The following is a 57,094-nucleotide window of genomic DNA, read 5'->3' on the forward strand; positions in this document are numbered from 1 at the left end:
GGCTCCCAGTAGACGACTGGGTTGATAGGCCAGATATGGAAGCCGGGTGACCGGTGGAGTTGACTGGTACTAATAGGCCGAGGGCTTGTCCTCAGATGCTCGCGTCCACTGTGTGGTTCCCGGGTTGCGAACAGTCGCACCGGTGAATCAAAGTTCCACTTTACTTAATTGAAGAGTGTGCTTGTTCGCTAGAACCCGATAGGGTTTCGGTGGCCATTGCGTTAGGGAAACGCCCGGTTACATTTCGAACCCGGAAGCTAAGCCTTTCAGCGCCGATGGTACTGCAGGGGGGACCCTGTGGGAGAGTAGGACGCCGCCGAACAATCTTTGGAGGACCCCTGGTCCCAGCGTTCATGCTGGGACCAGGGGTCCTTTTTGTTTTGGCCAGAAGACAGGAGTCACGTAGATGTCCACCAACTCTTCCGACGACCGGGGGGATCGCGAGCCGCGGCGCCGGGACGGCGGCGACCGGAGGGACTTCCGCGATTCCGGACCGCGCCGCGACGACCGTGATCGTGGCGGTTTCCGCCGCGACGACCGGCGGGATGACCGTCGTGACGACCGGCCCCGTGGGCCGCGTCGCGACGACGACCGCGGTGGACGCCCCGGCGGTGGCTACGGCCGCCGTGACGACCGGGGCGGTCGACCGGGCGGTGGGTACGAGCGTCGTGACGACCGGCGCGACGATCGCCCGCGTGGCCCGCGTCGTGACGATCGCGATGGTGGCTTCCGTCAGGGTGGTCAGGGTGGATTCCGTCGTGACGATCGGCGGGACGACCGCCGGGACGACCGTGGTGGATTCCGCCGGGACGACCGCCGGGACGACCGCCGCGATGATCGGCGTGATGACCGTGGTGGGTTCCGCCGTGACGATCGCCGTGACGAGCGTCGTGACGACCGGCGCGATGATCGGCCCCGTGGGCCGCGTCGCGACGATGACCGTGGGGGACGTCCGGGTGGCTTCGGGCGCCGTGACGATCGCGGTGACCGGCCGCGCGGTGGCTTCGATCGACGGGATGACCGGCCCTCGTACCGCCGTGACGACCGCCGCGATGATCGTGGTGGGTTCCGTCGTGACGACCGTCGTGACGACCGCCGGGATGACCGTGGTGGTTTCCGCCGCGATGACCGTCGGGATGATCGGCGTGATGACCGCGGCGGATTCCGTCGGGACGACCGACGTGACGATCGTGGTGGGTTCCGCCGTGACGATCGCCGTGATGATCGGCGTGATGACCGTGGTGGGTTCCGCCGTGACGATCGCCGTGATGACCGTCGCGACGACCGGCCGCGTGGGCCGCGGCGTGATGACCGCGACGGGGGCTTCCGCGGCGGGCGGGACGACCGTGGGCCTCGGCGTCCGTACGGCGGCGGCGGTGGTCAGGGCCGGGGGCGTGACGACCGCTCGGGTGGCGGCGGCTACCAGCGCCGCGACGACCGGTCCGGTGGCTACGGCCGTCGCGACCGCGACGAGCGCGGCCGGGACCGCGACCGCGAGCCGATCAAGCGGCTGCCGATCCCGGAGGACGTGACCGGTGAGGAGATCGACAAGGACGTACGGCAGGAGCTGTTGAGCCTGCCGAAGACCCTTGCCGAGGATGTCGCCAAGAACCTGGTCATGGTCGCCAAGCTGCTCGACGAGGAGCCCGAGCGGGCGTATCAGTATTCGCGCGTCGCGCTGCGGCTGGCTTCCCGCGTCGCCGCCGTCCGTGAGGCGGCAGGGTTCGCGTCGTACGCCGTCGCGAAGTACTCGGAGGCGCTGGCGGAGTTCCGTGCCGCGCGCCGTATGACCGGCAACAACGACCTGTGGCCGGTGATGGCCGACTGCGAGCGCGGCATGGGCCGTCCCGAGCGGGCGCTGACCATGGCCGGTGAGCCCGAGGTGCAGAAGCTGGACCGGGCCGGGCAGGTCGAGATGCGTCTGGTGGCCGCCGGCGCCCGGCGCGACATGGGCCAGGCCGACGCCGCCGTCGTCACCCTGCAGAGCCCCGAGCTGGCCTCGCACTCCGTCCAGCCGTGGACTGCCCGCCTGCGGTACGCCTACGCGGACGCGCTGCTGGCCGTCGGCCGTGAGGGCGAGGCGCGGGAGTGGTTCGCGAAGGCTCTGGAGGCGGACCAGGGCGGCACCACGGACGCCTCCGACCGGCTCGCGGAGCTGGACGGTGTCGAGTTCGTGGACGCGCTCGACGCCGATGAGGATGTCGAGGAGGCCGTGGAAACCCCTGAGGCCGACGAGGCTCCTGAGACTGCGGAGATCGCCGAGACCGCCGAGGACGACGCCACGCAGGCCGACGCCCCGCAGGACGACGCCGAGGACACTGCGGACACCGCTGCGGACAGCGACCGCGGCTGATGCCTGAGGGCGGAACCCCGGCCACCACCCCCGGCCGGGGCTCCGCCCTCTTTGCTTTTTCCACTCAGCCCAGGGTCAGGCTGCGCAGCACCAGCCCGGTGGCGGGCTTCGGGCCGAACGACGTCGACTTGCGCGGCATGGCGACGCCCTGCCGCGCCAGCTCGTGGACGACCTCCTCGCGCACCGGATGCATGAGCACCGCCGTGCCGCCGTGCCGCTCCGCCTGGTCGACGGCCGCTTCCGTGTCGTGGATGTAGGCGATGTGCTCGGCGCTGTCCGGGACCTGCCAGAGATGGTCCAGGAGCAGCGCGTGCAGGACGGTCGCGTCCAGCGCCCGCCAGGCCTCCGGCCGTCCCTCGGGGACCGTACGGGCCAACAGCCCCGGGTCGGGCTGGTCGAGCAGGTGGAAACCGCCGTCGCCCGCGAGCAGGAAGGCGTTCCGCCCGTCCGGCGCGGTGGCCGCCTCCGCCAGGGCCTCCAGGGCGCGCGGCAGCGGGCCGTCGACCATCCGTACCCGGAAGGCGGTGCGCGCCGTGGCCAGCGCGTCGGCCACCGGGAGGTGGCGCAGCAGCCGGTGGATGGCCCGGACCCGGAGCGGGTAGCGGGCGGTGTCCACGAGGAGGACGAGGCCGAAGTCCCAGGGGCCCGGCTGGGTCTGCTCCTCGCGCAGCCGCAGATAGGTGGACCAGCGGTGGTGGCCGTCGGCGATGAGGGCCTGGTGGTTGCGCAGATCGGCGGCGATCGCGACCAGGTCGGCCGGGTCGGTGACCCGCCACAGATGGTGGTCGAAGCCGTCTTCGGTGGTGGTGGAGAGCAAGGGCTCGTCCCGGATGGTGCGTTCGATCACCTGTGCGGCGCCGCCGTTCCCGTTGCCGCGGTAGGCGAGCAGCAGGGGTTCGAGGTTGGCGGCGGTGGCGCGCATCAGGTCGGCGCGGTCCTCGACGATGTGCGGCATGACCTCCTCGTGCGGGAGGACGACGCCCTCCTCGCGCGGACTCAGCCGCAGGGCGCCGATCAGCCCGCGCTGGAGGATGTGGCTGTCGCGCTGTTCGTAGACGTACAGGGCCGGTTCGGGGTCGGGCGCGAGGATGCCGTCGGCCTGCCAGCGGCGCAGTGTGTCCGCTGCCTGCCGGTGGCGGTCGGCGGGGGTACCGGCCTGCGGGAGGATGAGACGGACGATGTTGTGAGGATCGGCGGTCTCGAGTTCGCGCAGACCGTCGGGGCGTACGACCACGTCGTAGGGCGGTGAGGTGACGGCGGCGAGACTGCCGACCTGTTCCGCGACGTAGCGCAGCCCCCGGAAGGGGGTGAGCTGGAGACCTTGCCCGCCAGGCCCTGAAGTGCTCATTAGAGAATGTTATGCCCCGGTCGGCGATGCGCCATGATCGGGGGAGAACGCATGGATCTGCGAGGAGAGTGTCCCCCCATGAACCAGACCGTGAACCAGACCGTCCGGATCGCGCCCGACGGCAGTCAGCGGTCGCTGAACGAGGCGTACGACACCGCGCTGCTGGACCTCGACGGGGTGGTGTACGCGGACGGCGAGGCCATCGCGTACGCCGTGGAGTCGCTCGTCACCGCGCGGGACGGCGGGATGCGGCTGGCGTATGTGACCAACAACGCGCTGCGCACACCGCAGACCGTCGCCGAGCATCTGACCCGGCTCGGCGTGCCCGCCGGGGCCGATGACGTGATCACCTCGGCGCAGGCGGTCGCCCGGCTGATCTCCGAGCAGCTGCCGCAGGGCGCGCGGGTGCTGGTGATCGGCGGGGAGGGGCTGCGGGTGGCGCTGCGCGAGCGCGGGTTGCTGCCGGTGGAGTCAGCAGATGACGACCCGGCGGCGGTGGTCCAGGGGTACGGCGGCCCTGACATGCCGTGGGCGCGACTGATGGAGGCGGGCTACGCGGTGGCGCGCGGGGTGCCGTGGTACGCGTCCAACACGGATCTGACGATTCCGAGCGGCCGCGGGATCGCGCCGGGCAACGGCGCGGCCGTGGAGGTCGTACGGATCGTGACGGGCCAGGAACCGCAGGTCGCGGGGAAGCCGCTGCCGCCGATGCACCGCGAGACGATCCTGCGGACCGGGGCCCGGCGGCCGCTGGTCGTGGGGGACCGGCTGGACACCGACATCGAGGGGGCGTACGCGGGCGGCGTCGACTCGCTCCTCGTGCTGACCGGGGTGACGACCCCGGCGCAGCTGCTGGCCGCGGAGCCGAAGCACCGGCCGGCCTATGTGGACCGCGACCTGCGGGGGCTGCTGACGCCCCAGCCGGTGGTCGAGCCGGCCGACGGGGGCTTCCGGTGCGGCGGTTGGACCGCGCGGGCGGGCGACGGCGTGCTGCTGCTGGAGGGCGACGGCGATGAGCCGCTGGACGGGCTGCGGGCGCTGTGCGCGGCGGCCTGGAGCGAGGCGGGGGAGGGTGTGAGCGGCGCGGACGCGGGGAAGGCATTGGCGCGGCTGGGGCTGTGAACGGACGCCCGGGCCTGGGGTGATGTGGCCGTCAGGCATGGCCGGGGCGGGGACCCGCCAGGGTGTCGCACGCACGGCTTAGGGTAACCTAACCTAAGTCTTGATCGGCCGTGCTGTGAGGTGGAGTTCCGCGTGACCCTGGTCAGTCCGGCGAAAGCCGGACCCGAGACGGCGACCGATACGGCGGCCCCGCCACCCCGCCGCCACACCGCGCGTCGAGTGGCCGGGCTCGTCGTCTCCCTCTGCGCGCTGGCGGCCGTCGCGGCCGCCAGCATCGCGATCGGCGCCAAACCGATCGCGCTGGGGGACGTCTGGCACGGGCTGTTCCACTACACCGGCAGCGACACCGATGTGGTGATCAAGGACGTACGGCTGCCGCGCACCCTCCTCGGGCTGCTCGTGGGCCTCGGCCTCGGGCTCGCGGGCGCGGTCATCCAGGCCCTCACCCGCAACCCGCTCGCCGACCCCGGGCTGCTGGGGCTGAACGCGGGCGCGTCCGCCTCCGTCGTCTCGGCGATCAGCTTTCTCGGCGTCACCTCCCTGACCGGCTATGTGTGGTTCGCCTTCCTCGGCACCGCCGTCGCCTCGGTGCTGGTGTACGTGCTCGGCGGCACCCGGAGCGCCACCCCGGTGCGGCTCGCGCTCGCCGGTACGGCCGTGTACGCGGCGCTCTACGGCTACATCAACGCCGTACAGCTGCTGGACAGCGCGGCGCTGGACAAGATGCGCTTCTGGACGGTGGGTTCGCTCGCCTCCGCCAACATGACCGTGGTCCGGCAGGTGGCCCCGTTCCTCCTGGTCGGTGCGGTGCTGACGCTGGTGCTCGGCCGTTCGCTGAACGCGGTGGCGCTCGGCGACGACACGGCACGCGCCCTCGGCACCGACCTGGGCCGCACCCGGGCGATGTCGATGCTGGCCGTCACCCTGCTGTGCGGGGCCGCGACGGCCGCCTGCGGGCCGATCGCCTTCGTGGGGCTGATGGTTCCGCACCTGGTCCGGGCGCTCACCGGACCCGATCTGCGCTGGACACTGCCGTACGCCGCCGTGCTGTCGCCCGTCCTGCTGCTGGGCTCCGACGTGATCGGGCGGCTCGTCGCCCGGCCCGCCGAACTCCAGGTCGGCGTCGTCACCTCGCTCGTCGGCGGGCCCGTCTTCCTCTACCTCGTACGCCGCCGAAGGATGGCCCAACTGTGAACGCGAGCAAGCGCACCACGCCCAGCGCGAGCGGAGTCACGCTGCGCACCGGCGGCCTCTCGCTGCGCCTGGACGTCCGCGCCGCCGTGGTGGGGCTGCTGCTGCTCGCCGTGGCGCTGGCGATGAGCGTGGTCCTGATCGGCACCGGCGACTTCCCCATGGGCCCCGCCGACGTGCTTCGCACCCTGGCCGGGAACGGCACCGTGGCCCAGGACTTCATCGTCCACGACCTGCGGCTGCCGCGCGTCCTGGTCGGGCTGCTCGTCGGCGCGGCCCTCGGGCTGGCCGGGGCGGTCTTCCAGTCCATCTCCCGCAATCCGCTGGGCAGTCCGGACGTGATCGGCTTCGGGCAGGGCTCGGCGGCCGGGGCGCTCGCCGTGATCGTCCTCTTCCAGGGTGACCCGACCGAGGTCGCCCTCGGCGCCATCGGCGGCGGGCTGCTGACCGGGTTCGGGGTCTACGCACTGGCCTGGAGGCGGGGCGTCCACGGCTACCGGCTGGTGCTGGTCGGCATCGGCGCCACCGCGATGCTCGCCGCCGTCAACGGCTATCTGCTCACCAAGGCCGACCTCCCCGACGCCACCCGCGCGGTGGTGTGGCTGACCGGCTCGCTCAACGGGCGCGACTGGACCCAGGTCTGGCCGCTGGCCTGCGTGTGCGCCGTCCTCCTGCCCGTGGTCCTCGGGCAGGCGCGGGGCCTGCGGATGCTGGAGATGGGCGACGACAGCGCGTACGCCCTCGGGGTGCGGGTCGAACGGACCCGGCTGGTGCTCATGTTCGCGGGCGTCCTGCTGACCGCCTCCGCCACGGCCGCCGCCGGGCCCGTCGCGTTCGTGGCCCTCGTCGCGCCGCAACTGGCCCGCAGGCTCACCCGTTCCGCCGGCCCCAACCTGCTCCCCTCGGCCTGGATGGGCGCGGCCCTGCTGGTCACCGCCGACTGGTCCGCACAGCGGGCCTTCGGCGCCGACCAGCTGCCGGTCGGGGCGCTGACCGGGATGCTGGGCGGGGCGTATCTGCTGTGGCTGCTGGTCACCGAGCGCAAGGCGGGGCGGATATGACGGAACGCATGCGGACCGACGCCGAACGCGGCATGAGCGACAAGGGCGATCAGGGCTACAAGGGCTACAAGGGCTACAGCGAAAAGGACACCGGGCAGACCGTGGCTTCCAGCACCAGCACCAGCACCAGCAGGACGACCGACCGGCAGCGGCTCACCGCCGAGGGGCTGACCCTCGCGTACGACCGGCGCACCGTCGCCGAGGACCTGTCGGTCACCATCCCCGACCACTCCTTCACGGTGATCGTCGGTCCCAACGCCTGCGGCAAGTCCACCCTGTTGCGCGCCCTCTCGCGGATGCTCAAGCCGGCGGCGGGGTCGGTGCTGCTGGACGGCGAGTCGATCGGTTCGCTGCCCGCCAAGAAGGTCGCCCGCACCCTCGGCCTGCTGCCGCAGTCCTCCATCGCCCCGGACGGGATCACCGTCGCCGACCTCGTCGCCCGCGGCCGCTACCCGCACCAGGGGCTGCTGCGGCAGTGGTCGGAGACGGACGAGCGGATCGTCCGGGAGTCGATGGCGGCGACCGGCGTGGCGGAGCTGGGGGATCGCTATGTCGACGAACTGTCCGGCGGGCAGCGCCAGCGGGTGTGGATCGCCATGGCCATCGCCCAGCAGACCCCGCTGCTGCTCCTGGACGAGCCCACCACGTACCTGGACATCCAGCACCAGATCGACGTCCTCGACCTGTGCGCCCAGCTCCACGAGGAGCAGGGCCGCACCCTCGTCGCGGTGCTGCACGACCTGAACCACGCCGCCCGCTACGCCACGCACCTGATCGCGATGCGGGGCGGGGAGGTCGTCGCCGAGGGGGCGCCGGGGGATGTCGTCACGGCGGAGCTGGTGGAACGGGTCTTCGGGCTGCGGTGCCAGGTCATCGACGACCCGGAGACGGGGACGCCGCTGGTCATACCGGCCGCCCGCCAGTCCCGTAAGGCCGCGGCGGACGCTCCTCTGGCCGCGGCGGCGACGGAGTCCTGAGCCGAGAACCGGGGGTTACCTGGGGTTACGGGCGGCTAGAGCAGCTTCCGGAGCCGCAGCAGGTCGCGCAGCCCGGCCTCCAGTTTGACCCGGCCGCTGCCCCAGGCGCGGGCGAAGTGCAGCTCGCCGTCGACCAGGGCCACCAGATCGTCGCCGGACATCGCCAGCCGGATCTGGGCGCGCTCCGCCGGGGGGCCGGGCGCGGTCGTCACGTCCTCGATGCGGCTGTCCGCGAGACGGCCCATGAAGGTCGTGTCGAGGTCGGTGATCCAGCAGCTCACGGAGCGATCGAGCGCGGCGGCGCTGCGGAGGTCGCCGTTCGCGCCCGCGAGGTTCTCCGCCAGTTTGTCGAGTGCGTCGCGGCACTGTTCCAAGGTGGCCATCGCGGACGACGGTACCGCAGGTCGTGCCCCGTCGGAGAACGTGCGCTTCGCGGTAGCGTCGGGTGCATGAGTGAGCCGATGCCGGGCGGACGGCCCGGGCCAGAGCCGGGCCCGGGGCCTGCCGACGCGGCCTCCGGGGCTTCCGTGATGCCTGAGCAGGCCCCCGGGCAGGCACGCCGGGAGGCACCCGAGGAGACCCCCGCCGCGGCGCCGTCCGGGCCCGCCGATCCGGCTCCGCTGGGTGTGGACCGTACGCCCACCGGCGTCCCCGACGTCGACGCCCGGCTCGACCGGCTGGCCGATGTGGACGACCTCCCGGTGAGCGGTCATCTGGGGGTGTACGAGGATGTCCACCGGGGCCTGCGCGACACGCTGACGGCACTCGACCGGCGGCCAGGACCCCCGGCCCCGCCCGCCCCCTCCCCGTGAGAACGATCCGCCTCGACCCCAGGAGCTGAACCACCCGTGGCAGTGACCCGCCCACGACGCGTACGACTCGACGCGGAGCTGGTGCGCCGCAAGCTGGCCCGCTCGCGCGAGCACGCCGGCCAGCTGATCGCGGCGGGCCGCGTGACCGTCGGCGGGGCCACCGCGACCAAGGCCGCGACGCAGGTCGAGACCAGTGCCGCGGTCGTCGTGATCGAGGACGACAGCGATCCGGACTACGTCTCGCGCGGCGGCCACAAGCTCGCGGGCGCGCTGTACGCCTTCAGCGCCGAGTACCGCGAGGGCGCGGGGCGCACCACCGAACCCACCCCGGTCTCCGGCTCCGGGCTGACCGTCGCCGGCCGGCGGGCGCTGGACGCGGGCGCCTCCACCGGCGGTTTCACCGACGTCCTGCTGCGCGCGGGCGCCGCCCACGTCGTCGCCGCTGACGTCGGTTATGGGCAACTTGCATGGTCTTTGCAAAGTGATGAACGCGTGAAGGTCCTGGACCGTACGAACGTACGCGAGCTGACGCCGGAGCAGATGGGGGGCGAGCCCGTGGACCTTGTGGTCGGGGATCTGTCCTTCATCCCGCTCGGGCTGGTGCTGCCCGCCCTGGTGCGCTGCACCGCTCCCGACGCCGATCTGGTGCTGATGGTCAAGCCACAGTTCGAGGTCGGCAAGGAGCGGCTCGGCAGCGGTGGAGTCGTCCGCAGCGCGGAGCTGCGTGCCGAGGCGGTGCGGACGGTGGCTCATCAGGCGTCGGACCTGGGGCTGGGTGTACTCGGCGTGACCGCCAGCCCGCTTCCGGGGCCGTCGGGGAATGTCGAGTACTTTTTGTGGATGCGCGCCGGGGCGCCGGCACTGGACCCGGACGATGTTGACCGTGCAGTGGCGGAGGGGCCCAGTTGACCACTTCAGAAGCAGCGGCGAAGGCGGAGTCGGCGGTGGAGGCGGGGGTCAGACCGACGCCCGAGGCGACATCCGACCGGACCGTCTTCCTGCTTGCGCACACCGGCCGCCCGGCGGCCATTCGCAGCGCCGAACTCGTCGTCCAGGGGCTGGTGCGCAGCGGTATCGGCGTGCGGGTGCTCGCCGCGGAGGCCGCGGACCTGCCGCTGCCGCCCGAGGTCGAGCTGGTCGACGCCGACCGTGACGTGCTCGACGGCTGTGAACTGCTGATCGTGCTCGGAGGGGACGGGACGCTGCTGCGCGGCGCGGAGTTCTCGCGCATCTCCGGCGTGCCCATGCTCGGCGTCAACCTGGGCCGGGTCGGCTTCCTGGCCGAGGCCGAGCGGGACGACCTGGACAAGGTCGTGGACCGGGTGGTGAGCCGTCAGTACGAGGTCGAGGAGCGCATGACCATCGATGTACTCGTCCGCAACGACGGGCACATCGTGCACACCGACTGGGCGCTGAACGAGGCGTCGGTCGAGAAGGCGGCGCGCGAGCGGCTGCTGGAGGTCGTCACCGAGGTCGACGGCCGGCCGGTCTCCCGCTTCGGCGGCGACGGCGTGGTGTGCGCGACCCCGACCGGCTCGACGGCCTACGCCTTCTCGGCCGGCGGCCCGGTGGTGTGGCCCGAGGTCGAGGCGCTGCTGATGGTTCCGATCAGCGCGCACGCCCTGTTCGCGAAGCCGCTGGTGACGACGCCGGAGTCGGTGCTCGCGGTCGAGGTGCAGCCGCAGACCCCGCACGGGGTGCTGTGGTGCGACGGGCGGCGCACCGTGGAACTGCCCGCCGGGGCCCGGGTGGAGGTGCGCAGGGGAGCGGTGCCGGTCCGGCTGGCCCGGCTGCACCACGCGTCGTTCACCGACCGGCTGGTGGCGAAGTTCGCGCTGCCGGTGGCGGGCTGGCGCGGGGCGCCGCACTAGCCCCCGGCACCAGCTCGCGGCGGCGGCATGGGGAAACCCTTTCGGGGGGTACGTCCCGTCCCCCCGGTCCCGGTGAGCGGCAGGTGACCGGGCGATCCCGCGTTCACCCTGGGTGAGGGAGGGGGTGTCCCCGGGGGCGGCCGTCGCGAGGTGGCCGGTAAACCTCGTATGGTCTTGCACGTGCTGGAGGAGATGCGGATACGTGCGCTGGGTGTCATCGACGATGCCGTGGTCGAGCTGTCACCCGGCTTCACCGCGGTAACCGGCGAGACCGGCGCGGGCAAGACCATGGTCGTCACCAGTCTCGGGCTGCTGCTCGGCGGCCGCGCCGACGCCGCCCTGGTGCGGATCGGCGCCAGAGCGGCGGTCGTCGAGGGCCGGATCACGGTCGACGCCCGCTCGGCCGTCGCCCTACGGGTCGAGGAGGCGGGCGCCGAACTCGACGACGGGGCGCTGCTGATCAGCCGTACCCTCTCCGCCGAGGGCCGGTCCCGCGCCCATGTGGGCGGCCGGTCCGTGCCGGTGGGGTTGCTCGGGGAGCTGGCCGACGACCTGGTGGCCGTGCACGGGCAGACCGACCAGCAGGGCCTGATGCGGCCCGCCCGGCAGCGCCAGGCGCTGGACCGGTACGCGGGCGCCGCCGTCGCCGGGCCGCTGGAGAAGTACGCGGGCGCCTACCGGCGGCTGCGCGCCGTCGCCGCCGAACTGGACGAGCTGACCACCCGGGCGCGCGAGCGGGAGCAGGAGGCCGACCTGCTCCGCTTCGGCCTGGAGGAGGTCGCCGCCGCCGAGCCGCGGGCGGGCGAGGACGACGAACTCGCCGCCGAGGCCGAGCGGCTGGGCCATGCCGAGGCCCTGGCGTCCGCCGCCGCCCTCGCGCACACCGCCCTCGCGGGCAATCCGGAGGACCCCGAGGGGGTGGACGCCGCCACCCTCGTCGGCGGCGCGCACCGCGCCCTGGAGGCGGTCCGTTCCCACGACCCCGCCCTCGCCGGGCTCGCCGACCGCATCGGCGAGGTGGGCATCCTGCTGTCCGACGTGGCCGGTGAACTGGCCGGGTACGCCGACGACCTGGACGCCGACCCGCTGCGGCTGGCCGCCGTCGAGGAGCGCCGCGCCGCGCTGGCCCAGCTGACCCGCAAGTACGGCGAGAACATCAGCGACGTGCTGGCCTGGGCCGAGCAGGGCGCCGCCCGGCTCGCCGAACTGGACGGCGACGACGACCGCATCGGCGAGCTGACCGCCGAACGCGACGCGCTCCGCGCCGACCTGGGCGCGCTGGCCCAGGCGCTCACCGACGCCCGTACGGAGGCCGCGGCGCGCTTCGCCGAGGCCGTCACCGAGGAGCTGGCCTCCCTCGCGATGCCGCACGCCCGGGTGACGTTCGCCATCCGGCAGACCGAGGCCGCGGACGAGGCGTCCGGGGTCGAGGTCGGCGGGCGGGCGGTTGCGTACGGTCCGCACGGTGCCGACGAGGTCGAGCTGCTGCTCGCCCCCCACCCCGGCGCGCCGCCGCGCCCCATCGCCAAGGGCGCCTCGGGCGGTGAGCTGTCCCGGGTGATGCTCGCGGTCGAGGTCGTCTTCGCGGGCGCCGACCCCGTACCGACCTATCTCTTCGACGAGGTGGACGCCGGGGTCGGCGGCAAGGCCGCGGTCGAGGTCGGCCGCCGGCTGGCCAAGCTCGCCCGCTCCGCCCAGGTGGTGGTCGTCACCCACCTGCCGCAGGTCGCCGCCTTCGCGGACCGGCACCTGGTGGTGGAGAAGACGAACGACGGTGCGGTGACGCGCAGCGGCGTGAAGGCCATGGAGGGCGAGGACCGGGTCCGGGAGCTGTCCCGGATGCTGGCGGGTCAGGATGACTCGGAGCTGGCCCGGGCCCATGCCGAGGAACTGCTGGAGGCGGCCCGCGCGGGCCGCTGACCGCGGTGCGCCGGGGTTCCACGGCGGTCCGGCGGAATCCGCCGAAGTCACCCGTACGAGTGGTATGACGGACGTACGGGCGAGCGCTGGGCAGGCGTTGCATGGGAACGTTGCGGCGAGCGCACCACGAGTGCTGGCATTCTTGGCGCAGACCACCCGCAGCGTATCCGCAGCGCGGCAACCGCACCTCCGACATCGCCCCAGGAGCTCCGCCCGAGTGAGCAGTACCGTGAGCAACACCCCGGTCCCGCCGCACGGGCAGCCTTCGCTGCACGCCGTCCAGGTGCTGGGCGAGGGCAGTTCGGGCAGCGGGGTGCATGTGCGGTCGCTGTCGGCCGGGCTGGTGGCGCGCGGGCTGCGGGTGACCGTCTGCGGGCCCTGGAGCGCTGAGCACGGGTACGGCTTCACCGAGGCGGGCGCCCGGTTCGCACCGCTCGACGGCCGTACGGACGCCGGGAGCATCGCGTCGATCCGTACGGCCTCCGTCGGCGCGGGGCTGGTGCACGCGCACGGCCTGTGGCCCGGTCTGCTGGCCGCGCTCGCGCTGCGCGGCCGGGGCGTCCCACTCGTCGTCACCTGGCACACCAAGCGGGACGCCGAGGGGCCGCGGGGCCGCGTCGTGCGGCTGATGGAGCGGCGGGTGGCGCGTGCCGCGTCGGTCGTGCTGGGTGTGTCCTCGGACCTGGTGGACCGGGCCCGCGACCGTGGGGCGCGCGACGCCCGGCTCGCGCCGGTCGCGGTGCCCGCGCCGCGCCGCGAGCCCGAGAAGGGCGACGGCGCCCGCCAGAAGGCGCGCGCGGAACTGGGCGCGGTGGAGCGGGCACTGCTGCTCGCGGTCGGCCGTCTGGACGCCGCCACGGGCCACGGCCCGCTGCTGGACGCGGCGCGCCACTGGCGCGACCTGGACCCGCCGCCGATGCTGGCGATCGCGGGGGAGGGGCCGGACCGGGCGGCGCTGCAGCGCCGGATCGACGCCGAAGGGCTCCCGGTGCGGCTGCTCGGCCGCCGGGACGACGTACCGGAGCTGCTGGACGTCGCCGACGTCTGCGTGCTGTCCAGCCACTGGGAGGCGCGGTCGCTGCTGGCCCAGGAGGCGCTGCACGCGGGGGTGCCGCTGGTCGCCACGGCGGTGGGCGGGGTGCCCGAACTGGTCGGGGAGGCCGCCGAACTCGTCCCGTACGGCGACCCCGGCGCCCTGGCCGAGGCCGTGACGCGGCTGCTGGCCGACCCCGGGCGCCGCGCGGAGCTGACCGCGGCGGGGCGGGCGCGGACCGCGGAGTGGCCGACGGAGGACGACACGGTGGCCCATGTTCTCAGCGTCTACGACGAATTGGTGCAGACCTTTATGCGCGCAAGGGGTTGACGCCCCCGGGCGCCGATCGGCAGGGTGCTGCGCGGTGGACCGAGAGAGCGCTCTCTGACGGCGCGCGCCTTCCCTCGTACCGCCTTTCCCGTCATGTCCCGGCAACCCCCACTACGCCGAGGAGTGCATTGTCATGATCACGCGCAGAACGCTGGTGAGTGGAATCGCCGCTTCCGCCACTGCCGCGGGCACCGGCCTCACGCTCGCCAGTGGCCGCGCCGGCGCGGCACAGCGCCCGGCGGGCGCCGCCGAAACGCTTCCCCTCACGGTCGCCAACAGGACCGGCCAGTTCGGCAACGGGTCGATATGGCTCTACATCGTCGGCAACGCCGGCGACCAGCAGGTCCGCGTCACCCCCGACGGCACACTCGCCCCCGTCGCGCTCGCCGACAACGGCCCCGAGGGCTTCGCCGACTACGCCATCCCGCTCGCCGGAAACGGCGACACGAAGCTGACGCTGCCCCGGATGTCCGGCCGGATCTACGTCGCCCTGGGCGCCAAGCTCAAGTTCAAGGTGGTGACGGACGGGGCGGGCAAGGCCGCGCTCCAGTACCCGGCGGGCTGGGTGTCCGGCGACCCGAACTACCAGGTCATGCACGACTGCGCGGAGTTCACCTTCAACGACGCGGGCATGTTCTGCAACACCACCATGGTCGACATGTTCAGCGTCCCGCTCGCCATCCGCCTCACCGGCGCCAAGGACCAGAGCACCGGCACGCTCAAGGACGGCGCCCGCGCCAGGATCTTCTCCGATCTCCGCGCCGCCGACGGCTTCAAGAAGCTGATCGTCGGGGACGATCTGCGGGTCATCGCCCCCGGCCACGGCATGGGCGCGGGGCTGTTCGCACAGGACTACTTCGCGCCGTACATCGACCAGGTCTGGGACACGTACGGATCGAAGGACCTCAAGGTCACCACCAACGCGGGCACCTTCACCGGCCGCGTCAGCGGCGGCCGGCTCTCGTTCACCGGCCCCGCCTCCGTCGCCTTCGCCAAGCCGTCCACGAAGGACGTGCTGTTCTGCGACGGCGCCCTGGCCGCGCCCAACGACGGTACGACGGGGCCGGTCGCGGCCATCCTCGGCGCGGGCTTCAACCGCACCACGCTGCACGACACCGCCGCCCAGCCGACGACCGACCCGGCCGCCTTCTACGGGGAGGGGGTCACCCACCACTACGCCAAGGCGATGCATGCCGCGACGGCTGACGGCAAGGCGTACGGCTTCGCCTTCGACGACGTGGCCGACTTCGCGTCGTACATCCAGGACACCGCCCCGACCGGGATCACCCTCACCCTGACCCCGTTCTAGACCTCAGGGTCCCTCACCGCACATGGCGGCGGGCCTGGAGGGCCACCCCCAGGGCGAGCACCGTCTGGGGGTCCTCCAGGTCGGTGCCGAGCAGCCGGGCGATCCGGGCCAGCCGGTCGTACAGCGTCTGGCGGTTGAGGTGCAGCGCGCGGGCCGTCTCCGCCTTGCGGCCCGCGTGCCGCAGATAGACCTCCAGCGTCGGCACCAGCGGCGGACGGGCGTCACGGTCATGGGCGAGCAGCGGGCCGATCACCCGGTCGACGAACGCGGCCAGATCCCCGTGCTCACGCAGTCGCCACAGCAACAGATCGACATCCAGGCTGCGCACGTCGTACCAGTCCCGGTCCGTCAGCCCGTGCGCCGCGTGCGCCGCCTCCGCCGCGTGCCGCAGCTCCCCGCCGACCGCCTCCCACCCGGCCGCGAGCCCGGCGATCACCACGGGCGGATGCGCCCCGGCGGGACGGTCGGGCCAGGCCCGCTCCACCCCTGCCCGCAGGGCCGCCGCGACGCGCATCGCCACCGCGCCGCGGTCCGCCGCGGTCCGCAGGCCCACCAGCAGCGGCACCCGGCCCTCCGGCAGCCGTACGCCCAGCAGCACCGGCACGCCCACCGCCGCCAGCTCCTCCCGCAGCGCGTGTGCCAGCGCCGCCCAGCTCTCCGCGCCGCCACCGGCGGCCCCGCTCCCGCTCAGCGGGTGCGGATCCGCCGCGAGCCGCATCACCATCGGCAGCAGCGGGCCGTCACCGGACGGCCGGAAGCCGAGCACCCGCGCCTGCTCGGGCGCGTCCGACGGTTCGACGCGCCCCTCCGCGAGATCGGTGAGGAAGTCGCCCCGGCCGCGCGCCGTCAGCTCCTCCTCCTGGCGCGCCCGCAGCAGCACCACCGCCAGCAGATCCGCGGTCCGCTCGGCGGCGATGCGGTGCACCGGGGCGAGCGGCCCGGCCACCGGCAGCACGGTCAGCCGGGCCCGTACCGCGCCGGGACCCCGGCCGCCGCCCGGCACGTCGGCCAGCACGCTGCCCGCCGGCGGCTCGGGCGGCCGCCGGTCCGCGTGGCGGGCGCGCAGCCCCTCCCACGCCTGGAGCGGATCGGTGGCCCCGGGACGTGGACCCGCGGTCCCGGCCGCGTACAGCAGGCGGCCGTCGGGCGTCTCCAGGAACACCGGATTGCCCGCGAACTCCGCGAAGTTCCGCAGGATCTCCGGCACTCCGCCGCCCCGCAGCAGCACCTCGGTGCCCTGCCGGTGGACGATGTCGGCCTGCTGCAGCAGGGCGTAGTGCTCGTTGACGATCTCGGTGTGGATCTCCTCGGTGACCGCCACGAACGGCACCTCGCGGTGCAGTTGCACCAGCGGCAGCCCACACGAGCGCGCCGCGTCGACCACCGCCACCGGGAGCGTACGGAACCGCGGCCCCAGCTCCACCACCAGCGCCGCGATCCCGCGCTCGGCCAGCCGCCGGACGAAGGCGCGCTGCTCGGCGGGGCGGGGGCCGACACCGAGACCGGTGGTCAGCAGCAGTTCGCCGCCCTTGAGGAGGGCGGCGATGTTCGGTGCCTCGCCCGCGTGCACCCAGCGCACCGGCCGGTCCAGCAGGTCGCCCCCGGTCACCACCTCGGGGAGCCCGCGCCGCAGGGCGGGCAGATCCAGCGCCCGCGCCACGGTGATCGTGCCTTGTGTGTCCATCCGGTTCCGGCCTGTCGATCCGCTCGGAGGTGCCCGGGACGGGCCCCGCGTCAGCCGCCGTACGCGCCGGAGGCGGTCAGGCGGAGGGCGGTGTCGATCAGGGGGACGTGGCTGAACGCCTGGGGGAAGTTGCCCACCTGGCGCTGGAGGCGCGGGTCCCACTCCTCGGCCAGCAGGCCCAGGTCGTTGCGGAGGGCGAGCAGCTTCTCGAAGAGCCTGCGGGCCTCGTCCACGCGGCCGATCATCGCCAGGTCGTCGGCGAGCCAGAACGAGCAGGCGAGGAAGGCCCCTTCGTCGCCCTCCAGGCCGTCCACGCCCGCGTCCTCGCCCGCGGTGGGGTAGCGCATCACGAAGCCGTCGGAGGTGGACAGCTCGCGCTGGATCGCCTCGATGGTGCCGATGACCCGCTTGTCGTCGGGCGGCAGGAAGCCCATCTGCGGGATGAGCAGCAGGGAGGCGTCCAGCTCCTTGGAGCCGTAGGACTGGGTGAAGGTGTTGCGTTCGGCGTCGTAGCCCTTCTCGCACACGTCCCGGTGGATCTCGTCGCGCAGATCCCGCCAGCGGTCCAACGGGCCGTCCACGTCGCCCGATTCGATGAGCTTGACGGTGCGGTCGACGGCGACCCAGGCCATCACCTTGGAGTGCACGAAGTGCCGGCGCGGGCCGCGCACCTCCCAGATGCCCTCGTCGGGCTCGTCCCAGTGCTCCTCCAGGTATTGGATCAGCTTGAGCTGGAGCACGCTCGCGTAGTCGTTGCGGGCCAGGCCCGTCATGTGGGCGAGGTGCAGGGCCTCGGTGACCTCGCCGTAGACGTCCAGCTGGAGCTGGCCGGCCGCGCCGTTGCCGACCCGGACCGGCTGGGAGTTCTCGTAGCCCGGCAGCCAGGTCAGCTCGGCCTCGGACAGCTCGCGCTCGCCGGCGATGCCGTACATGATCTGCAGGTTCTCCGGGTCGCCCGCGACCGCGCGCAGCAGCCATTCGCGCCAGGCGCGCGCCTCCTCGCGGTAGCCGGTGCGCAGCAGGGAGGACAGGGTGATCGCGGCGTCCCGCAGCCAGGTGAAGCGGTAGTCCCAGTTCCGTACGCCGCCGATCTCCTCGGGCAGCGAGGTGGTGGGCGCCGCGACGATGCCGCCGGTGGGGGCGTAGGTGAGCGCCTTGAGGGTGATCAGCGAGCGGACGACCGCGTCCCGGTAGGGGCCGTGGTACGTGCAGTGCTCGACCCACTCCCGCCAGAAGTCCTCGGTCGCCTCGAGCGCGGTCTCCGGCTCGGGCAGGGCGGGCGGCTCCTTGTGCGAGGGCTGCCAGCTGATGGTGAAGGCGATCCGGTCGCCGGGGGCCACGGTGAAGTCGGCGTAGGTGGTGAGGTCCTTGCCGAAGGTGTCGACCTCGGTGTCCAGCCACACCGAGTCGGGGCCGGCGACGGCGACCGTCCGCGAGTCCACCTTGTGCACCCACGGCACGACCCAGCCGTACGAGAAGCGCATCCGCAGCGCGGTGTGCATCGGCACCCGGCCGCTGACCCCCTCGACGATCCGCACCAGCTGCGGGGCGCCGTCCCGCGGCGGCATGAAGTCGATCACGCGGACCGTGCCGCGCGGGGTGTCCCACTCAGACTCCAGGACGAGCGAGTCGCCCCGGTAGCGGCGGCGGTCGGCGGCCGGGGGCTCGCCGCCGGCGGGGTGGGCGGGGCCCAGCCGCCAGAATCCGTGCTCCTCGGTGCCCAGCAGACCGGCGAAGGCGGCATGGGAGTCGAAACGCGGCAGGCACAGCCAGTCCACCGTCCCGTCCTTACAGACGAGGGCGGCGGTCTGCATATCACCGATGAGTGCGTAGTCCTCGATACGCCCGGCCACGTGCTTCCCCATTCGACGGCCGTATGCCCCTAGCGGGCGTGCTTACGGTCTCCGGAAATATTGGACGAGCTCTTGTTCCGGAGGCGAGCTGGTGGTGCCGTGCCGGGGCTCGTAGCGTTTCGTCCGAGCAGGATACGACGTAGCACAGTGATCCGGTTGAGCCCCTCCACATCGTGGCTCGCGTCACGACCGCCGATCGGGTGGCCGGATCACGGGTGGGCGTCCGACGGTGCCGGGCGGTCGCGTACAGGCGGTGGCTGTCGCGATACGCGAGGTGACGCGAGGTGCGGACGATACGCGTTGTTGTCATGACAGCGTACGGTGCGGCGGAGGTTCGGCGGGCCCTGCCGCGCGGACGGCCGCCAGCGGCCGCCCCGGGGCACTGATACCCTGGTAGCCCGTGGAGCGGCGGGCACAAAACCCCCGAACCTCAGCGACGGCACCCCCGCGAGAGCGGGGCAGCTGCCGGATCGCACCCCTCACGACGCGACCACGGGAGCCCCCTTTTGGCCATTGCCGCTAAGCCCATGACGACCAAGCACCTCTTCGTCACCGGGGGTGTCGCTTCCTCACTCGGCAAGGGCCTGACCGCCTCCAGCCTCGGTGCGCTCCTCAAGGCGCGGGGTCTGCGGGTCACCATGCAGAAGCTCGACCCGTACCTGAACGTCGACCCGGGCACCATGAACCCGTTCCAGCACGGTGAGGTGTTCGTCACCAACGACGGCGCCGAGACCGATCTGGACATCGGCCACTACGAGCGGTTCCTCGACGTCGACCTCGACGGCTCCGCCAACGTGACCACCGGCCAGGTCTACTCCAGCGTGATCGCCAAGGAGCGGCGCGGTGAGTACCTGGGCGACACCGTGCAGGTCATTCCGCACATCACCAACGAGATCAAGCACCGCATCCGGCGCATGGCCACCGATGACGTGGACGTCGTCATCACCGAGGTCGGCGGGACCGTCGGCGACATCGAGTCGCTGCCCTTCCTGGAGGCCGTCCGCCAGGTCCGCCACGAGGTCGGCCGCGACAACGTCTTCGTGGTGCACATCTCCCTGCTGCCGTACATCGGCCCGTCCGGCGAGCTGAAGACCAAGCCCACGCAGCACTCGGTCGCAGCCCTGCGCAACATCGGTATCCAGCCGGACGCCATCGTGCTGCGCGCCGACCGCGAGGTCCCCACCTCCATCAAGCGCAAGATCTCGCTGATGTGCGACGTGGACGACGCCGCGGTGGTGGCCGCCATCGATGCCAAGTCGATCTACGACATCCCCAAGGTGCTGCACTCCGAGGGGCTGGACGCCTATGTCGTCCGCAAGCTGGACCTGCCCTTCCGCGATGTGGACTGGACCCAGTGGGACGACCTGCTGAAGAGGGTCCACCAGCCCGACCACGAGATCACGGTCGCGCTCGTCGGCAAGTACATCGACCTGCCCGACGCCTACCTGTCCGTCACCGAGGCGCTGCGCGCGGGCGGTTTCGCCAACAACGCCCGAGTGAAGATCAAGTGGGTCACGTCCGACGACTGCAAGACGGCCGCCGGCGCCCGGCAGCAGCTCGCCGACTGCGACGCGGTCTGCATCCCCGGCGGCTTCGGCGACCGCGGCGTCATCGGCAAGGTCGGGGCGATCACCTACGCCCGCGAGAACAAGATCCCGCTGCTGGGCTTGTGTCTCGGCCTCCAGTGCATCGTCATCGAGGCCGCGCGGAACCTGGCGGGCATCACCGGCGCCAACTCCACCGAGTTCGAACCGGCCGCCACCGACCCGGTGATCTCCACCATGGCCGAGCAGCTGGACATCGTCGCGGGCGAGGGCGACATGGGCGGCACCATGCGGCTGGGCATGTACCCGGCCAAGCTCGCCGAGGGCTCGATCGTCCGCGAGGTCTACGACGACCAGCCGTACGTCGAGGAGCGCCACCGCCACCGCTACGAGGTCAACAACTCCTACCGCGGTGAGCTGGAGAAGAAGGCCGGGCTCGTCTTCTCCGGGACCTCCCCCGACAACAAGCTGGTCGAGTACGTCGAGTTCCCGCGCGAGGTCCACCCCTACCTCGTCGGCACCCAGGCCCACCCCGAGCTGCGCTCCCGGCCGACCCGCCCGCACCCGCTCTTCGCGGGCCTGGTGAAGGCGGCGGTCGAGCGTCAGACCGCTGGTCCGACCGCTGGTCCGACCGCTGGTCACGGGCCGACCGCCGGGGCCTGACCGATACGGTTGGGACGGGGGCGCGGGCGTTTTCCCAGGCGGCCCGCCGCCCCCGGCCAACCGCACGCCGAAAGGACGCTGAGGCAGAGCAATGGGCATCCAGGACACCCCTGAGGAGTGGCGGACCGTCGCCACCGCCACGCCGTTCACCGGCAACAAGACGAGCGTGCGCACCGACGAGGTCGTCATGCCCGACGGCACGACGGTCAGGCGCGACTATCAGGTCCACCCCGGCTCCGTCGCCGTCCTGGCCCTCGACGACACCGGCCGCGTCATCGTGCTGCGCCAGTACCGCCACCCGGTCCGCCACCGCCTCTGGGAGATCCCGGCCGGACTCCTCGACATCCCCGGCGAGAACCCCCTGCACGCGGCGCAGCGCGAGCTGTACGAGGAGGCGCACGTCAAGGCCGAGGACTGGCGCGTGCTGACGGACGTCTACACCACGCCCGGTGGCTGCGACGAGGCCGTGCGGGTCTTTCTCGCGCGGGAGATCTCGGCGGCCGATGGTGAGCGGTACGAGGTCTCCGAGGAGGAGGCCGACATGGAGCTGGCCCGGGTGCCGCTGAATGAGCTGGTGCGCGGTGTGCTGGCCGGTGACCTGCACAACACCTGCCTCGCGGTGGGTGTCCTGGCCCTCCACGCCGCCCTCGCGGGCGACGGCGTGGACGCGTTGCGTCCGGCGGACGCGCCTTGGCCGGCGCGGCCGTTCGAGGCGTAGCCGCCGGTTGGGGGTGCCGCCCTTGGTGGGTGGTGCCGGTGCGGGGCCTCCGGGGCAGGGTCCCGGACCGTATATTTACGGCGCCGCTGACGTGGAGCGTGTCGTGAACGTCGGGCGATAGGCGCCACACATACACGGCAGCGTCCGGCACCCCACCCCTGCGCCCCCGCCCCTCCCGCCGTACAGCGGCTCCCCACCGGTGGCCCCGGCGTAGCCCGGTCCGTCGGCGACTCGTCGGGGCGGTCCGCCTGTGTTGGGGACCGGAGGTGATGCGCCCCCGCCGGCCGTCCGCCCCGGGCCAGGCGCTCGCTGTCTCCGCTTCCGCTTGGCCGCTGTCGTTGCGGGCCGGGGTTATGCCCCTCGCCGATTCGCCCGGGGGCCGTGCGCACGCTGTCTCCGCTGGGCGGGGTGGTCCGCCGGTGTCGGGGACCGGGGGCTATGCCCCCCCTGCCTGATCCGTCCCGGGCCGGGCGCCCCTGCCTTCTCTTCGGCCCGGCCGCGCCGCTGTCTTGTCCCGATGGCGCCCCGCAGGTGCTGAGGGCCGGGAACGGAGCCGTTGCGCCCCTGGCCGGTCCGCCTGTTCGCGGGGCCGCTGTCCCCTGCGGGGCCGTGCCCTCGCGTCCGAGCCCGTGGTCTTGGCCCGCCTCCGCCGGGGGCGGGTCGCTGCCTTTGCCTCGCTGGGGTCGCGGGCGCTCGGCGCCCTGCCCTGGGACTGAGCCCCGCGCGGAGCCTGCTGCTCGCTGCGCTCGCGGGCGTGCCGCGTCGGCGGCGCACATGGCGCTGCTCTCGTCGGGGTCGGCCCCGATCGCTGATTCTGCCAGGGCCGGGCGCCGCGGTTCCGGGGCGCCCTCAGCTGGAGCGGGCCGGGCCCCTCGCGCTATCCGTGCTCGCCGGGCCCGGGCGCCGGGCCGCTGCCCTTGCCCCGCTGGGGCGTTCCGCAGTCGCCGCGGTTCCGGGGCGGAGCCCTCTGCTCGCCGCCCTCGTGGGGGGCGCCCCCAGCACGGGCCGGGTCCCTCGCCCTGCCCGTGCTCGCCGGGCCCGGGCGCCGGGGTCCAGGGGCGGAGCGCCATGGTTCGGGAAGGGGCGGGGTGGGGGATGACTACCTGTCCCACCATCCGATGGGGTGATTTTCAGCCCACGTCACCGGCCCGGAGTGCCCGGGACCTGACGCGGAGTGAACTACGCTCGTATGAACCCTGACCGCAGCCGCGGCGGGCTCATATGCGCAGGTGGACGGGAGTGGGGCCCGTGGCGGAGCAGGCGGTCGACACCGACGGGGAGCCCCTGGGCGAACCCGCGGACGGGGATGCGGACGGAGTGCCCCCGGCGCGTGGCGCGGGCGACGGTGGGGTGTGGAGCGGCGCGACGCGCGCGGTGCTGTTCGCGGCCGCTGCCACCGTGGGCCGGGGGTTCGCGGGCCGCCGCCGGGAACTGCTCGCGCTCCGGGCCGACATCGACCGCGCCGGGCTCGACACGATCGCCGGCCGCAAGGCCGCCCGCAGCCGGGTGCTGCTGATCGCGGGGCGGCCCGGCTGGGGCCGTACCGCGCTGGCGGAGGAGCTGGCCCGGCGGCTGGCGGACGACTACCCCGACGGCGTGCTCCAGGCCCGGCTGATGACGTCCGCCGGCGACCCCGTCCCCACCGAGCGCACCGCCCGCGACCTGCTGGTCAGGCTGGGGGTGACCGCCCCGCCCGGCGCGGACGAGGACGAGTTGGGCGAGATGCTCCGCGACGCGCTGGCCGGCAAGCGCGTCCTGCTGCTGCTCGACGACGTGGCGGGCGCGGAGCAGGTGGACGCGCTGCTGCCGGACGAACCCGGCTGCCTGGTGATCGCGGTCTCGCGGGGCCCGCTGACCGGCGTTCCGGATGTGCGTCCGTGCACCGTCGGCGGGCTGGATGTGAGCGCGGCGGTCGGGCTGCTGGCGCAGTACGCGGGGCCCACCCGGATCACCTGCGATCCGGTGGCCGCGCAGAGCCTGGTCGAGGAGTGCGCCGGGCAGCCCGCGGCGCTCGTGCTCGTCGGCGGCTGGCTCGCCGCCCGGCCCAAGGACTCGGTGGCCGACGTCATCGAGCGGCTGCGCGAACTGCCGCCGTCCGACGGGGACGTGGACCGCGGCGCTCGGCCGCTGGCTCGCGCCTTCCGGCTGGCGTACGGCTCGCTGCCCCCGGCCGTCGCCCGGATGCTGCGGCTGCTGGCGCTCGCGCCGGCCGGTTCGGCCGATGCGCACACCGCGTCCGCGCTGGCCGGGTGCTCGGTGGCGGACGGACGGGCGGCGCTGGAGGGCTTCGCCGCGTACGGGATGCTGCGGCCGCGCGAGAAGGGCCGGTACGAGCTGCCCGGCTGCCTCGACCCGCTGCTGCGCGAGCTGCTGGAGGCGACGGAGCGCCCGGCGGAGGTGGAGCTGGCCCGGGCGCGGATGCTGGAGCGCACCGTACGTCAGCTGCACGCCTGCCGGCTGGCCGCCGAGCCGCCGGGCTCCCCGGCGCGCAAGAAGCTGGCGGCGCTGCCGGGGTCGCTGCGGTTTCCGTCGGCGGTTGCGGCGGGGGAGTGGCTGGACAGCCGGCTGCCCGCGCTGGTCGAGGCCGCCCGGATGGCCGTCGAGGTCGGCGAGGTCGACACCCTGGCCCGGCGGCTGGTGGCCGCGCTCACCCACGCGCTGACCGCGCACCGGGGTGCCGAGGGCGCGGCGCCCGAACTGTACGGGCTCCACCAGCTGGTGCTGGACGTGGCCCGGCGCCGCGATCTGCCGGTGGAGCGGGCGGCGGCGCTGCTGAACCTGGGCGATCTGGACGCGGGCGCGGGCCGGATCGACAAGGCGCTCGCCCGCTACAAGGGCGCGCTGGAGGCCGCCCGGTCGGCGGGCGATCCGTACACCACCGGGTGGGCCCTGGAGTCCATCGGCGGGACGTACCAGGAGCTGGAGGACTGGAACCGGGCCGCGGACTGGTACGGCCGCGCCCTGGAACTGCGGCTGAGCCGCCGTGACCTGGCCGCCGAGGCCCGGCTGTACGCCCGGCTGGGCACCGTGCGCGGCTACGCGGGCCGGTGGGCCGAGGCACTGCGCGACTGGCGGGCCGCCGCGGCCGCCTGCCGCCGGGCCGGGGACCTGGAGGGGTACGCGCGGGCGCTGAGCGGCACGGCGAAGGCCCAGGAGAAGACCGGGCGGTCGAAGGAGGCGCTGCGCAGCTGGTCGGAGGCGGCCGCGGCGGCGCGCCGGGCGGACGAGCAGGCCAGGTCTCAGCGGGGTGAGGCCACATGACGCCGGGGGGACGCGAACCCCGGGGCTGAGGGGAGATCGCGAGTCGACCTACGAAATCAGTGGTGGTCTCGCGAAAGATATAAGTAATGCAAGGCTAGACAGCGAGACGTCCTTCATTACACTGGCTGTACCCGCGATCGCTGCGGTTGCTTTCGGCGTGCGGACATGTTCCGTTTTGCCGGTGTGTGGCCGGTTACGGCCGGTCAAGCCCTTAGTCCCCCCATATCAAGGACCGTGATCGACGTGAAGGTCGGTATCCCCCGCGAGGTCAAGAACAACGAGTTCCGCGTGGCCATCACCCCTGCCGGCGTGCACGAGCTGGTACGCAACGGCCACGAGGTCTTCGTCGAGCAGAGCGCCGGTCTGGGCTCCTCCATCACCGACGAGGAGTACATCGCCGCCGGCGCCGGCATCCTCGCCACCGCCGACGAGGTCTGGGCCACCGCCGACCTGCTGCTGAAGGTCAAGGAGCCGATCGCGGAGGAGTACCACCGGCTGCGCAAGGACCAGACGCTCTTCACCTACCTCCACCTCGCCGCGTCCCGGGCCTGCACCGACGCGCTGCTGGAGTCCGGCACCACCGCCATCGCGTACGAGACCGTCGAGGCCGCGAACCGCGCGCTGCCGCTGCTCGCCCCGATGTCCGAGGTCGCGGGCCGGATCGCACCGCAGGTCGGCGCTTACCACCTGATGCGCTCGGCCGGTGGCCGGGGTGTGCTGCCCGGCGGCGTACCCGGCGTGGCCGCCGGCCGCGCCGTTGTCATCGGTGGCGGCGTCTCCGGCTGGAACGCCGCGCAGATCGCCATCGGCATGGGTTTCCACGTGACCCTGCTCGACAAGGACATCAACAAGCTGCGCGAGGCCGACCGGATCTTCGGCAACCGGGTGCAGACCATCGCCTCCAACGCCTACGAGCTGGAGAAGGCGGTCCTGGACGCCGACCTCGTCATCGGCGCGGTGCTCATTCCCGGCGCCAAGGCGCCCAAGCTGGTCACCAACGAGCTGGTGTCCCGCATGAAGCCGGGAAGTGTCCTTGTCGACATCGCGATCGACCAGGGCGGCTGCTTCGAGGACTCCCGTCCCACCACCCACGCCGAGCCGACCTTCACGGTCCACAACTCGGTCTTCTACTGTGTCGCCAACATGCCCGGCGCGGTGCCCAACACCTCCACCCACGCGCTCACCAACGCCACGCTCCCGTACATCGTCGAGCTGGCCAACCGCGGCTGGCGGGAGGCGGTGCGCCGGGACGCCGCGCTGGCCAAGGGGCTCAACACCCATGAGGGCCAGGTCGTCTACGGGCCGGTCGCCGAGGCCCACGGACTGCCCTCCGTCGAACTGGCCTCGCTCCTCGGCTGAGGTCGCGCAGCCGGTCAACTCCGGGCGACGACAGGTCAACGCGGGCCGTCAACATCAGGTCAACACCGGACATCCGGCCGGGTCTTGTCGAGGGACGGGACCCGGCCGCGGGTGTGTCCGGAACGCCCCGGATCAGGCCCGACTCGGGCTCCGGTCAACTCGCCCTGAATGTAACTGTCCAGACGCTTTGGGGGGTGGTGAAATCTCCGCGGCGCCGCCCATACGCCCTTGACATCGGGGTGTTCGATTGCCGACACATCGTGCCGTGTCCGGTGGATTGTGTTGCTGAGGACCGCCGACACGCCATAGAGTCGCCAACCGTCGGCATGGTGCCACGCTGACCTATCGAGAAATTTCCTGGTCACCAAGGAGGTAGGACGACTTGTGAATGAGTCGACATTTTCTCCCGGGGGTGGTCAACCAGGACCGGCTGCGCGGGGCCAGGGCCCCTCGGGGCTGGAGGCTGTCGGCTCCGTCGCTGTCCGTACCTTCGCAACCCAGCAGAGCGTGACGAGCATGACGACAGCCCACCAGAGCCACAGCATGGACGGCCATCACGTGAACGCCATGGCCGGCGACCAGGGGGGCAACGAACCCGCCCGCTTCGCCGACTACGACGACCTGCCCGACGGGCACTTCTACGACCCGGACGCCGAGTACGAGCCCGACCCCGAGTACGCGGCCACCCTCGCCCCCGACGCGGCCCGCCAGCGACGCGAGCGCATCGGTCCGACCGGTCGGCCGCTGCCGTACTTCCCGATCCCGGGACCGCTGACCGACCACGGTCCCGCGAAGATCATCGCGATGTGCAACCAAAAGGGCGGCGTCGGCAAGACCACCTCCACCATCAACCTGGGCGCCGCCCTCGCCGAATACGGGCGCCGGGTCCTGCTCGTCGACTTCGACCCGCAGGGCGCGCTGTCGGTCGGCCTCGGGGTCAACCCGATGGAGCTGGACCTCACGGTCTACAACCTGCTCATGGAGCGGGGCATGTCGGCCGACGAGGTGCTGCTGAAGACGGCCGTGCCCAACATGGACCTGCTGCCCAGCAATATCGACTTGTCGGCCGCCGAGGTGCAGCTCGTCAGCGAGGTGGCCCGCGAGTCCACGCTGCAGCGGGCGCTCAAGCCGCTGATGGCGGACTACGACTACATCGTCATCGACTGCCAGCCGTCGCTCGGCCTGCTCACCGTCAACGCGCTCACCGCGGCGCACAAGGTGATCGTGCCGCTGGAGTGCGAGTTCTTCGCGCTGCGCGGTGTGGCGTTGCTCACGGAGACCATCGAGAAGGTCCAGGAGCGGCTCAACCCCGACCTGGAGCTCGACGGCATCCTCGCCACGATGTACGACTCGCGCACCGTGCACAGCCGTGAGGTCCTCGCCCGCGTGGTCGAGGCGTTCGACAATCACGTCTACCACACGGTCATCGGCCGTACGGTCCGCTTTCCGGAGACCACCGTCGCCGGTGAACCGATCACCACGTACGCGTCCAACTCCGTCGGTGCCGCCGCCTATCGCCAGCTCGCCAGGGAGGTGCTCGCCCGGTGTCACGCCGAGTGAGTCTGCCGGGAGCCGACGAACTGTTCCGCACCACGGGAGGGATGGGGCTCCAGTCCTCCTCGCCCGCGTCCGGCCGCCGCCAGGCGAACGGTGAGGCGCCGCGGGTGCCCGCCCCCGCCTCCGAGCCCGGCCCGGGCGGCGGCGAGGCGGCGGCCGAGGGCGGGGAGCAGTCCGGCGCGGCCGAGCACACGGGCCGCGAGACCGCCCCCCAGGACGCGGGCGGCGGGCGCCCAGCCCCGGCGGCCGGGTCGGGGGCCGGAGCCGGGGAGCGGCCTTCCAAGGGCCGCCAGGCGTCCGACGGCACGGCCCCACCCGCCCAGGGCGGCCCCGCCCGCCGCCGCGCCCGCGCGGCCAACCGGCGCCCCAGCGGGCGCGAGCGCCACGACGAGAAGATCACGGTCTACGTCTCCGCCGAGGAGCTGATGGACCTCGAACACGCGCGACTGGTGCTGCGGGGCGAACACGGACTCGCGGTCGACCGCGGCCGGATCGTCCGCGAGGCCGTCGCGGTCGTCCTCGCCGACCTGGAGTCGCGCGGCGACGCGAGCATTCTGGTGCGCCGCCTGCGCGGCCGCTGACCGGGCCGGGCGATAGCCTGCCCGGATCGCGGGCTGACCGCCCGGCCCTGAGCACCCTGGACCGCGATGCCGACGAACGACCCGCACGCCCCGCCGCCCCGCCGCCGCCCCTTGGGCCGAGGCCCCGGCACGCCCCCACCCGCCCGGGCGGCCGACACGGAGGCGGACACGGAGGCCCAGGACGCGGCCGGCCCGGCGGAGCCGCTTGACCACGCCGCCGGGCCTCGAAGCCCCCGAAGCGCGGCGTCGGCGGCCGACGAGTCGCTTCCGCCCATGGCGAGCGCTCCGGATGCCCTGGCCGCGCCGGACACGGCGGCCCGCCCCCGGGCCCGGGGCGCCGACCCTGCGGTCGACGCGGCCCCGGGCAGCGGACCTGCCGAGCCTGCCGAGCCCGCGCATGAGCGGGCGGAAGGCGAGGACGACGGCGGCGCGGACGTACGGCCCGCGTCTGCCGCGCAGGACCACGGAGGGCCCGGAGGCCCCCCGGCCGAGCACACGGCGGCCGACGCGGCCGGAGCAGCCGGGGCGGACGGCATCGCGGGCGCCGATGACGGCGCGGCGGCGGGGGACGGCGACGTGGCCGAGGGCGTCGCGGACAGCGCGGCGGTCGTGGAGAGGGCGGCCGGGACGAACGGCGGCGCGGCCCACGACGCGGCCGAAGAGGCCGCCGAGGGTGGCGCGACGGCTGGGGACGGTGCGGCGGCCGGGCGCGGCGCGGCGGTTGCGGATGGCGTCGCCGCCGAGGGTGGCGTGGCCGGGGAGGGCGAGCCTGCCCGGGACGGTGCGGCGGTCGCGAACGGCGATGCCGCACACTACGGCGTGACGGCCGATGACGGCGTAGGCGCCGGAGGCGGTGCGAGCGTCGCGGACAGCGAGGCGACCGGTGAGGGCGACGCGGCACAAGACGGCGTGGCGGCTGATGACGTCGCCGCGGACAGCGACGCCGCCGGGGGCGGCGTTGCCGCCCAGGACGGTGAGGCCGCCGCGGATGGTGGCGGCGGCTTCACCGTGCGGCTCGACAACTTCGAGGGGCCCTTCGATCTGCTCCTTCAGCTGATCTCCAAGCACAAGCTGGACGTCACCGAGGTCGCCCTCTCCAAGGTCACCGACGAGTTCATGGCGCACATCCGGGCCATGGGGCCGGACTGGGATCTCGACCAGACCACCGAGTTCCTCGTGGTCGCGGCGACCCTGCTCGACCTCAAGGCGGCCCGGCTGCTGCCCGCCGCCGAGGTGGAGGACGAGGCGGATCTGGCGCTGCTGGAGGCCCGGGACCTGCTGTTCGCGCGGCTGCTGCAGTACCGCGCGTACAAGCGGATCGCGGACATCTTCAACGACCGGCTGATCGAGGAGGCCCGCCGCTACCCCCGCACCGTGGGGCTGGAGCCGCACCACGCCGATCTGCTGCCCGACGTCGTCATCCGCGTCGGCCCGGAGGGGTTCGCGAAGCTGGCCGTCAAGGCGATGCAGGCCAAGCCCAAGCCGCAGGTGTACGTCGACCACATCCACGCCCCGCTGGTGAGCGTGCGGGAGCAGGCGGAGGTCGTGGTGGGGCGGCTGCGGGAGCTGGGGGAGGCGAGTTTCGCCACGCTCACCGAGGACGCGCCGGACACGCTCACCGTCGTGGCCCGCTTTCTGGCGCTGCTGGAGCTGTACCGGGAGCGCGCGGTGCTGCTCGACCAGTCGGAGGCGCTGGGGGCGCTGATCGTGCGCTGGTCGGGCGCGGAGGACGGGCAGCGGCCGTTGGTCACCGATGAGTTCGACCAGGAGCAGCAGGCACCGGCAGAAGCACCGGCAGGGGCACCGGCAGAGGCACAGGAGGTACGGACATGACGGAAGAGGTCTCGGAGGTCGCGGCGCTCGACCTCAAGCCCGCGCTGGAAGCCGTCCTCATGGTCGTCGACGAACCCGCCACCGAGGAACACCTCGCCAAGGTGTTGGACCGCCCGCGCCGCGAGGTCGCGGGGGCGCTGCGCGAGCTGGCGGACGAGTACACGGCGCAGGGCCGCGGCTTCGAGCTGCGGCTGGTCGCGGGGGGCTGGCGGTACTACACCCGGCCCGCGTACGCCGCGGCCGTCGAGGGGTTCGTCCTGGACGGCCAGCACGCCCGTCTCACCCAGGCCGCTTTGGAAACCCTCGCGGTGGTCGCGTACCGTCAGCCGGTCAGCCGTTCCCGTGTCTCCGCCGTCCGCGGCGTCAACTGCGATGGCGTGATGCGCACCCTCCTCCAGCGCGGGCTGGTGGAGGAGGCGGGCACGGAACCCGAAACAGGTGCGATCCTGTACAGGACGACGAACTACTTCCTGGAGCGGATGGGCCTGCGTGGCCTGGACGAGCTTCCGGAGCTGGCACCGTTCCTCCCCGAGGTGGACGCGGTCGAGGGCGAGTCCCAGGAGGGCGTGCCGTCGTTCGACCCGGACGCACCGGACACAGACGTAACACCCGTAGACGCAGACGACAGCAGCCACTCTCAGACGGAAACTTGATGCGAAGCAGCGGCAGGAACAGCAGGGGCAGCGGTAGCGGCGGCGGCAGCGGCAGCAGCGGCGGCAAGAACTACCGGGGGGCCGGGAACGGGCGCGACGACAAGCAGAAGCGCACCGGTCGCCCCCGCCCCGAGGAGCGCCGTTACGACGTGGGCGCCCCGAAGGAGAGCGGCGGCGGCCCCCGGGGCGGCGCGGCCAAGAGCGGCGCGCCCAAGGGCGTCGGCGGCCGCGGCCGGAAGCCGAATGCCCCGGCCCGCCCGCGCGAGTACGAGGCCCAGATAGAGGAGCGGAACCGGGCCCGCCACAACAAGCCGCAGACCAAGCTGCCCAAGACCTTCGGCGAGCAGGACGGCGAGCGGCTGCAGAAGGTCCTGGCCCGCGCGGGCATGGGCTCGCGCCGGTCCTGCGAGGACCTGATCGACCAGGCCCGGGTCGAGGTCAACGGCAAGATCGTCACCGAGCAGGGGCTGCGCGTCGACCCGGAGAAGGACGAGATCAAGGTCGACGGGCTGACCGTCGCCACCCAGTCGTACCTGTTCTTCGCGCTGAACAAGCCCGCCGGTGTGGTCTCCACCATGGAGGACCCCGACGGCCGCCAGTGCCTGGGCGACTACGTCACCAACCGTGAGACCCGGCTCTTCCACGTCGGCCGGCTCGACACGGAGACCGAGGGCATCATCCTGCTCACCAACCACGGCGAGCTGGCCCACCGCCTCACCCACCCCCGCTACGGCGTCAAGAAGACCTACCTCGCCGCCATCCAGGGCCCCCTGCCGCGCGACCTCGGCAAGCAGCTGAAGAACGGCATCGAGCTGGAGGACGGCTACGCCCGCGCGGACCACTTCAAGGTGGTCCAGAACACCGGCAAGAACTACCTCGTCGAGGTCAGCCTCCACGAGGGCCGCAAGCACATCGTGCGCCGCATGCTCTCCGAGGCCGGATTCCCGGTCGAGAAGCTGGTCCGCACGGCCTTCGGCCCCATCCCCCTCGGCGACCAGAAGTCCGGCTGGCTCCGCCGCCTCACCAACACCGAGGTGGGCATGCTGATGCGCGAGGTCGACCTCTAGAGCTCCCGTTAGGCTGATCGGGGACACTGAGGACGCGTACGGCGCGTGGAGACGCGGCACAGGCAGCAGGCGCAGGGAGTACAGACGTGGCGGTACGAGCGGTCCGCGGGGCGGTTCAGCTGGAGCGGGACGAAGCGGGGCACATGCAGGAGCAGGTCTCCGCGCTGTTGACCGCCCTCCTGGAGCGCAACAGCCTGGTGCCGGACGATCTGATCAGCGTCTGGTTCACCGCCACACCCGATCTGCACAGCGACTTCCCCGCGGTGGCCGCGCGCAAGCTCGGGATCACCGACGTGCCGTTGATCTGCGCGCAGGAGCTGGACATCGCCGGGGCCATGCCGCGGGTCGTCCGGATACTCGCGCACATCGAGACCGACCTCGCCAAGACCGACGTCGCCCATGTGTACCTCGGCGCCGCGGCGGCCCTCCGCAAGGACATCGCCCAGTGAGAACAGCCCTCGTCATCGGCACCGGACTGATCGGTACCTCGGCCGCGCTCACCCTCGCGGGCCGGGGGATCCACGTCCACCTCGCCGACCACGACGCGGACGCGGCCCGGACCGCGGCGGCGCTCGGGGCCGGTACGCAGGACGAGCCGGACGGGCCCGTGGACCTGGCGATCGTCGCCGTACCGCCCGCGTACGTGGCCCGGACGGTGGCCGACGTGCTGCGCCGGGGCGTGGCGCGGGCCTGCCTGGACGTGGCCAGCGTCAAGGGCGGGCCGCGCCGTGAGCTGGAGGAGCTGGGCTGCGACCTGACCCGGTACATCGGTACGCATCCGATGGCCGGGCGGGAGCGCTCCGGGCCGCTGGCGGCCACCGCGGATCTGTTCGAGGGGCGGCCGTGGGTGCTCACGCCCGGCGCCGACACCGACACCGAGGTGCTCAATCTCGCACTGGAACTGGTCGCGCTGTGCCGCGCCGTGCCCGTGGTGATGGACGCCGACGCGCACGACCGGGCCGTGGCACTCGTCTCGCACACCCCGCACCTGCTCTCCAGCATGGTCGCGGCGCGGCTACGGGACGCCGACGAGACCGCGGTGCGCCTCTGCGGCCAGGGCATCCGCGATGTGACCCGGATCGCGGCCTCCGACCCCGCGATGTGGATCGACATCCTGTCCGCCAACCCCGGGCCGGTCGCCGATGTGCTCGCCGCGGTCGCCGCCGACCTGGACGAGACGGTACGGGCGCTGCGCGCGCTCCAGTCGGCCGACGACGCCAAGCGCGGCGGGGGAGCGGCCGGCATCGAGGACGTGCTGCGGCGCGGCAACGCCGGGCGGGAGCGAGTGCCGGGCAAGCACGGCGCCGCCTCGGCCGTCTACGAGACCGTGACGGTCCTCATCGGCGACCAGCCGGGCGAGCTGGCCCGGATCTTCGCCGACGCGGGCCGGGCGGGCGTCAACATCGAGGACGTACGGATCGAGCACGCCACCGGCCAGCAGGCGGGCCTGATCCAGCTGATGGTGGAGCCGGCCGCCGCCCCCGGTCTGACCAAGGCCCTCCGCGAGCGCGGCTGGTCCATCCGCCAGTGACATCCGGCCGTGACCGGGAGCCCCGGATGAGCCAGTAACCTTGTCCGGGGCCCTCACCAAGCTCCGTTCAACCCAGCCCCGTGCATACGAAAGGTGTCTGTCACCGTGGAAACCGCCGCCCGGACCGCCCCGGCAGCAGTGATTGTCGCGATCGACGGCCCTGCGGGCACGGGCAAGTCCAGCACGTCCAAGGCCGTCGCGGCCAAGCTCGGCCTCGGCTACCTGGACACCGGCGCCCAGTACCGGGCGATCACCTGGTGGATGGTGAACAACGGCATCGACGTCGAGGACGCCGTCGCCGTGGCCGACGCCGCCCGCAAGCCGGTCATCGTCTCCGGCACCGACCCGGCCGCCCCGACCATCACCGTCGACGGCACGGACGTCTCCGGGCCGATCCGCACCCAGGAGGTCACCTCCCGGGTCAGCGCGGTCAGCGCGGTCCCCGAGGTGCGCCAGGTGATCACCGAGCTGCAGCGGACGATCGCCACCGAGGCGCCGCGCGGCATGGTGGTCGAGGGGCGGGACATCGGCACCACCGTCCTCCCGGACGCCGACCTCAAGATCTTCCTCACCGCCTCCGCCGAGGCGCGGGCCGCCCGCCGCAGCGGGGAGCTGAAGGGCAAGGAGGCCGTCGACCTGGCCGCCACCCAGGCGGCGCTCGCCAAGCGGGACGCCGCCGACTCGGGCCGCAAGGCGTCGCCGCTGGCGAAGGCGGACGGCGCGGTCGAGGTCGACACCACCGACCTCACCCTCGACCAGGTCATCGAGTGCGTGGTCACGCTGGTCGAGGAGAAGCGGGCCGCCGCATGACCGCCACCACCGACCCGGCGCTGCCGAGCGCGGCCGGCGCCGCGGTGGGGCGCCGCATCGGCATCGGCCTGATGTACGGGCTGTGGCGGCCGCGGGTGCTGGGCGCGTGGCGGGTCCCGTCCGCCGGGCCCGTCATCCTGGCCGGGAACCACTCCCACAACGTCGACGGCCCGATGATCATCGGCACCGCGCCCCGGCCGTCGCACTTCCTGGTCAAGAAGGAGGCGTTCATCGGTCCCCTGGACCCGTTCATGCGCGCCGTCGGCCAGGTGAAGGTGGACCGTACGAGCGCCGACCGCACCGCGATCACCCACGCGCTGGGCCTGCTGGAGCGCGGCGGGGTGCTGGGGATCTTCCCGGAGGGCAGCCGCGGCGAGGGCGACTTCGCGTCGCTGCGCTCGGGGCTCGCGTACTTCGCGGTCCGCTCCGGCGCCCCGATCGTGCCGGTGGCCGTGCTCGGCACCGGCGAGCAGCGGCGAGCCGACGGGTCGGCCCGGGCGCTGCCGAGGCTGCGCAGCCGGGTCGACGTGGTCTACGGGGACCCGTTCCAGGCGGGGGACGGCAGCGGCCGGCGGACCCGGGCGGCGCTGGACGAGGCGACCGTGCTCATCCAGAAGCGCCTGGGCGAGCACCTGGGGAGCGCCAGGCGGCTCACGGGCCGCCACATCGAGACATAGACCCGCGCGCTCACACGAGGGCGCGCGGCACTGAGGGACGACGAGGACATCACTTCATGAACGACCAGATCCACAGCGGCGGCGACGAGCACGGAGAGCTGGGCGACGCCGAGTACGCGGAGTTCATGGAGCTCGCCGCGCAGGAGGGCTTCGACCTGGAACAGGTCGAGGGCGACCTCGCCGCGGCGGGGCACGGCCCGCTGCCGGTGCTCGCCGTCGTCGGCCGCCCGAATGTCGGCAAGTCGACCCTGGTGAACCGGATCATCGGCCGCCGCGAGGCGGTCGTCGAGGACAAGCCGGGCGTCACCCGCGACCGCGTCACCTACGAGGCCGAGTGGTCAGGGCGTCGCTTCAAGGTGGTCGACACCGGCGGCTGGGAACAGGACGTGCTCGGCATCGACGCGTCCGTGGCCGCCCAGGCCGAGTTCGCGATCGAGGCCGCCGACGCGGTCGTCTTCGTGGTGGACGCCACGGTCGGCTCGACCGACACCGACGAGGCCGTCGTCAAGCTGCTGCGCCGGGCCGGGAAGCCGGTCGTGCTGTGCGCCAACAAGGTCGACGGCCCGAGCGGCGAGGCGGACGCGGCGATGCTGTGGTCCCTCGGCCTCGGCGAGCCGCACCCGGTCTCCGCCCTGCACGGCCGCGGCACCGGCGACATGCTCGACGCGGTGCTGGAGGCGCTGCCCGAGGCCCCGGCCCAGACCTTCGGGTCCACGGTCGGCGGCCCGCGCCGCATCGCGCTCATCGGCCGCCCGAACGTCGGCAAGTCCTCGCTGCTCAACAAGGTGGCGGGCGAGGAGCGCGTGGTCGTCAACGAGATCGCGGGCACCACCCGCGACCCGGTCGACGAGCTGATCGAACTCGGCGGCATCACCTGGAAGTTCGTGGACACCGCCGGTATCCGCCGCCGCGTCCACCTCCAGGAGGGCGCCGACTACTACGCCTCGCTGCGCACCGCGGCCGCCGTGGAGAAGGCCGAGGTCGCGGTCGTCCTCATCGACACCAGCGAGCCCATCAGCGTCCAGGACCAGCGGATCATCACGATGGCCGTGGAGGCCGGGCGCGCCCTGGTCATCGCGTACAACAAGTGGGACACCCTCGACGAGGAGCGCCGCTACTACCTGGAGCGCGAGATCGAGACCGAGCTGGGGCAGATCCAGTGGGCGCCCCGGGTCAACGTCTCGGCCCGCACCGGCCGCCACATGGAGAAGCTCGTCCCGGCGATCGAGACGGCGCTGGCCGGCTGGGAGACCCGGGTGCCGACCGGGCGGCTGAACTCGTTCCTCGGCGAGATCGTCGCCTCCCACCCGCACCCGATCCGCGGCGGCAAGCAGCCCCGCATCCTGTTCGGCACCCAGGCCGGCACCCGGCCGCCGCGGTTCGTCCTCTTCGCCTCGGGCTTCCTGGAGGCGGGCTACCGACGCTTCATCGAGCGGCGGCTGCGCGAGGAGTTCGGCTTCGAGGGCACCCCGATCCAGATCTCGGTGCGGGTGCGCGAGAAGCGCGGCCGCAAGCGGTAGCACCGCCCGACGGCCGCGCGGAGCGCCACCCTCGGGTGGCGCTCAGTAGTGCCCGTCGCGCCGACCGGGCGGCAGGGCGGGCAGGTACGTGCGGTAGTACAGCCCGCCGGTGTCCCAGGCCCCGCCGTGGCCGCCGCTGGTCAGCCCGCGGGGCTGGCCGATGGCGCTGAACGCGACGAACCCCAGATCCTCCTCGTCCGACCGGTCACCGGGCAGCGCCCGGAACAGCCGCCGGTACTCCGCGTACAGCGCGTCGTAGATCGGCGTCGCGGAGTGCCGCCACGGGTCGGGCGACGCCTCCAGCGCCGGGCGCATGGCCGGGATGTGGGCGTAAGAGGGGGAGCGGTAGGGGAGGTCGTATCCGTGCACGTATGTGCCAACGACCAGGCCGCCCTTGGGATGCGGCATCGGCGGCGAATGGGCCGCTTGGGTCAGGCAGCGGCAGCCCGGGACGGGGTGGGCCATGCGGATCAGGTGCCCGCGAGCGGCATCGAGGCGCCGACCAGCGCGCCGCGCGCCGCGGCCCGGTCCAGGGCGGCGCGCAGCTGGTCCTCCCGCGGCTGGGTGCCGATCGTGCCCGCCGCCGCCGCGTACACCAGGACCTGCTGGGAGCGGCCCACCGCGCTGCGCCAGCCCTCGCTGAGCGGCATCGGGCTGTGCGCCTGCCACCAGGCCACCGGGGAGCCGCCGCCCGCCGTCGGCATCAGCACCGCGTGCAGCTGCCCCATGGCGAGCAGCACCGACCAGCCCGGGATGGCCACCGGCGGCCGGCCGAGGTCGACCACCGGCAGGAAGCCCTGCTCGGTGAGGAGCGGCAGGAAGTCGTCGCCGTGCCCGGTCGCGCCGGGCCGGGTGATCGGCCCGGTCGGCTCGACGACCAGCGCCGGGCGCTGCTCCCCGCCCACCAGCACCACCCCGCTGGTGACGCCGAGCACCGCCTGCTGGGGCGGCGGCGGGGCGGCGTAGGGGTAGGCGGGCTGCGCCGCGGGCGGCTCGGCCGCGTACGGCGAGGATTCCTCGGCGGTGATGGACCGGACGGCACCGGCCAGCTGCTCCTCGGAGACCGGGACGACCTGGGAGGGGACGCAGGTGGCGTGCGCGAACGCGAGCACGGCGGTCTCCTGCCCCACGAACAGCACCGTGCTGGTGCGCTCCTGGTCGGAGTTGCCGGGGGTGCGGCAGGACGTGCAGTCGTAGGCGCCCGGGGCATGGTCACCGGCGAGCAGCCGGTCGGCTTCTTCGTCGCCGATCTCGGCGCGTACGTCATCGCTGACGTCGAGCATGCGCGGCACGGGTGGCTCCTCGGTCTCGGTCCGTGGCCGGGCGGTCCCCGGCCCTACGTAGACAACGGCCATCCACGGCGGGGGTCACGCGGCCTGCGGCCCGCCACAGCTCTGATGCGGGAGCCGCCCGGGAAGTTCCCTGAATTGGCTACCGATTTCCTATCTGTTGGGGAACAAGACGGTGATGGAACCCAACCCAACACCCCCTTTGGCGGTCTTACGTCGTGGTAGGCGGACGAGACACCCCGTCCGCGGGGAAACGGTGGGATACGGGACGGATGCACATCTCATTCCTGATTCACAACGCGTACGGGATCGGCGGGACGATCCGGACCACGTACAACCTCGCCCGCACGCTGGGCGAGCACCATGACGTGGAGGTCGTCTCGGTGTTCCGGCACCGGGATCAGCCGATCTTCGACCCCGGTCCGAACGTGCGGGTCAGCCATCTCGTCGACATCCGTAAGAACAGCCCCGGTTACGAGGGCGACGACCCCGCGTACACGACGCCCGCGAAGGTCTTCCCGGTCACCGAGGGCCGGTACAAGCAGTACAGCGCGCTCACCGACCGGCGGATCAGCGAGCATCTGCGCGGTCTTCAGGCCGATGTGGTGGTCGGCACCCGCCCGGGGCTCAATGTGCACATCGCCCGGGAGGCGCGCCGCGGCCCGGTGCGGATCGGCCAGGAGCACCTGACGCTCAGCACCCACTCCACGGGGCTGAAGCGGACCCTGCGCGGCTTCTACCCCCGGCTGGACGCGGTGACCACCGTCACCGAGGCCGACGCCAAGGACTACCGCGGCCAGATGCGGCTGCCCGGCGTACGGATCGAGTCCGTGCCCAACAGCGTCCCCGCGCCCGGACTGGAGCCGGCCGACGGCACCGGCAAATGGGTCGTCGCGGCCGGCAGGCTCGCCCCGGTGAAACGGTACGACCTGCTGATAAGGGCGTTCGCCAAGGTCAGCGCGGCCCGCCCGGACTGGCGGCTGCGGATCTACGGCGGAGGTGAACAGCGCGCCAAGCTGCGCGCCCTCATCGACAAGCTCGGCCTCTACAACCACGTCTTCCTCATGGGCCCCGCCAACCCCCTCGACCCCGAGTGGGCCAAGGGCTCGATAGCGGCCGTCACCTCCAGCCTGGAGTCGTTCGGCATGACCATCGTGGAGGCGATGCGCTGCGGCCTCCCGGTGGTCGCCACCGACTGCCCGCACGGCCCGGCCGAGATCATCGACAACGGCGTGGACGGCCGCCTCGTCCCCTCCGGCGACACCAACGCGATCGCCGGCGCGCTGCTGGACCTCATCAACAACGACGAACTGCGGCAGCAGATGGGCCAGGCGGCGCTGAAGGACTCCGCCCGCTTCGACCCGTCCCGGGTGGCCGGCCGCTACGAGTCCCTGTTCGCCGACCTGGCCGCGCGCGGCGGACTGCGCGGCTCGCTGCACCGGGCCCGCGGCTCGCTGATCGGCGGGGTGCTGGCGACGACCGAGGCGATGCGAAGGGTGCGGGTGGCATGAGCGCGCAGGGGAGCACCACCGCGAGACCGGCCGAGCCCGTCGAGCCCATCGAGCCCATGGAGGGGGACAGCATGAGAGAAGCCACCGAGGCCATCGCGACGCGCGCCGACTGCGTCGCGGACTCCGCCGGCGGACTCACCTTCCACATCTCCGACTGGGCCCGCCCGGAGCCGGGGAGCTACGACAACTGGAACGGCGCGCTGGTGCTGAGGCTGCGCGGCGCCGGGCCCGCCGACGACGGCGAGGTCAGGCTGCCGCTCGGCCCCACCGCCGACGGCCGGCTGCAGGCCGCGCTGCCCGGCACCGTCGCCCTGCCCGAGGGCCGCTGGGACGTGTTCGTGGCGTACGGGGAGCAGGAGCCGCAGCGGCTCGTCCCGGGCTTACACGACCTGCGCTCGCTGGTCGACCGCAGGCCCGGCCCCAGCACCTCGCCGCTGTCCGTCCGCATCCCCTACGCCACCAAGCACGGCAACCTCAGCCTGCGCACCTGGCGCCGGGTGCCGCACGCCGAGGCCGGGGAGATCCGGCTGGAGGACGGCACAATGGCGGTCAGCGGTCGGCTGTACAGGGTGGAGCGCCCGGCCGACTGGCTGGACGGCGCTGTGGCCGAGGCCCGCTGCCGCCGGGACCGGGACCTGGTGTGCACGGCGCCGGTCACGGCGGACGGCGCCGCGTTCTCCTTCACCCTCGCCTCCGCGCGGCTCGCGGAGCACTGGGGCGGCGGCACGGACCTGTGGGACCTGTGGCTGCGCCCGGCGGACGACACCGTGGCCCCCGTCCGGCTGGCCCGGATACTGGACGATGTCGCGGACAAGAAGGAGATCTTCACCTACCCGGCGCGGACGGTCGACGCCCCGCACGGCACCGCCGCGGTCCGTCCGTACTACACCGTCGACAACGATCTGTCCGTGAAGGTCGCCGACCCGGACTGAGCACGTCCGTTTCGGAGCGTGCCGTCGGTGCGCCCTTGAGACTGCGAACCCTTGAGGACGTGACCTGTCCTCAAGGGCTGGCAGACTCGGTCCCATGTTGGAGACCTCGGCCCGTCTGCTCCGTCTGCTCTCCCTGCTGCAGGCCCACCGCGAATGGTCCGGCGCGGACCTCGCCGACCGGCTCGGCGTCACCCCGCGCACGGTGCGCCGCGACGTCGACCGGCTGCGCGAGCTGGGCTACCCGGTGCACTCCGCCCCCGGCACGGCGGGCGGCTACCGGCTCGGCGCGGGCGCCCAGCTGCCGCCGCTGCTGCTGGACGACGAGGAGGCGGTGGCGGTCGCGGTCGGGCTGCGCCAGGCCGCGGGCGGCGTCGAGGGCATCGAGGAGACGTCCGTACGCGCCCTCGCCAAGCTGGAACAGGTCCTGCCGGACCGGCTGCGCCGCCGGGTGAGCGCGCTGAGCTCGTTCACCGTGCCGATGCCCGGCGCGGCCCGGGGCCCCGGGGTGGACCCGGCCGTCCTGACCGAGCTGGCGGGCGCCTGCCGGGACGCCCAGCGGCTGCGCTTCACCTACCGCGACCACGGCGGTACGGTCACCCGCCGCACCGCCGAACCGCACCGCCTCGTCGCCGCGCAGCGCAGGTGGTACCTGGTCGCCTGGGACGTGGACCGGGACGACTGGCGTACGTACCGGGCCGACCGCATCACCCCCACCCCGCCGCACGGCCCCCGCTTCACCCCGCGCCGCCCGCCCGCCGACGATCTCGCGGCGTACGTCTCCCGGGGCGTGTCCCACGCCGTCTACCGGGAGCGCGCCACCGTCCTGCTGCGGGTGTCCGCCGAGCAGGCGGCGGAACGCATCTCGCCCCTGGTGGGAAGCCTGGAGCCGGTCGACGAGGACAGCTGCCTGCTGCACACCGGTGCCCACGCCCTCGACGTGCTGGTGGTCCACATCGTGCTGGCCGGCTTCGACTTCGAGGTGCGCGAACCGGCCGAACTCACCGAGCACATCCGCACGATCAGGGACCGCCTGGACCGCGCTCTGGGCGACCGGTTCCCGGGATGACCGCGCCCCGCCCCTGCAACTGCTGGTCCCGCTCCTGCTCGGCCTGGGCCACCTCGGGATGGTGCAGATCGAAGGCGGGCGACTCGCTGCGCACCCGGGGCAGCGTCAGGAAGTTGTGACGGGGCGGCGGGCAGGAGGTCGCCCACTCCAGCCCGCGGCCGAATCCCCAGGGGTCGTCCGCCTCGACCACTCTGCCGTACCGGGCCGTCTTCCAGACGTTGTAGAGGAAGGGCAGCGTCGAGAGCCCCAGCAGGAAGGCGCCGATCGTGGAGATCGTGTTGAGCGCCGTGAAGCCGTCCGCCGCCAGATAGTCGGCGTAGCGGCGCGGCATTCCCTCCGCGCCCAGCCAGTGCTGCACCAGGAACGTGGTGTGGAAGCCGATGAACAGCGTCCAGAAGTGGATCCGGGCCAGCCGCTCGTCCAGCATCTTCCCGGTGAACTTGGGCCACCAGAAATAGAAGCCCGCGAACATCGCGAACACCACGGTCCCGAAGACCACGTAGTGGAAGTGGCCGACGACGAAATAGCTGTCCGTGACGTGGAAGTCCAGCGGGGGCGAGGCCAGGATGACGCCGGTCAGCCCGCCGAACAGGAAGCTCACCATGAAGCCGATCGCCCACAGCATGGGCGCCTCGAAGGACAGCGAACCGCCCATCATGGTGCCGATCCAGTTGAAGAACTTCACCCCGGTGGGCACCGCGATCAGAAAGGACAGCAGGGAGAAGAAGGGCAGCAGCACCGCCCCGGTGGCGAACATGTGATGCGCCCAGACCACCATCGACAGGGCGGTGATGGCCATCGTCGCGCCGATCAGCGTCAGATAGCCGAAGATCGGCTTGCGCGAGAAGACCGGGACGATCTCGGTGATGATGCCGAAGAACGGCAGCGCGATGATGTAGACCTCGGGATGGCCGAAGAACCAGAACAGGTGCTGCCACAGCAGCGCCCCGCCGTTCGCCGCGTCGAAGACCCTCGCCCCGAAATGCCGGTCCGCCTCCAATACCAGCAGCGCCGCCGCCAGCACCGGGAACGCCATCAGGATCATGACCGAGGTGAAGAGGGTGTTCCAGGTGAAGATCGGCATCCGGAACATCGTCATCCCCGGCGCGCGCATCGTGATGATGGTCGTCAGGAAGTTCACCGCGCCGAGGATGGTGCCGAAACCGGAGAGCGCGAGCCCCATGATCCACATGTCGGCGCCGACGCCGGGGGAGCGCACCGCGCTGTTCAGCGGGGCGTAGGCGGTCCAGCCGAAGTCCGCGGCGCCCCCGGGCACCATGAGGCCGGCCACCACGATCAGTCCGCCGAACAGATACAGCCAGTACGACAGCATGTTGAGGCGGGGGAAGGCGACATCGGGCGCGCCGATCTGGAGCGGCATGATCTCGTTGGCGAACCCGGCGAAGGCGGGCGTCGCGAACAGCAGCAGCATGATCGTGCCGTGCAGGGTGAATGCCTGGTTGTAGGCCTCCTGGGAGACGATCTGCATCCCGGGCCGGGCCAGCTCGGCGCGCATCACCAGCGCCAGCAAGCCGCCCATCAGGAAGAAGCCGAACGAGGAGATCAGATAGAGATGGCCGATCTTCTTGTGGTCGGTGGTGGTCAGCCAGTCGACCATCGCCCGGCCCCGGCCCCGGCGCCGTAGCCGTGCCCGCTCAGCCCGTCCGGCCGGGGGACGCGCGGTGTCTGTCACCATCGGGGCTCCCTGTGGCTCTTGGGCACGGCTCCGACAATCATCGCCCGGTTACGGTGGTATTCGCGTGGTTATGTCTCCTGTGTCACTCTCTCGGGGGCAGCAGCGGGCCGAGCGGCCCGAGGTCGAGGTTGAGGTCGGACTCCTTGATGCCGTAGCGCTCGCACAGCGTCCCCATGCGGTCCTCCAGCAGCATCAGGGTCTGCCCGATCCGCTCCTCCTGGTCCTCCGTCAGGTCGCCCTGGTCCACCCGGCGCAGCGCCTGCCGCTCCATCAGCTGCCGCAGCAGCTCGACGACGGTCAGCACCAGCTTCATCAGATCGCGCTCGACGGTGTCCTGGTCCAGCTCCAGCTTCCGGCTCACGGTTCCTCCGGTTCTCGCGGTTCTCGCGGTGCTTCCCAGGGAGACGGCACGTTCTCGTTCACCGAGCTGATGAGCGCGCGCAGATCGATGCGCACGAGATCCACGTCGGCGATGCGCAGGGTCACATCGCCGGTGATGACCACGCCGCCCGCGAGCAGCCGGTCCAGCAGGTCCACCAGGGCGATCTGCCGGTGGGCGAGCGGACTCGTGGTCATGGTCCGGTCCGTCCGTTGCCCTCGGCGGCCACGAAGGAGTACGGCGCCCAGGGGCCGGTCAGCTCCAGCCGCAGCCCCGGGTCGCGCCCGGCCAGCTCGCCCACCCGCTGCACGAACGCCTCGCTCTCCTCGTGCGGGATGAGATACGCGGCGTTGAGCACATTGCGGTCCGCCTCCCCCGACAGCCGCACGTCCTGCGGCGGATGCAGCCGGGCGCCCTCGGCGAGCGCGGTGAGCGCCTCGTGCACCCGGCGCGCGCCCTCCTCGGTGTGCCCCCATCGCTGCTCGGAGGCGCGCCGCTGCGCACTGCGGCGGCGCAGATAGTCGCGGCCCGAGACGGCGGCCGAGGGCTCGGCGGACGGCTCCTCGGCCGGGGCGGGCGCCGCGTACACCTTGACGCCCCACTCCACCCGGCCCTGGAGCCGGTCCAGCGCCGACGCGAACCGCTCCCGGCCGGTGGCGAGCAGCCGCCGCAGCCCCTCCTCGCCGCGGCAGACGGTGGCCATGCGGACCGGGATGACGCACGTGTCCGTCCCGGCCGTGTCGACCACCTGCTGATGGGCGCGGGCGACGCCCTCCAGCCACGTCAGGTCCTCCAGCCGCTCGCGCAGCGGCCCCTCGTCGAAGTCGGCGGCCGGTACGGGGCCCGCCAGCACGGCGAGCCCCAGATGGCGGACGGCGCGCACCGGTTCGCCCGCGACCCCGCGCACCCCCTCCAGGGCGGTGCGCGGGGTGTCGGCCTCGCGGACGACGGCGTACGCGTACTCCAGCGTTCCGGTCGCCTCGGTCACCTCGGTCATCCGGCCGCCTCCTCGCTCGCGCCGTTGCCCGTGCCATTGCTCGTGCCGTTCTCGACCGGGGTGCGGCGGGCGCGCGACGACAGCGACGGGTCGTGCTCCCACCAGTCGATGCCCATTTCCTTGGCCTTGTCGACGGAGGCCACGATGAGCCGCAGCTTGATCGTGAGGAGTTCGATGTCGAGCAGATTGATACGGATGTCGCCCGCGATGACGACGCCCTTGTCGAGCACCCGTTCCAGGATGTCGGCGAGGTTGGCCGAATCACCCCGGGTGGCGAGCCCGGACGGGCCAGGGGCCCCGTACGCCGCCGACGATCCGTACCCGGCCGGGGAGCCGTACGCGGTGGTCACAGGGTCCCGTTCGCCCATTGCTGCGCCTCCTCCAGTCGGTCGAGCAGCACGTCCTCCTGCCGCTCGAACTCCGCCTCGTCGATCTCCCCGTCCTCCAGCCGCGCCGCCAGGGCGGTCAGTTCGCGCTGGATCGCGGCCGGGTCGTAGTACTCGCGTTCCGCCGCGGCCAGCACCTGTCTGAGCACCCAGCCGATCAGCAGCATCAGGATTCGACGAAGCTGTAGGGCGGCAGCGGGCCGTTCACCCGCAGCTTCATCCAGGGGTGGGTGTTCTCCAGGTCGGCGACCGCCTCGAGCAGCGGCTCGGCGCCGTCCTTGGCCAGCAGCGCCGACAGGCTCAGGAACCAGCCGCCGCCCTCCGGGCCCGGGCGCACCGCCTCGGCGGCGGGGGTCAGCGCCTCCTCCACGATCCGCGCGTCGCGCACCTCACGTGCCCGCACCGCGTTCGCCACCAGCTCGCCGAAGCGCATCCGCTCCTCGTAGGTGCCGCCGCCCGCGGACCGGTTGGCCTCCGCCATCAGCCGCAACTCCGACTCCTCGGAGAGCACTTGGTGGAGCACCGCGTCCTCGTCGTGCACCACCTTGACGTTGTACTCCACCCGGTCGGCCAGCCGCTGCAGCTGGTCCTCGTAGCGGTCGGCGTGCCGGGTCAGCACCGTGCGGACGTCGTCGTCGCTGGCCGAGACCGAGCCGAACCGCATCGGCAGCACCGAGCGCTTGTCGCTCACCTCGGTCAGCACGTGTTGATGGGCCAGCAGGTCGCGGCGCCGGGGCTTCAGCTCCGGCGGGCAGTCGCTGACGATCGCGGCCAGCTCGCCCTCGTTGAGGGCGCGGACCGGCAGTGGCGGATCGCCGATGCCGAGCAGCGTGTCGCCGAGGTCCGGGAGGGTGCCACGGGCGATCCCGTACACATAGGTGCTCATCAGCCCTCTCCTCCTCAGCTCTCTTGGGCCTTCTTCGGCGCGGCCTTGCGGGCCGCCGGGCGGCGGGAGCGGGAGCGGGCGGGCTCTTCCTCCGGCTCGGGCTCCTCGTCGGGCCGGATCGCCTCGGCCACCGACTGGGCGGCCTTGGAGACGGTCTCACCGGCCCCGGACAGCGCGCCCTTGGTCTTGCTCCGGGCGCCGCTCTCGGTGGCGCCGTCGAGGATCTCGGGGATGCCGGGGGACTTGTTCGGCCCGGCCTCCAGATCGAGGCGGTTGCACGCCTCGGCGAACCGGAGGTAGGTGTCGACGCTCGCCACCACGACCCGGATGTCGATCTTGAGGATCTCGATGCCGACCAGGGAGACGCGGATGAACGCGTCGATCACCAGGCCGCGATCGAGGATCAGTTCCAGGACGTCGTACAGGCCGCTGGTGCCGCCCCCGCCCCTGCTCTGCTGTGCCGGAACAACCGTGGTCATTGTCGTGTGGGTCCTCTCGTGTCCGGCCGGGCCGGCCGTTCCCCCTGCCGGTCAGCCGCGGTCACTTCGCCCGCGTTCGTAACGGCGGATGCGGCGGTAGCCGGTGAGCCGGCCCTCCGGGTCGAGAGTCACCTCGTACAGGGCCATCAGGCTCATCGTCTCCGGCACCCGGGCCAGCTCCACCACTTCGGCGTCCAGCACCCAGCCGTCGTCGGTCTGCTCCATGCGGGGCACCGACTCGGGGTGCAGGCCCGTCAGTTCGGCGAGCTGTTCCCGGGCGGAACGCATGAGCGCCAGTGGGCTCGGGCCACTGGCCGCCGTCTTCTTGCGGGTTCCATCGGATGTGTCTGTCATGTTCGCCTCGGTGGCCTCGGGTACCGCGGTCCCGGTGGGGTAAACCTTGGGTGTTCGAATTCCCCGTTTTGTGTCGGAATTGTGTGCTCCGGGTCCGGGGTGCCCGATCGGCGGTGGCATATTCCTGCGGCCGCTGAATTCCCGCGGGGTATGTCGTGGGCCGCCTCGCGCCTATACCAGAGCCATGCCTTTGGCGGCAGATATCAGCGAGAACTCTCCGTCATCTTTCGGGCGTCAACACGCGGCTCGTAAGAGTGACAAAGTCGATGACAAACCCGGGCGTGTTTTCTGTGACACAAGTGTGACGAATGCTTACGGTGGCCGGCATGGGACCAGTACCGAACCTTCCGGCCGAACCCGATGACGACCTCGACAGCTATGTGGGGCTCGATGCCAGGACCGCCGAGGAGGTGGCGCGTGAGCGTGGCTGGAGCACCGTGCGGGCGCTTCCGCCCGGCGCGATCATCACGATGGAGTACCTGAGCGGCCGCATCAACTTCGAGGTCGCCGACGATGCCGTACGGCGCTGCTGGCGCGGCTGACGGCCCGCCCGGACACGACGACGGCCCCGGTGCTCCCTCTCGGGAGCCTCCGGGGCCGTCGTATGCGCTGCGCGGGCCGCGGGGGTGTGCGTACCGGCCCGCGGTGTGCCGGGCGGCTACCCGCCGGTGGCCGGGGTGCGGCCGCGCCCGGCCGACGGGCCGAACGGGGTCGTGGTGCGCGGCACGCGGTCGGCGTGCGGCGGGCGGCGGCTGCCGACCGGGGTGACCGGGGTGCGCTCGGAGCGGACCGTGTGCTGCCGCCCGGTGTGGTGCGGCCGGGCCTCGGGCACCCGCCCGGTGGCGCCCGGGCGGCCGACCACGCTCACCGGCTCGCGCACCGGGGGCTCGTCGTCGTACGCGGCCCGCGGCGTGCCCAGGGCGGGACCGGTGGCCGGCCGCGCGGCCGGCACGGGCACCGGCGCCCGGCCGTCGCGCACCCGCCGGTACAGGCCCAGCAGCAGCATCTCGGCGCGGGCCATCGCGGGCTCCAGCCACGGCAGGGCCAGCAGAACCAGCACCCCGGCGGCCCAGCCCAGCACCACGTCGCTCAGCCAGTGGGTGCCGAGGTAGACGGTCGTCATGCCGACGCCGAAGGCGAAGCCCGCGGCGATCAGCGAGGCGATCCGGCGGGCCAGGGGAGTGGTCGCCAGATAGGCCAGCACACCCCAGGTGACCACGGCGTTCGCGGTGTGACCTGAAGGAAATATATCGCCGGTGCGCCACATCTCACTGGAGCCGACGCTCGTCGCGTAGTGCGGGCCGAGCCGGCCGAAGCCGATCTTCACGGCGCCCACGGTCATGTTCAGCAACAGCAGTGAGGTGCCCAGCACCAACCCCGGGCGCAGGGTGCGCTGCTGGTAGCAGCACCACCCGAGCCAGGCGGCGACCGCCACCGCGGTGGGGCCGCGCTGGCCCATCACCACGAAGTAGTCCAGGAGCATGTGGAACTCCGGCCACTGCTTGTAGGGCCGGAAGAGCATGATCTGCCAGTCGAGCATCACCAGCCACGAGCTGGTGAGCACGCCGATCACGGTCGCGGCATAGACCGCGAGGGTGGTTCCGAGCAGCCAGAAGCGTGTTCGGGTCATCCGCGGTCGCGCGGGATCGCGCCGCGCGAGATCGGTAGGTCGCTCCTCCTTGAGGAGCTTGTCTTCGGTACGCACCTAATCGACGTTACATTGCGTGACAGGGCGCTTCAGTCGATCAGGTCGCTTTGTGATGACGATGTGATGTGGGGTGCGTCTCGTCGGTCGGCTTTTGGCCGCCCCTTTCCGAGGAATGCACGAGGCCCCGGCGCATTTGTGCGCCGGCGTTCCTATCAGCGATCCCCGATCTCTTTATGGAATTCTTACAGGGGTGTTTATCGGCGATTGGCCGTGGCGTTCCTCACCGTTTCCCGGGGCGTCGCCCGGGCGACAGGCGGGCTCCCGCCGCCCGGTCCCGCGGCCCACCGCCGGGCCGGACCGGGTGGCCGGATCACGGCGGTCCCGAGCCGTGCAGCCACCATGCCCCGTACGCCGCGGAGGCCAGCCCCACCGAGCCCAGGACCAGCGCGGCGCGCGCCGGACGCAGCCGGGTCAGGCCGATCGCGAGCGGGATCAGCACCGGGAAGGCGGGTATGAGGAGCCGTGGCTTCGAGCCGAAGTACCCCTTGGCGGCCAGCGCGAGGACGAGCACCGAGCCGCCGTACACCAGCAGCGGCAGCGGCTGGCGCTGCCGTACGCAGCACACGTACAGCCAGAGCAGCGCGGCCGTACCGAGCAGCAGCGCGATTCCGGCCACGAACGGCGGGTGCACCAGCAGGCCGCCGATGAACGCCGCGAAGGCCAGCCCGCCGTCGAAACCGTTCCCCCAGCCGTTCTGGACGTCGAAGTACCCGGTGAGGCTGTCGGTCCGCGCCGCCACCCAGACCACATAGCCCAGCCAGCCCAGCGGCGCGATCACCAGCCCGGCCAGGACGCGCCGGTTGGTACGAAGGGCCTGGCGCCGGCGGCCGTCGGGCAGCAGCTCCACCGCCGCCGTGATCCAAATCGCGGCGACCACCGCCGCTCCCACCGGCCGGGTGAGCCCCGCGAGCGCCGCGAGGACCCCCGCCCACACCCAGCGCCGGGTCAGCACCGCGTACACCGACCAGGCGGCCAGCGCCGTGAAGAGCGACTCCGAATACGCCATCGACTGCACGATCCCGACCGGCAGCACGCCCCACAGCACCGCCAGCGTGATCCCCACCCGGCGCCCGTACACCAGATCGCCGACCGCGAAGATCCCCCACGCGGCCAGCAGCGAGGTGACCGAACTCACGGCCAGCCCCGCGTCCGGCGCGCTGAGCGGCGTCACGGCCGCCATGCCGCGCTCCAGCCCGGGGAGCAGCGGGAAGAACGCCAGGTTGGAGTGGACCGCCCCGTCCGGCAGATGGATCGTGTAGCCGTATCCCTCCTCGGCGATGCGGGAGTACCAGAGGGAGTCCCAGCGGGCCGAGAGGAGCTGGTGGGGATTCTTGCCCGCGACCGCCCCCCAGACCGTGAGAACCACGAGGCCGAGCGCGCGCGTCCCGGCATACAGCAGCAGCGCCGGGGCGGCCCGGCGCAGCGCGGCGAGCGCCACGCCGCCCGGCCGCCCGGCGCCGGGCGGCGCGGTATCGGCTTGGGCGAGATCTGTCACGGCGACGATTATCGAGGATGTTTCCGGGGACCGCCGGGCCTGTGGACAACCGGCGGACGAACAGCCGACGGACAGGGGGAGGACGACCGGAGGCCCGTTGGCGTACGGTCGGGGTACGGAAGGGGACGGGGGAGCAAAAGGGGAGCGGCGGAACGTACTCCACCGCCCTGGCCTGCGGCGATACCCACAACATGACCTGCGGCACACGCCCCGCGCGGCGACTCGCGTACCCTGACCTCTCCACTCGTGCCATCGCCGCCGGGCCGCCGGACGTCCCTACGAAGTGACGTTTGTCCCGTCCGGGCGCGACGCGAGCGCAAGACCAGGGAGGTGCGTACATGTCCGGGACGACCACGGCCCGCACTCGGCGGACGGCGGCCGTTCCCCGGCAATGGCGCGGTACCGAGCCGGGCGGCGGCGCGAACCGCTGGATCGTGCTCCTCGTGCTCTGCGTCAGCCTGCTGCTCGTCGCCGTGGACGCGACCGTGCTGCACGTCGCGGTTCCGGCCGTGACCGAGGACCTGCGGCCCGGCGCGATCGAACTGCTGTGGATCGTGGACGCGTACCCCCTGGTCTGCGCCTCGCTGCTCATCCTCTTCGGGACCCTCGGCGACCGGGTCGGCCGCCGCCGGGTCCTGCTGCTCGGCTACGCGTTGTTCGGCGCCGCCTCCGCGCTCGCCGCCTTCGCCGCCACCCCCCAGATCCTCATCGTGGCCCGCGCCCTGCTGGGCGTCGGCGGCGCGATGATCATGCCCGCGACGCTGTCGATCCTGCGCCAGGTCTTCCCGGACCGCCGGGAGCGGGCCCTGGCCATCGGCATCTGGAGCGCGGTCGCGGCGGTCGGCGCGGCGGCCGGCCCGCTGCTCGGCGGCTTCCTGGTCGAGAACTTCTGGTGGGGCTCGGTCTTCCTGGTCAACCTCCCCCTGATGGCCGTGGCGCTGCCCGTCGGCCGCTGGCTGCTGCCGGAGTCCACCGGCGACCGGGAGGGTCCCTGGGACGTGCTGGGCGCGGTCATGGCCGCGTGCGGGCTGTTCGGCCTCGTCTTCGGGGTGAAGCGGATGGGCAGCGGTCAGGGGCTGCTGGACGCCCTCACCGCCGCACCGGTCCTGTTCGGGCTGGTGGTGCTGGTGCTCTTCGTCCGTCGCCAGCGGCGCCGTACGCATCCGCTGGTCGACCTCAGACTGTTCGCCCGGCCCGCCTTCTCGATCTCCGTCGGCTGCATCGTGGTCGCCCTGCTCGCGCTCGTCGGCCTGGAGCTGATAGCCGCGCAGTACCTTCAGCTCGTCCTCGGGCTCACCCCGCTGGAGACCGGGCTGAGGCTGCTGCCGCTCACCTTCGCCGCCATGGCCGCCGGGCTCGTCGGCTCCCGGATGCTCCAGCGGCTCGGCCCCCGCGTGATGGTGGCGCTCGGCTTCGTGCTCACCGCCGTCGGCGTCCTGTCGCTGACCACCATGGGCCAGTCCGACCGGCCCGCGGTGCTCGTGGGCGGGTTCGTCGTCCTCGGCTTCGGCCTGGAGACCACGCTGTTCAGCGCGTACGAGTCCATGCTCAACGAGGCATCCGCCAAGTCGGCGGGCGGCGCCGCCGCCATCGGCGAGACCTCCTACCAGCTCGGTGCCGGTATCGGCATAGCCCTCCTGGGCAGCGTCATGAACGCCGCCTACAAGCCGGGGGTCTCCTCGGTGGCCGGGGTGCCCGGCCGGGCCAGCTCCGACGCGAGCCAGTCGCTGGGCGCGGCGTACGACGTCTCCGCGCAGCTCGGGGGCAAGTCCGGGGCCGCGCTGCTGGCCGCGGCCCGCGCGTCCTTCGTCCACGGTCTGCACGTGACGCTGGTGGTCAGCGCCGCTCTGCTGCTGATGGGCGCGGTGGCCGCGCTGCGGCTGCCGAAGACCATGGAGTGCGCGCCCGCCGACGCGGACGACGAGGACGACGCGGACGGCACGCCCTCCGCCGGGACCGCGGATGCCCCGGAGGCGGCGGATACCCCGGAGGGCGCGGAGATCGTGGACACCCCGCCCCGCCGCGACCCGGCCGCCGTCGTCGGCGCCGAGTCACGGAGTTGACCACGGTACGACGGCTGATCGACACGGTCTGGACGGCAGGCGTTACCCGGCCGTAGCGTCAGCGGCCGGAAGCCGTACCGAACCGAGGGCCACACCGAACCGGAGGTCGCTGCTCATGTCCGCTGGCACCCCGCCGCCGTTCGACCCCGACGACCCGCTGGGCATCGACGACCTGCTGGAGCCGGAGGACCTGGCGGTCCGGACCACCGTGCGGCAGTGGGCCGCCGACCGCGTCCTGCCGCACATCGCCGAATGGTACGAGCGCGGCGAATTGCCCGGCATCCGGGAGCTGACCCGCGAACTCGGCTCCCTCGGCGCGCTCGGCATGTCCCTCACCGGCTACGGCTGCGCGGGCGCGAGCGCCGTCCAGTACGGGCTGGCCTGTCTGGAGCTGGAGGCCGCCGACTCCGGGATCCGCTCGCTGGTCTCGGTGCAGGGCTCGCTCGCCATGTACGCCATCCACCGCTTCGGTTCCGAGGAGCAGAAGCAGCAGTGGCTGCCGCGGATGGCCTCCGGCGAGGTCATCGGCTGCTTCGGCCTGACCGAACCGGACCACGGCTCCGACCCGGCCGGCATGCGGACGTACGCCAAACGGGACGGCACGGACTGGGTGCTGACCGGCCGTAAGATGTGGATCACCAATGGCTCGGTGGCCGGGGTCGCGGTGGTGTGGGCCCGCACCGACGAGGGCATCCGCGGCTTCGCCGTCCCCACCGACGCGCCCGGCTTCTCCGCCCCCGAGATCAAGCACAAGTGGTCGCTGCGCGCCTCCGTCACCAGCGAACTGGTCCTGGACGAGGTGCGGCTGCCCGCCGACGCCGTGCTGCCCGAGGTCACCGGGCTGCGCGGACCGCTGGGCTGTCTGAGCCACGCCCGTTACGGCATCATCTGGGGCGCCCTGGGCGCGGCGCGCGCCTCCTTCGCGTCGGCGCTGGATTACGCGCGGACCCGGGAGCAGTTCGGGCGGCCCATCGGGGGGTTCCAGCTCACTCAGGCCAAGCTCGCCGACATGGCGGTGGAACTGCACAAGGGCGTGCTGCTCGCCCATCATCTCGGGCGACGGATGGACGCGGGGCGGCTGCGGCCGGAGCAGGTCAGCTTCGGCAAGCTGAACAACGTGCGCGAGGCGATCGAGATCTGCCGCACGGCCCGGACCATCCTGGGCGCCAACGGGATCTCCCTGGAGTACCCGGTGATGCGGCACGCGACGAATCTGGAATCGGTGCTCACCTACGAGGGCACCGTCGAAATGCACCAACTGGTGCTCGGCAAGGCCCTCACCGGATTGGACGCCTTCCGGTGAGCGGCGGGGGCACCTCCCAGCGGTAGCTGGGGGCGAGCCGAAGGGGCGCGCCGGTGTCGAAAGGGAGAGCGCGCGGAGACTCCGAGGAACGAGGAGTCGAGCACGGTCGACCGTCGACACCGGCTGAGGCGCCCCGGAGGCGAACCGAGCCCGAAATCCGCCCCGCCGAGGCTAGCTCTGGTTGAAGAAGCCGCCGGGCCTGCGGCTGGGCTCCCCGCTGACGATCTGGTAGTCGGCGGGGGTGAGGAGGAACACGCGGTTGGCGACGCGCTCGATGGAGCCGTGGAGCCCGAACGTCAGTCCGGCGGCGAAATCCACCACGCGCTTGGCGTCGGCGGACTCCATCGTCGTCAGGTTGACGATGACCGGGACGCCCTCCCGGAACATCTCACCGATTCCGCGGGCGTCCCGGAACCCGTCCGGGGTGACCGTCGCGATCCGCGTGCCCTGGTCCTGTGCGGCCTGGTCGGCCACCCGCACCCGCGGGTCGGTCACCCAGGAGTCGCCGGGCTCGGGTCCCTCGGCGTAGTCGTCGTCGTAGTAGCGCTCGTCATCGCTGTCGTCGACGAGGCCAAGCCAAGCGCTCGCCTTGCGCACCGATCCCATGGACGCCTCCTCTCCTCTTAACGGTGTGTACTGTCCGCCCCTCTATGGTCGTCCATGATGCGGATGATGTGCCACGTGGATTGCGGCCGCACAGCGGATTTGTGACGTTACCGGTGCACAACGTTTGGCGCCATATCAGGGTTGCACCTGATGAAGGGGGCTGACGGTGCGCTGGGTAGACTTCGCAGGCCGGACGGGTGACACCGGGGACGTACGGGTGAACGGGGACAGTTTTGTTTGGCATTATCCGGCCTTGTCGGCACCGGCTGTCGCAAAATCTCCGGACGGAATGGATGGCGCATCTGTGCGGGTTGTGCCTCGCGCTGCGCGGTGACCACGGCCAGTTCGCCCGCCTGGCCACCAACTACGACGGGCTGGTCATATCGGTTCTCGTGGAGGCTCAGGCCGGCCGCTCCGACGGGTGGCGGCGCACCGCGGGGCCGTGTCCGCTGCGCGGGATGCGCTCCGCGTCGGTGGCCCAGGGCGAGGGCGCTCGGCTGGCGGCGACCGTCTCGCTGGTGCTGGCCTCCGCGAAGGTACGGGACCATGTGGCGGACGGCGACGGGGCGTTGGCCCGCCGGCCGGTCGCCGCGGCCGCCCGCCGGGTGGCCGGGCGCTGGGACCGGGCGGGGGCCCGCAGCGGTGCCGAGATGGGATTCGACACAGCCGTGCTGCTCGATGCGGTCGGGCGGCAGCAGGAGATCGAGGAGCAGGCGGGGTCCGGTACCTCGCTGCTGACGGTCACGGAGCCGACCGAGACCGCGACCGCCGCGGCCTTCGGCCACACCGCCGTACTGGCCGGGAAGCCCGGCAACAGGGCGCCGCTGGAGGAGGCGGGACGGCTCTTCGGCAGGCTCGCGCATCTCCTGGACGCGGTCGAGGACCGATGCGAGGACGCCGAGACGGGCGCCTGGAACCCGATCACGGCCACCGGGGCGGACCTCGCCGAGGTGCGCCGGCTGTGCGACGACGCGGTGCACGGGGTGCGCCTCGCGCTCCAGGACGTCGCCTTCGCCGGCAAGCGGTCCGGCAAGCTCGCCCATGTGCTGCTGGCGCACGAGCTGCCGCGCGCGGTGGACCGGGCGTTCGGCACCACCTCCTGTACGCACACCGGGCCCGCCGGGCAGACCACGGACGCCCCGGAGGCGTCCCAGGGCACGCCGCCGCAGTCGTGGTTCACCCCGCAGGGGCCCGGCGGCCCCGGCGGCGCTCCGCCCGAGCCGCCGCGCCGGGGCAGGCAGCGTGGGCTGATAGCCGGGTGCGCGGTGTGGTCCGGGCTCTGCTGCACCGGCCAGGTGTGCTGCCGGGATCCGTACCACGACCCGTGGTCGGGGGAGCCGCGCGAGGGCTGGTGCCACAAGTGCGATGACTGTTCGGACTGTTGTGATTGCGAGTGCTGCTGCAACTGCGGTGACTGCTGCGGCAACTGCTGTGACGGTTGTGACTGCGGCTGCGATTGCTAGCCGTTCCGGCGGAACAGGCGGTGCGAGGGGAAGGGTGAAGCGCTGAAGCGTGTGTGAAGGCGCGTGACGACGCGGACGTGAGCGGCCACACCGGCACGGCCGGCGGGCAGGCGCCTCAGGAAGTTAGAGGCAGCGGAGGCGGGCGGCGTCAGCCCGAACAGGACGACGACCACACCCGACCGAAGTCGATGTGGTCGCGCGTGACCAGTCGCTGCCATGAATGCATGGGGTAAGTGGAGCAGCCTTCCGGTTCCGCGTCAACCGCGCTGAGACACCCCACTCACAGTGTGGACAGCCTTGACAACCGGCCGTGGCCACGCCTTAGTCTCGGCGTCATGCCGTGCTGAGGGGCGCGGCCGAAGTGTGTGCAGGCAAGCGTGTGTTCCTTCACGAACTCACGGAGCCTTCGCATGTCCGCCACCCCGGACCTCGCTTCCCCCACACCGCACGCCGTCGTCATCGTCGGCGCGGGCCCGCGCGCCACCGGGCTCGTGGAGCGGATCGCCGCCAACGCGCCCGAACTCCACGACGCGCCCGTCCCGTTCACCCTGCACCTGGTCGACCCGCATCCGGCCGGCCGCGGCCGCGTCTGGCGCCCCGACCAGTCCCCGCTGCTGTGGATGAACTCCATGGCCGAGGACGTCACCATCTTCACCGACGAGTCGGTGGACCAGGACGGCCCGGCCCGCCCCGGCCCCTCGCTCGCCGAGTGGGCCGACCGCGTCCGCCGCGGGGCGCTGCCCGCCGGTGAACTGGCCGCCCTGCCGCCCGAAGCCGTCGCCGAGGCCACGGCGCTGACCGGCCGTAGCTTCGCCACGAGGCGGCTCCAGAGCGCCTATCTGCGCTGGGCGTACGAGCGGTCGGTGGCCGCCCTGCCGCCCGGGGTGACCGTCCAGGAGCACCCGTGCCGCGCCGTACGGGTCACCGGACCGCGCGACGGACGCCAGCAGGTGTGGCTGGAAGGGCGCGCCACCCCGCTCACCGCCGACGCCGTGGTGCTCGCGCTCGGCCATCTCGACGCCGAACCCGACCCGGAGCAGCGGGCGCTGTCCGCCTTCGCGGCCGAGCACCGGCTCGTACACCTGCCGCCCGAGTACACCGCCGACAGCGATCTGAGCCGGCTGCGGCCCGGCGAGCCGGTCATCGTCCGCGGCTTCGGCCTCGCCTTCGTCGACCTGATGGCGCTGGTCACCGAGGGGCGCGGCGGACGGTACGACCACGGGCCCGCCGGAGAGCCGGTCTACCGGCCCTCCGGGCGCGAACCCGTGCTGTACGTCGGCTCGCGCCGCGGCGTCCCGTACCACGCCAAGATCGGTTACGGGCTGTCCGGCGAACGCCCGCCCCTGCCCCGCTTCTTCGGTCCCGCCCAGGTCGAGGAGTTGCGGCGGCGCCGCACCCCGCCCGACTTCCGGCGCGACATCTGGCCGCTGATCGGCAAGGAACTCGGATTCGCCCACTACCACCGGCTGTTCACCGCCCACCCCGAGCGCACGGCCGCCGACTGGGCCGACTTCGAGGAGAGTTACGCCGCCTGCCCGCCCGGCGGCGCCGATCTGGACGCCCTGGTGGCCGCCGCCGTCCCCGACCCGGCCGACCGGCTCGATCTCGACGCCCTCGACCGTCCGCTCGACGGGCTGCGCTTCCCCGGGCCCGACGCCCTCCAGGAGGGCCTGCGCCGCCGCATCGAGGCCGATCTCGCCCGCCGCCACGACCCCGCGCACAGCACCGACCTGGCCGTCTTCCTCGCCCTGCTCTCCGTCTACGGCCAGCTCACCCGGCTCGGCGACCTCGGCGACGGCGGCCGGTGGCAGGGCTTCTTCAACCACCTCGCCTCCGGGCCGCC

52 protein-coding genes and 2 rRNA genes (1 of these 54 cut by a window edge) are annotated in these 57,094 nt (G+C 72.8%); 36 read left to right on the forward strand and 18 right to left on the reverse strand.

The window, feature by feature from the left end; all coding sequences use genetic code 11:
• The 4 genes from ACH4SI_RS14645 to ACH4SI_RS14660 form a co-directional block, all read left to right on the forward strand.
• Positions 1-93, forward strand: a 23S ribosomal RNA gene (locus tag ACH4SI_RS14645); the annotation flags it as partial.
• Positions 94-205: 112 nt separating this feature from the next.
• A 5S ribosomal RNA gene (gene rrf, locus ACH4SI_RS14650) occupies positions 206-322 on the forward strand.
• A 193-nt stretch (positions 323-515) separates the two neighbouring features.
• Positions 516-1,532, forward strand: a complete 1,017-nt coding sequence (locus ACH4SI_RS14655; RefSeq protein ID WP_398296572.1) for a hypothetical protein — start codon at positions 516-518, stop codon at positions 1,530-1,532.
• Positions 1,502-2,353 carry a hypothetical protein gene (locus ACH4SI_RS14660; protein WP_398296533.1) on the forward strand — a complete coding sequence of 284 codons (852 nt, stop codon included), beginning with the start codon at positions 1,502-1,504 and terminating at the stop codon, positions 2,351-2,353. The genes ACH4SI_RS14655 and ACH4SI_RS14660 overlap by 31 nt, the downstream gene beginning before the upstream one ends.
• 64 nt (positions 2,354-2,417) lie before the next feature.
• On the opposite strand, the gene ACH4SI_RS14665 is transcribed toward ACH4SI_RS14660, so the two are convergent.
• On the reverse strand, positions 2,418-3,701 hold the full coding sequence (locus ACH4SI_RS14665; protein WP_398296070.1) for a DUF1015 family protein: 1,284 nt from the start codon (positions 3,699-3,701) through the stop codon (positions 2,418-2,420).
• Positions 3,702-3,791: 90 nt separating this feature from the next.
• On the opposite strand from ACH4SI_RS14665, the gene ACH4SI_RS14670 reads away from it, so the two are divergent.
• From ACH4SI_RS14670 to ACH4SI_RS14685, 4 genes are all read left to right on the forward strand, one after another.
• On the forward strand, positions 3,792-4,823 hold the full coding sequence (locus ACH4SI_RS14670) for an HAD-IIA family hydrolase (protein WP_398296534.1): 1,032 nt from the start codon (positions 3,792-3,794) through the stop codon (positions 4,821-4,823).
• A 132-nt stretch (positions 4,824-4,955) separates the two neighbouring features.
• A complete protein-coding gene (locus ACH4SI_RS14675; RefSeq protein WP_398296071.1) occupies positions 4,956-6,017 on the forward strand; it encodes a FecCD family ABC transporter permease in 1,062 nt (353 codons plus the stop codon).
• Positions 6,014-7,075, forward strand: coding sequence for a FecCD family ABC transporter permease (locus tag ACH4SI_RS14680; protein WP_398296072.1), 1,062 nt, complete (start codon positions 6,014-6,016; stop codon positions 7,073-7,075). The genes ACH4SI_RS14675 and ACH4SI_RS14680 overlap by 4 nt, the downstream gene beginning before the upstream one ends.
• A complete protein-coding gene (locus tag ACH4SI_RS14685; protein ID WP_398296073.1) occupies positions 7,072-8,052 on the forward strand; it encodes an ABC transporter ATP-binding protein in 981 nt (326 codons plus the stop codon). Before ACH4SI_RS14680 ends, ACH4SI_RS14685 begins: the two co-directional genes overlap by 4 nt.
• 35 nt (positions 8,053-8,087) lie before the next feature.
• Here the strand turns inward: ACH4SI_RS14685 and ACH4SI_RS14690 are convergent, their stop codons facing one another.
• A complete protein-coding gene (locus ACH4SI_RS14690) occupies positions 8,088-8,435 on the reverse strand; it encodes a sterol-binding protein (RefSeq protein ID WP_398296074.1) in 348 nt (115 codons plus the stop codon).
• A gap of 66 nt (positions 8,436-8,501) precedes the next feature.
• Here ACH4SI_RS14690 and ACH4SI_RS14695 point away from each other — a divergent pair, with 66 nt between their 5' ends.
• The 6 genes from ACH4SI_RS14695 (at position 8,502) to ACH4SI_RS14720 (ending at position 15,327) form a co-directional block, all read left to right on the forward strand.
• Complete coding sequence (locus tag ACH4SI_RS14695; protein WP_398296075.1) at positions 8,502-8,864, forward strand: hypothetical protein; 363 nt, start codon at positions 8,502-8,504, stop codon at positions 8,862-8,864.
• A 42-nt stretch (positions 8,865-8,906) separates the two neighbouring features.
• On the forward strand, positions 8,907-9,773 hold the full coding sequence (locus tag ACH4SI_RS14700) for a TlyA family RNA methyltransferase (protein WP_398296535.1): 867 nt from the start codon (positions 8,907-8,909) through the stop codon (positions 9,771-9,773).
• A 35-nt stretch (positions 9,774-9,808) separates the two neighbouring features.
• Positions 9,809-10,735 carry an NAD kinase gene (locus tag ACH4SI_RS14705; RefSeq protein WP_398296536.1) on the forward strand — a complete coding sequence of 309 codons (927 nt, stop codon included), beginning with the start codon at positions 9,809-9,811 and terminating at the stop codon, positions 10,733-10,735.
• 168 nt (positions 10,736-10,903) lie between these two features.
• The gene (recN, locus tag ACH4SI_RS14710; RefSeq protein ID WP_398296076.1) at positions 10,904-12,655 is read left to right on the forward strand and encodes a DNA repair protein RecN; all 1,752 of its coding nucleotides are present in this window, start codon (positions 10,904-10,906) and stop codon (positions 12,653-12,655) included.
• A 229-nt stretch (positions 12,656-12,884) separates the two neighbouring features.
• Positions 12,885-14,018 carry a glycosyltransferase family 4 protein gene (locus ACH4SI_RS14715; protein WP_398296537.1) on the forward strand — a complete coding sequence of 378 codons (1,134 nt, stop codon included), beginning with the start codon at positions 12,885-12,887 and terminating at the stop codon, positions 14,016-14,018.
• A gap of 133 nt (positions 14,019-14,151) precedes the next feature.
• Positions 14,152-15,327 (forward strand): glycoside hydrolase family 64 protein, encoded by a 1,176-nt coding sequence (locus ACH4SI_RS14720; protein ID WP_398296077.1) that lies wholly within the window; start codon positions 14,152-14,154, stop codon positions 15,325-15,327.
• Positions 15,328-15,340: 13 nt separating this feature from the next.
• Here ACH4SI_RS14720 and ACH4SI_RS14725 read toward each other — a convergent pair whose 3' ends face one another.
• Both ACH4SI_RS14725 and ACH4SI_RS14730 read right to left on the reverse strand, forming a co-directional pair.
• Positions 15,341-17,011: a PucR family transcriptional regulator gene (locus ACH4SI_RS14725; protein WP_398296078.1), complete on the reverse strand. Its 1,671-nt coding sequence runs from the start codon at positions 17,009-17,011 to the stop codon at positions 15,341-15,343.
• Between the two features lie 50 nt (positions 17,012-17,061).
• A complete protein-coding gene (locus ACH4SI_RS14730; protein WP_398296538.1) occupies positions 17,062-18,864 on the reverse strand; it encodes a glycoside hydrolase family 15 protein in 1,803 nt (600 codons plus the stop codon).
• Positions 18,865-19,391: 527 nt separating this feature from the next.
• Here ACH4SI_RS14730 and ACH4SI_RS14735 point away from each other — a divergent pair.
• From ACH4SI_RS14735 to der, 14 genes are all read left to right on the forward strand, one after another.
• Positions 19,392-21,071, forward strand: coding sequence for a CTP synthase (locus ACH4SI_RS14735; RefSeq protein WP_398296079.1), 1,680 nt, complete (start codon positions 19,392-19,394; stop codon positions 21,069-21,071).
• Positions 21,072-21,162: 91 nt separating this feature from the next.
• Positions 21,163-21,789 carry an NUDIX domain-containing protein gene (locus tag ACH4SI_RS14740; RefSeq protein WP_398296080.1) on the forward strand — a complete coding sequence of 209 codons (627 nt, stop codon included), beginning with the start codon at positions 21,163-21,165 and terminating at the stop codon, positions 21,787-21,789.
• Positions 21,790-23,037: 1,248 nt separating this feature from the next.
• Complete coding sequence (locus tag ACH4SI_RS14745) at positions 23,038-25,050, forward strand: tetratricopeptide repeat protein (RefSeq protein ID WP_398296081.1); 2,013 nt, start codon at positions 23,038-23,040, stop codon at positions 25,048-25,050.
• Between the two features lie 243 nt (positions 25,051-25,293).
• Positions 25,294-26,409 carry an alanine dehydrogenase gene (gene ald, locus ACH4SI_RS14750; RefSeq protein WP_398296539.1) on the forward strand — a complete coding sequence of 372 codons (1,116 nt, stop codon included), beginning with the start codon at positions 25,294-25,296 and terminating at the stop codon, positions 26,407-26,409.
• Between the two features lie 543 nt (positions 26,410-26,952).
• On the forward strand, positions 26,953-27,969 hold the full coding sequence (locus ACH4SI_RS14755) for an AAA family ATPase (RefSeq protein WP_039939394.1): 1,017 nt from the start codon (positions 26,953-26,955) through the stop codon (positions 27,967-27,969).
• On the forward strand, positions 27,954-28,547 hold the full coding sequence (locus ACH4SI_RS14760) for a hypothetical protein (RefSeq protein ID WP_398296082.1): 594 nt from the start codon (positions 27,954-27,956) through the stop codon (positions 28,545-28,547). Before ACH4SI_RS14755 ends, ACH4SI_RS14760 begins: the two co-directional genes overlap by 16 nt.
• A 534-nt stretch (positions 28,548-29,081) precedes the next feature.
• Positions 29,082-30,380, forward strand: a complete 1,299-nt coding sequence (locus ACH4SI_RS14765; RefSeq protein WP_398296540.1) for a segregation and condensation protein A — start codon at positions 29,082-29,084, stop codon at positions 30,378-30,380.
• Positions 30,377-31,033: an SMC-Scp complex subunit ScpB gene (scpB, locus tag ACH4SI_RS14770; RefSeq protein ID WP_398296083.1), complete on the forward strand. Its 657-nt coding sequence runs from the start codon at positions 30,377-30,379 to the stop codon at positions 31,031-31,033. The genes ACH4SI_RS14765 and scpB overlap by 4 nt, the downstream gene beginning before the upstream one ends.
• Entirely contained in the window at positions 31,033-32,100 is a 1,068-nt protein-coding gene (locus tag ACH4SI_RS14775; RefSeq protein WP_398296084.1) for a pseudouridine synthase, read from the forward strand. Before scpB ends, ACH4SI_RS14775 begins: the two co-directional genes overlap by 1 nt.
• An 86-nt stretch (positions 32,101-32,186) precedes the next feature.
• Positions 32,187-32,549, forward strand: coding sequence for a chorismate mutase (gene aroH / locus ACH4SI_RS14780; RefSeq protein ID WP_398296085.1), 363 nt, complete (start codon positions 32,187-32,189; stop codon positions 32,547-32,549).
• A complete protein-coding gene (locus tag ACH4SI_RS14785) occupies positions 32,546-33,631 on the forward strand; it encodes a prephenate dehydrogenase (protein ID WP_398296086.1) in 1,086 nt (361 codons plus the stop codon). The genes aroH and ACH4SI_RS14785 overlap by 4 nt, the downstream gene beginning before the upstream one ends.
• A gap of 105 nt (positions 33,632-33,736) precedes the next feature.
• On the forward strand, positions 33,737-34,441 hold the full coding sequence (gene cmk, locus ACH4SI_RS14790; RefSeq protein ID WP_398296087.1) for a (d)CMP kinase: 705 nt from the start codon (positions 33,737-33,739) through the stop codon (positions 34,439-34,441).
• Entirely contained in the window at positions 34,438-35,118 is a 681-nt protein-coding gene (locus tag ACH4SI_RS14795) for a lysophospholipid acyltransferase family protein (RefSeq protein WP_398296088.1), read from the forward strand. The genes cmk and ACH4SI_RS14795 overlap by 4 nt, the downstream gene beginning before the upstream one ends.
• A gap of 56 nt (positions 35,119-35,174) precedes the next feature.
• Entirely contained in the window at positions 35,175-36,638 is a 1,464-nt protein-coding gene (gene der, locus ACH4SI_RS14800; RefSeq protein ID WP_398296089.1) for a ribosome biogenesis GTPase Der, read from the forward strand.
• A gap of 42 nt (positions 36,639-36,680) precedes the next feature.
• Here der and ACH4SI_RS14805 read toward each other — a convergent pair whose 3' ends face one another.
• Together ACH4SI_RS14805 and ACH4SI_RS14810 are read right to left on the reverse strand one after the other, a co-directional pair.
• Positions 36,681-37,103, reverse strand: a complete 423-nt coding sequence (locus tag ACH4SI_RS14805) for a hypothetical protein (protein WP_398296090.1) — start codon at positions 37,101-37,103, stop codon at positions 36,681-36,683.
• A gap of 5 nt (positions 37,104-37,108) precedes the next feature.
• Positions 37,109-37,930: a hypothetical protein gene (locus ACH4SI_RS14810; protein WP_398296092.1), complete on the reverse strand. Its 822-nt coding sequence runs from the start codon at positions 37,928-37,930 to the stop codon at positions 37,109-37,111.
• Between the two features lie 269 nt (positions 37,931-38,199).
• Here ACH4SI_RS14810 and ACH4SI_RS14815 point away from each other — a divergent pair, with 269 nt between their 5' ends.
• From ACH4SI_RS14815 to ACH4SI_RS14825, 3 genes are all read left to right on the forward strand, one after another.
• Positions 38,200-39,438, forward strand: a complete 1,239-nt coding sequence (locus ACH4SI_RS14815) for a glycosyltransferase family 4 protein (RefSeq protein WP_398296093.1) — start codon at positions 38,200-38,202, stop codon at positions 39,436-39,438.
• Positions 39,439-39,509: 71 nt separating this feature from the next.
• The gene (locus ACH4SI_RS14820; protein ID WP_398296541.1) at positions 39,510-40,370 is read left to right on the forward strand and encodes a hypothetical protein; all 861 of its coding nucleotides are present in this window, start codon (positions 39,510-39,512) and stop codon (positions 40,368-40,370) included.
• 94 nt (positions 40,371-40,464) lie between these two features.
• Positions 40,465-41,436 (forward strand): helix-turn-helix transcriptional regulator, encoded by a 972-nt coding sequence (locus ACH4SI_RS14825; protein WP_398296094.1) that lies wholly within the window; start codon positions 40,465-40,467, stop codon positions 41,434-41,436.
• Here ACH4SI_RS14825 and ctaD read toward each other — a convergent pair.
• The 9 genes from ctaD to gvpO form a co-directional block, all read right to left on the reverse strand.
• Complete coding sequence (gene ctaD / locus ACH4SI_RS14830) at positions 41,390-43,132, reverse strand: cytochrome c oxidase subunit I (protein WP_398296095.1); 1,743 nt, start codon at positions 43,130-43,132, stop codon at positions 41,390-41,392. The genes ACH4SI_RS14825 and ctaD overlap by 47 nt on opposite strands.
• Before the next feature lie 82 nt (positions 43,133-43,214).
• Positions 43,215-43,493: a gas vesicle protein K gene (locus tag ACH4SI_RS14835; protein ID WP_009719037.1), complete on the reverse strand. Its 279-nt coding sequence runs from the start codon at positions 43,491-43,493 to the stop codon at positions 43,215-43,217.
• Positions 43,490-43,708: a gas vesicle protein gene (locus tag ACH4SI_RS14840; RefSeq protein WP_398296096.1), complete on the reverse strand. Its 219-nt coding sequence runs from the start codon at positions 43,706-43,708 to the stop codon at positions 43,490-43,492. The genes ACH4SI_RS14835 and ACH4SI_RS14840 overlap by 4 nt, the downstream gene beginning before the upstream one ends.
• The gene (locus ACH4SI_RS14845; RefSeq protein ID WP_398296097.1) at positions 43,705-44,508 is read right to left on the reverse strand and encodes a GvpL/GvpF family gas vesicle protein; all 804 of its coding nucleotides are present in this window, start codon (positions 44,506-44,508) and stop codon (positions 43,705-43,707) included. The genes ACH4SI_RS14840 and ACH4SI_RS14845 overlap by 4 nt, the downstream gene beginning before the upstream one ends.
• Positions 44,505-44,858: a gas vesicle protein gene (locus tag ACH4SI_RS14850; protein ID WP_398296542.1), complete on the reverse strand. Its 354-nt coding sequence runs from the start codon at positions 44,856-44,858 to the stop codon at positions 44,505-44,507. The genes ACH4SI_RS14845 and ACH4SI_RS14850 overlap by 4 nt, the downstream gene beginning before the upstream one ends.
• Positions 44,855-45,061 (reverse strand): gas vesicle protein GvpG, encoded by a 207-nt coding sequence (locus tag ACH4SI_RS14855; RefSeq protein WP_398296098.1) that lies wholly within the window; start codon positions 45,059-45,061, stop codon positions 44,855-44,857. The genes ACH4SI_RS14850 and ACH4SI_RS14855 overlap by 4 nt, the downstream gene beginning before the upstream one ends.
• On the reverse strand, positions 45,061-45,780 hold the full coding sequence (locus ACH4SI_RS14860) for a GvpL/GvpF family gas vesicle protein (protein WP_398296099.1): 720 nt from the start codon (positions 45,778-45,780) through the stop codon (positions 45,061-45,063). Before ACH4SI_RS14860 ends, ACH4SI_RS14855 begins: the two co-directional genes overlap by 1 nt.
• A 14-nt stretch (positions 45,781-45,794) precedes the next feature.
• Positions 45,795-46,259 (reverse strand): gas vesicle structural protein GvpA, encoded by a 465-nt coding sequence (locus ACH4SI_RS14865; protein WP_398296100.1) that lies wholly within the window; start codon positions 46,257-46,259, stop codon positions 45,795-45,797.
• A gap of 51 nt (positions 46,260-46,310) precedes the next feature.
• Positions 46,311-46,613: a gas vesicle protein GvpO gene (gene gvpO / locus ACH4SI_RS14870; protein ID WP_398296101.1), complete on the reverse strand. Its 303-nt coding sequence runs from the start codon at positions 46,611-46,613 to the stop codon at positions 46,311-46,313.
• Between the two features lie 326 nt (positions 46,614-46,939).
• Here gvpO and ACH4SI_RS14875 point away from each other — a divergent pair, with 326 nt between their 5' ends.
• Positions 46,940-47,155: an I78 family peptidase inhibitor gene (locus tag ACH4SI_RS14875; RefSeq protein ID WP_398296102.1), complete on the forward strand. Its 216-nt coding sequence runs from the start codon at positions 46,940-46,942 to the stop codon at positions 47,153-47,155.
• A 116-nt stretch (positions 47,156-47,271) separates the two neighbouring features.
• Here the strand turns inward: ACH4SI_RS14875 and ACH4SI_RS14880 are convergent, their stop codons facing one another.
• Positions 47,272-48,318, reverse strand: a complete 1,047-nt coding sequence (locus ACH4SI_RS14880) for a phosphatase PAP2 family protein (RefSeq protein WP_398296103.1) — start codon at positions 48,316-48,318, stop codon at positions 47,272-47,274.
• A 313-nt stretch (positions 48,319-48,631) separates the two neighbouring features.
• Positions 48,632-49,816: a hypothetical protein gene (locus tag ACH4SI_RS14885; protein WP_398296104.1), complete on the reverse strand. Its 1,185-nt coding sequence runs from the start codon at positions 49,814-49,816 to the stop codon at positions 48,632-48,634.
• Positions 49,817-50,154: 338 nt separating this feature from the next.
• Here ACH4SI_RS14885 and ACH4SI_RS14890 point away from each other — a divergent pair, with 338 nt between their 5' ends.
• Together ACH4SI_RS14890 and ACH4SI_RS14895 are read left to right on the forward strand one after the other, a co-directional pair.
• Positions 50,155-51,879: an MFS transporter gene (locus ACH4SI_RS14890; protein WP_398296105.1), complete on the forward strand. Its 1,725-nt coding sequence runs from the start codon at positions 50,155-50,157 to the stop codon at positions 51,877-51,879.
• Positions 51,880-51,994: 115 nt separating this feature from the next.
• Complete coding sequence (locus ACH4SI_RS14895) at positions 51,995-53,182, forward strand: acyl-CoA dehydrogenase family protein (protein WP_398296106.1); 1,188 nt, start codon at positions 51,995-51,997, stop codon at positions 53,180-53,182.
• Positions 53,183-53,353: 171 nt separating this feature from the next.
• Here the strand turns inward: ACH4SI_RS14895 and ACH4SI_RS14900 are convergent, their stop codons facing one another.
• Positions 53,354-53,788: a cell division protein SepF gene (locus ACH4SI_RS14900; RefSeq protein ID WP_398296107.1), complete on the reverse strand. Its 435-nt coding sequence runs from the start codon at positions 53,786-53,788 to the stop codon at positions 53,354-53,356.
• 233 nt (positions 53,789-54,021) lie between these two features.
• Between ACH4SI_RS14900 and ACH4SI_RS14905 the strand changes: the two genes are divergently transcribed.
• Both ACH4SI_RS14905 and ACH4SI_RS14910 read left to right on the forward strand, forming a co-directional pair.
• Complete coding sequence (locus tag ACH4SI_RS14905; RefSeq protein ID WP_398296108.1) at positions 54,022-55,251, forward strand: DUF5685 family protein; 1,230 nt, start codon at positions 54,022-54,024, stop codon at positions 55,249-55,251.
• 410 nt (positions 55,252-55,661) lie between these two features.
• A protein-coding gene (locus ACH4SI_RS14910) for an FAD/NAD(P)-binding protein (protein WP_398296109.1) crosses the window boundary here: on the forward strand, positions 55,662-57,094 show its 5' portion. It continues 469 nt past the right edge of the window; 1,433 of the gene's 1,902 nt are visible here — the first part of the coding sequence; the start codon lies at positions 55,662-55,664; the stop codon falls past the right edge of the window.

Origin of the sequence: Streptomyces sp. NPDC021212 (genome assembly GCF_044332925.1) — a bacterium.
Classification (GTDB): domain Bacteria; phylum Actinomycetota; class Actinomycetes; order Streptomycetales; family Streptomycetaceae; genus Streptomyces.

Coding starts and splice junctions, on each gene's coding strand:
- ACH4SI_RS14690 (WP_398296074.1), bottom strand. CDS start 8,435: ATGGCCACCTTGGAACAGTGCCGCGACGCACTCGACAAACTGGCGGAG.
- ACH4SI_RS14685 (WP_398296073.1), top strand. CDS start 7,072: ATGACGGAACGCATGCGGACCGACGCCGAACGCGGCATGAGCGACAAG.
- ACH4SI_RS14860 (WP_398296099.1), bottom strand. CDS start 45,780: ATGAGCACCTATGTGTACGGGATCGCCCGTGGCACCCTCCCGGACCTC.
- ACH4SI_RS14855 (WP_398296098.1), bottom strand. CDS start 45,061: ATGCTGCTGATCGGCTGGGTGCTCAGACAGGTGCTGGCCGCGGCGGAA.
- ACH4SI_RS14845 (WP_398296097.1), bottom strand. CDS start 44,508: ATGACCGAGGTGACCGAGGCGACCGGAACGCTGGAGTACGCGTACGCC.
- ACH4SI_RS14775 (WP_398296084.1), top strand. CDS start 31,033: ATGCGAAGCAGCGGCAGGAACAGCAGGGGCAGCGGTAGCGGCGGCGGC.
- gvpO (WP_398296101.1), bottom strand. CDS start 46,613: ATGACAGACACATCCGATGGAACCCGCAAGAAGACGGCGGCCAGTGGC.
- ACH4SI_RS14865 (WP_398296100.1), bottom strand. CDS start 46,259: ATGACCACGGTTGTTCCGGCACAGCAGAGCAGGGGCGGGGGCGGCACC.
- ACH4SI_RS14795 (WP_398296088.1), top strand. CDS start 34,438: ATGACCGCCACCACCGACCCGGCGCTGCCGAGCGCGGCCGGCGCCGCG.
- recN (WP_398296076.1), top strand. CDS start 10,904: ATGGTCTTGCACGTGCTGGAGGAGATGCGGATACGTGCGCTGGGTGTC.
- ACH4SI_RS14755 (WP_039939394.1), top strand. CDS start 26,953: ATGGACGGCCATCACGTGAACGCCATGGCCGGCGACCAGGGGGGCAAC.
- ACH4SI_RS14900 (WP_398296107.1), bottom strand. CDS start 53,788: ATGGGATCGGTGCGCAAGGCGAGCGCTTGGCTTGGCCTCGTCGACGAC.
- ACH4SI_RS14665 (WP_398296070.1), bottom strand. CDS start 3,701: ATGAGCACTTCAGGGCCTGGCGGGCAAGGTCTCCAGCTCACCCCCTTC.
- ACH4SI_RS14890 (WP_398296105.1), top strand. CDS start 50,155: ATGTCCGGGACGACCACGGCCCGCACTCGGCGGACGGCGGCCGTTCCC.
- ACH4SI_RS14840 (WP_398296096.1), bottom strand. CDS start 43,708: ATGACCACGAGTCCGCTCGCCCACCGGCAGATCGCCCTGGTGGACCTG.
- der (WP_398296089.1), top strand. CDS start 35,175: ATGAACGACCAGATCCACAGCGGCGGCGACGAGCACGGAGAGCTGGGC.
- ACH4SI_RS14820 (WP_398296541.1), top strand. CDS start 39,510: ATGAGAGAAGCCACCGAGGCCATCGCGACGCGCGCCGACTGCGTCGCG.
- ACH4SI_RS14825 (WP_398296094.1), top strand. CDS start 40,465: ATGTTGGAGACCTCGGCCCGTCTGCTCCGTCTGCTCTCCCTGCTGCAG.
- ACH4SI_RS14735 (WP_398296079.1), top strand. CDS start 19,392: ATGACGACCAAGCACCTCTTCGTCACCGGGGGTGTCGCTTCCTCACTC.
- ACH4SI_RS14720 (WP_398296077.1), top strand. CDS start 14,152: ATGATCACGCGCAGAACGCTGGTGAGTGGAATCGCCGCTTCCGCCACT.
- ACH4SI_RS14695 (WP_398296075.1), top strand. CDS start 8,502: ATGAGTGAGCCGATGCCGGGCGGACGGCCCGGGCCAGAGCCGGGCCCG.
- ACH4SI_RS14740 (WP_398296080.1), top strand. CDS start 21,163: ATGGGCATCCAGGACACCCCTGAGGAGTGGCGGACCGTCGCCACCGCC.
- ACH4SI_RS14875 (WP_398296102.1), top strand. CDS start 46,940: ATGGGACCAGTACCGAACCTTCCGGCCGAACCCGATGACGACCTCGAC.
- ACH4SI_RS14815 (WP_398296093.1), top strand. CDS start 38,200: ATGCACATCTCATTCCTGATTCACAACGCGTACGGGATCGGCGGGACG.
- ACH4SI_RS14725 (WP_398296078.1), bottom strand. CDS start 17,011: ATGGACACACAAGGCACGATCACCGTGGCGCGGGCGCTGGATCTGCCC.
- ACH4SI_RS14895 (WP_398296106.1), top strand. CDS start 51,995: ATGTCCGCTGGCACCCCGCCGCCGTTCGACCCCGACGACCCGCTGGGC.
- scpB (WP_398296083.1), top strand. CDS start 30,377: ATGACGGAAGAGGTCTCGGAGGTCGCGGCGCTCGACCTCAAGCCCGCG.
- ctaD (WP_398296095.1), bottom strand. CDS start 43,132: ATGGTGACAGACACCGCGCGTCCCCCGGCCGGACGGGCTGAGCGGGCA.
- ACH4SI_RS14805 (WP_398296090.1), bottom strand. CDS start 37,103: ATGGCCCACCCCGTCCCGGGCTGCCGCTGCCTGACCCAAGCGGCCCAT.